This is a genomic window from Yoonia sp. TsM2_T14_4 (assembly GCF_049602355.1).
In the GTDB taxonomy this organism is placed as follows: Bacteria; Pseudomonadota; Alphaproteobacteria; order Rhodobacterales; family Rhodobacteraceae; genus Yoonia; species Yoonia vestfoldensis_A.
Genome location: NZ_CP187137.1, coordinates 2811378 through 2867791, shown reverse-complemented (window position 1 = coordinate 2867791; position 56414 = coordinate 2811378). Strand labels below are relative to the sequence as shown.

59 protein-coding genes and 1 tRNA gene (2 of these 60 cut by a window edge) are annotated in these 56414 nt (G+C 54.9%); 17 read left to right on the top strand and 43 right to left on the bottom strand.

Annotated features, from left to right (window positions below; all coding sequences use genetic code 11):
• From ACPF9B_RS14250 to ACPF9B_RS14230, 5 genes are all read left to right on the top strand, one after another.
• Positions 1–675: the 3' portion of a hypothetical protein gene (locus ACPF9B_RS14250; protein ID WP_424178234.1), read on the top strand. 747 nt of this gene lie to the left of the window's left edge; 675 of the gene's 1422 nt are visible here — the last part of the coding sequence; the start codon falls outside the window, past its left edge; the stop codon is at positions 673–675.
• Positions 676–714: 39 nt separating this feature from the next.
• Positions 715–1110 (top strand): flagellar export chaperone FliS, encoded by a 396-nt coding sequence (gene fliS, locus ACPF9B_RS14245; RefSeq protein ID WP_242601259.1) that lies wholly within the window; start codon positions 715–717, stop codon positions 1108–1110.
• Positions 1092–1406 (top strand): hypothetical protein, encoded by a 315-nt coding sequence (locus ACPF9B_RS14240; protein WP_424178232.1) that lies wholly within the window; start codon positions 1092–1094, stop codon positions 1404–1406. The genes fliS and ACPF9B_RS14240 overlap by 19 nt, the downstream gene beginning before the upstream one ends.
• An 11-nt stretch (positions 1407–1417) precedes the next feature.
• Positions 1418–1708: a hypothetical protein gene (locus tag ACPF9B_RS14235; protein WP_424178230.1), complete on the top strand. Its 291-nt coding sequence runs from the start codon at positions 1418–1420 to the stop codon at positions 1706–1708.
• A gap of 141 nt (positions 1709–1849) precedes the next feature.
• A complete protein-coding gene (locus tag ACPF9B_RS14230) occupies positions 1850–2332 on the top strand; it encodes a hypothetical protein (RefSeq protein ID WP_040482938.1) in 483 nt (160 codons plus the stop codon).
• Between the two features lie 9 nt (positions 2333–2341).
• Here ACPF9B_RS14230 and ACPF9B_RS14225 read toward each other — a convergent pair whose 3' ends face one another.
• Positions 2342–2845: a DUF1566 domain-containing protein gene (locus ACPF9B_RS14225; RefSeq protein WP_007206192.1), complete on the bottom strand. Its 504-nt coding sequence runs from the start codon at positions 2843–2845 to the stop codon at positions 2342–2344.
• A 75-nt stretch (positions 2846–2920) separates the two neighbouring features.
• Here ACPF9B_RS14225 and ACPF9B_RS14220 point away from each other — a divergent pair, with 75 nt between their 5' ends.
• The 4 genes from ACPF9B_RS14220 to istB all read left to right on the top strand — a co-directional run bounded on the left by ACPF9B_RS14220 (position 2921) and on the right by istB (position 6575).
• Positions 2921–3682 carry a motility protein A gene (locus ACPF9B_RS14220; protein WP_040482939.1) on the top strand — a complete coding sequence of 254 codons (762 nt, stop codon included), beginning with the start codon at positions 2921–2923 and terminating at the stop codon, positions 3680–3682.
• A gap of 27 nt (positions 3683–3709) precedes the next feature.
• On the top strand, positions 3710–4945 hold the full coding sequence (locus ACPF9B_RS14215; RefSeq protein ID WP_424178227.1) for a flagellar motor protein MotB: 1236 nt from the start codon (positions 3710–3712) through the stop codon (positions 4943–4945).
• Between the two features lie 52 nt (positions 4946–4997).
• The gene (locus tag ACPF9B_RS14210; protein ID WP_424178225.1) at positions 4998–5753 is read left to right on the top strand and encodes an Arm DNA-binding domain-containing protein; all 756 of its coding nucleotides are present in this window, start codon (positions 4998–5000) and stop codon (positions 5751–5753) included.
• Between the two features lie 63 nt (positions 5754–5816).
• Entirely contained in the window at positions 5817–6575 is a 759-nt protein-coding gene (gene istB, locus ACPF9B_RS14205; protein ID WP_424178223.1) for an IS21-like element helper ATPase IstB, read from the top strand.
• Between the two features lie 72 nt (positions 6576–6647).
• Here istB and rpoN read toward each other — a convergent pair whose 3' ends face one another.
• From rpoN to ACPF9B_RS14100, 21 genes are all read right to left on the bottom strand, one after another.
• Entirely contained in the window at positions 6648–7994 is a 1347-nt protein-coding gene (gene rpoN / locus ACPF9B_RS14200; protein ID WP_424178220.1) for an RNA polymerase factor sigma-54, read from the bottom strand.
• Positions 7995–8247: 253 nt separating this feature from the next.
• Complete coding sequence (locus tag ACPF9B_RS14195; protein WP_424178218.1) at positions 8248–8547, bottom strand: hypothetical protein; 300 nt, start codon at positions 8545–8547, stop codon at positions 8248–8250.
• Positions 8548–9309, bottom strand: coding sequence for a hypothetical protein (locus ACPF9B_RS14190; RefSeq protein WP_424178216.1), 762 nt, complete (start codon positions 9307–9309; stop codon positions 8548–8550).
• Positions 9306–10136 (bottom strand): hypothetical protein, encoded by an 831-nt coding sequence (locus tag ACPF9B_RS14185; protein WP_424178214.1) that lies wholly within the window; start codon positions 10134–10136, stop codon positions 9306–9308. Before ACPF9B_RS14185 ends, ACPF9B_RS14190 begins: the two co-directional genes overlap by 4 nt.
• Before the next feature lie 214 nt (positions 10137–10350).
• Positions 10351–10578, bottom strand: a complete 228-nt coding sequence (locus ACPF9B_RS14180; RefSeq protein WP_424178212.1) for a hypothetical protein — start codon at positions 10576–10578, stop codon at positions 10351–10353.
• Positions 10575–11726: an EscU/YscU/HrcU family type III secretion system export apparatus switch protein gene (locus ACPF9B_RS14175; RefSeq protein WP_007206202.1), complete on the bottom strand. Its 1152-nt coding sequence runs from the start codon at positions 11724–11726 to the stop codon at positions 10575–10577. The genes ACPF9B_RS14180 and ACPF9B_RS14175 overlap by 4 nt, the downstream gene beginning before the upstream one ends.
• Positions 11719–12546, bottom strand: a complete 828-nt coding sequence (fliR, locus tag ACPF9B_RS14170) for a flagellar biosynthetic protein FliR (RefSeq protein WP_424178209.1) — start codon at positions 12544–12546, stop codon at positions 11719–11721. The genes ACPF9B_RS14175 and fliR overlap by 8 nt, the downstream gene beginning before the upstream one ends.
• The gene (gene fliQ, locus ACPF9B_RS14165) at positions 12543–12809 is read right to left on the bottom strand and encodes a flagellar biosynthesis protein FliQ (protein ID WP_007206204.1); all 267 of its coding nucleotides are present in this window, start codon (positions 12807–12809) and stop codon (positions 12543–12545) included. The genes fliR and fliQ overlap by 4 nt, the downstream gene beginning before the upstream one ends.
• A 3-nt stretch (positions 12810–12812) precedes the next feature.
• On the bottom strand, positions 12813–13571 hold the full coding sequence (gene fliP / locus ACPF9B_RS14160; RefSeq protein WP_007206205.1) for a flagellar type III secretion system pore protein FliP: 759 nt from the start codon (positions 13569–13571) through the stop codon (positions 12813–12815).
• Positions 13572–13587: 16 nt separating this feature from the next.
• Positions 13588–13869 (bottom strand): hypothetical protein, encoded by a 282-nt coding sequence (locus tag ACPF9B_RS14155; protein WP_007206206.1) that lies wholly within the window; start codon positions 13867–13869, stop codon positions 13588–13590.
• 29 nt (positions 13870–13898) lie between these two features.
• Positions 13899–14192, bottom strand: coding sequence for a flagellar motor switch protein FliN (gene fliN / locus ACPF9B_RS14150; protein ID WP_207327967.1), 294 nt, complete (start codon positions 14190–14192; stop codon positions 13899–13901).
• A gap of 30 nt (positions 14193–14222) precedes the next feature.
• Complete coding sequence (fliM, locus tag ACPF9B_RS14145; protein ID WP_007206208.1) at positions 14223–15185, bottom strand: flagellar motor switch protein FliM; 963 nt, start codon at positions 15183–15185, stop codon at positions 14223–14225.
• A gap of 14 nt (positions 15186–15199) precedes the next feature.
• Positions 15200–15787: a flagellar basal body-associated FliL family protein gene (locus ACPF9B_RS14140; protein WP_424178205.1), complete on the bottom strand. Its 588-nt coding sequence runs from the start codon at positions 15785–15787 to the stop codon at positions 15200–15202.
• A gap of 22 nt (positions 15788–15809) precedes the next feature.
• Positions 15810–17759 carry a flagellar hook-length control protein FliK gene (locus ACPF9B_RS14135; RefSeq protein ID WP_424178203.1) on the bottom strand — a complete coding sequence of 650 codons (1950 nt, stop codon included), beginning with the start codon at positions 17757–17759 and terminating at the stop codon, positions 15810–15812.
• 101 nt (positions 17760–17860) lie between these two features.
• Entirely contained in the window at positions 17861–18280 is a 420-nt protein-coding gene (locus ACPF9B_RS14130) for a hypothetical protein (RefSeq protein ID WP_007206211.1), read from the bottom strand.
• Between the two features lie 2 nt (positions 18281–18282).
• Entirely contained in the window at positions 18283–19617 is a 1335-nt protein-coding gene (locus ACPF9B_RS14125; protein ID WP_007206212.1) for a FliI/YscN family ATPase, read from the bottom strand.
• Entirely contained in the window at positions 19617–20264 is a 648-nt protein-coding gene (locus ACPF9B_RS14120) for a FliH/SctL family protein (RefSeq protein ID WP_424178200.1), read from the bottom strand. Before ACPF9B_RS14120 ends, ACPF9B_RS14125 begins: the two co-directional genes overlap by 1 nt.
• 236 nt (positions 20265–20500) lie before the next feature.
• A complete protein-coding gene (gene fliG / locus ACPF9B_RS14115) occupies positions 20501–21541 on the bottom strand; it encodes a flagellar motor switch protein FliG (RefSeq protein ID WP_007206214.1) in 1041 nt (346 codons plus the stop codon).
• Between the two features lie 15 nt (positions 21542–21556).
• Positions 21557–23407 (bottom strand): flagellar basal-body MS-ring/collar protein FliF, encoded by a 1851-nt coding sequence (gene fliF / locus ACPF9B_RS14110; protein ID WP_424178198.1) that lies wholly within the window; start codon positions 23405–23407, stop codon positions 21557–21559.
• Between the two features lie 45 nt (positions 23408–23452).
• Positions 23453–23794 (bottom strand): flagellar hook-basal body complex protein FliE, encoded by a 342-nt coding sequence (gene fliE, locus ACPF9B_RS14105; protein WP_007206216.1) that lies wholly within the window; start codon positions 23792–23794, stop codon positions 23453–23455.
• Positions 23795–23816: 22 nt separating this feature from the next.
• Complete coding sequence (locus ACPF9B_RS14100; protein WP_424178196.1) at positions 23817–24899, bottom strand: sigma 54-interacting transcriptional regulator; 1083 nt, start codon at positions 24897–24899, stop codon at positions 23817–23819.
• A gap of 465 nt (positions 24900–25364) precedes the next feature.
• On the opposite strand from ACPF9B_RS14100, the gene ACPF9B_RS14095 reads away from it, so the two are divergent.
• Positions 25365–26453: a sigma 54-interacting transcriptional regulator gene (locus ACPF9B_RS14095; RefSeq protein ID WP_424178194.1), complete on the top strand. Its 1089-nt coding sequence runs from the start codon at positions 25365–25367 to the stop codon at positions 26451–26453.
• A gap of 84 nt (positions 26454–26537) precedes the next feature.
• Here ACPF9B_RS14095 and ACPF9B_RS14090 read toward each other — a convergent pair whose 3' ends face one another.
• From ACPF9B_RS14090 to flgB, 16 genes are all read right to left on the bottom strand, one after another.
• On the bottom strand, positions 26538–26939 hold the full coding sequence (locus tag ACPF9B_RS14090) for a hypothetical protein (RefSeq protein ID WP_007206220.1): 402 nt from the start codon (positions 26937–26939) through the stop codon (positions 26538–26540).
• Positions 26940–26963: 24 nt separating this feature from the next.
• Positions 26964–27683: a sigma-70 family RNA polymerase sigma factor gene (locus tag ACPF9B_RS14085; RefSeq protein ID WP_007206221.1), complete on the bottom strand. Its 720-nt coding sequence runs from the start codon at positions 27681–27683 to the stop codon at positions 26964–26966.
• Between the two features lie 13 nt (positions 27684–27696).
• Entirely contained in the window at positions 27697–28485 is a 789-nt protein-coding gene (locus ACPF9B_RS14080; protein ID WP_424178191.1) for an AAA family ATPase, read from the bottom strand.
• 94 nt (positions 28486–28579) lie between these two features.
• Positions 28580–29275, bottom strand: coding sequence for a YcbK family protein (locus ACPF9B_RS14075; RefSeq protein WP_424178189.1), 696 nt, complete (start codon positions 29273–29275; stop codon positions 28580–28582).
• Positions 29276–29308: 33 nt separating this feature from the next.
• The gene (locus ACPF9B_RS14070) at positions 29309–30109 is read right to left on the bottom strand and encodes a flagellar hook-basal body protein (protein WP_424178187.1); all 801 of its coding nucleotides are present in this window, start codon (positions 30107–30109) and stop codon (positions 29309–29311) included.
• Positions 30110–30165: 56 nt separating this feature from the next.
• A complete protein-coding gene (gene flgL, locus ACPF9B_RS14065) occupies positions 30166–31428 on the bottom strand; it encodes a flagellar hook-associated protein FlgL (protein ID WP_424178185.1) in 1263 nt (420 codons plus the stop codon).
• 8 nt (positions 31429–31436) lie between these two features.
• Positions 31437–35729 (bottom strand): flagellar hook-associated protein FlgK, encoded by a 4293-nt coding sequence (flgK, locus tag ACPF9B_RS14060; protein ID WP_424178183.1) that lies wholly within the window; start codon positions 35727–35729, stop codon positions 31437–31439.
• Positions 35730–36068 (bottom strand): rod-binding protein, encoded by a 339-nt coding sequence (locus ACPF9B_RS14055; protein WP_424178181.1) that lies wholly within the window; start codon positions 36066–36068, stop codon positions 35730–35732.
• Positions 36069–36104: 36 nt separating this feature from the next.
• Positions 36105–37187 carry a flagellar basal body P-ring protein FlgI gene (locus ACPF9B_RS14050; protein WP_424180440.1) on the bottom strand — a complete coding sequence of 361 codons (1083 nt, stop codon included), beginning with the start codon at positions 37185–37187 and terminating at the stop codon, positions 36105–36107.
• 60 nt (positions 37188–37247) lie between these two features.
• The gene (locus ACPF9B_RS14045; protein ID WP_424178179.1) at positions 37248–37895 is read right to left on the bottom strand and encodes a flagellar basal body L-ring protein FlgH; all 648 of its coding nucleotides are present in this window, start codon (positions 37893–37895) and stop codon (positions 37248–37250) included.
• 10 nt (positions 37896–37905) lie between these two features.
• On the bottom strand, positions 37906–38691 hold the full coding sequence (gene flgG, locus ACPF9B_RS14040; protein ID WP_007206230.1) for a flagellar basal-body rod protein FlgG: 786 nt from the start codon (positions 38689–38691) through the stop codon (positions 37906–37908).
• 69 nt (positions 38692–38760) lie between these two features.
• A complete protein-coding gene (locus ACPF9B_RS14035) occupies positions 38761–39522 on the bottom strand; it encodes a flagellar hook-basal body complex protein (protein ID WP_424178177.1) in 762 nt (253 codons plus the stop codon).
• 56 nt (positions 39523–39578) lie between these two features.
• The gene (locus tag ACPF9B_RS14030) at positions 39579–44120 is read right to left on the bottom strand and encodes a flagellar hook-basal body complex protein (protein ID WP_424178175.1); all 4542 of its coding nucleotides are present in this window, start codon (positions 44118–44120) and stop codon (positions 39579–39581) included.
• 34 nt (positions 44121–44154) lie between these two features.
• A complete protein-coding gene (locus tag ACPF9B_RS14025) occupies positions 44155–44856 on the bottom strand; it encodes a flagellar hook assembly protein FlgD (protein WP_424178173.1) in 702 nt (233 codons plus the stop codon).
• A 13-nt stretch (positions 44857–44869) separates the two neighbouring features.
• On the bottom strand, positions 44870–45289 hold the full coding sequence (gene flgC, locus ACPF9B_RS14020; RefSeq protein WP_007206234.1) for a flagellar basal body rod protein FlgC: 420 nt from the start codon (positions 45287–45289) through the stop codon (positions 44870–44872).
• Positions 45289–45675 (bottom strand): flagellar basal body rod protein FlgB, encoded by a 387-nt coding sequence (gene flgB, locus ACPF9B_RS14015; protein ID WP_424178171.1) that lies wholly within the window; start codon positions 45673–45675, stop codon positions 45289–45291. The genes flgC and flgB overlap by 1 nt, the downstream gene beginning before the upstream one ends.
• On the opposite strand from flgB, the gene ACPF9B_RS14010 reads away from it, so the two are divergent.
• The 3 genes from ACPF9B_RS14010 (at position 45639) to fliD (ending at position 48565) form a co-directional block, all read left to right on the top strand.
• Positions 45639–46448 (top strand): hypothetical protein, encoded by an 810-nt coding sequence (locus ACPF9B_RS14010; protein ID WP_424178169.1) that lies wholly within the window; start codon positions 45639–45641, stop codon positions 46446–46448. The genes flgB and ACPF9B_RS14010 overlap by 37 nt on opposite strands.
• A gap of 57 nt (positions 46449–46505) precedes the next feature.
• Positions 46506–46850: a hypothetical protein gene (locus ACPF9B_RS14005; protein ID WP_424178167.1), complete on the top strand. Its 345-nt coding sequence runs from the start codon at positions 46506–46508 to the stop codon at positions 46848–46850.
• 65 nt (positions 46851–46915) lie between these two features.
• Positions 46916–48565, top strand: a complete 1650-nt coding sequence (gene fliD, locus ACPF9B_RS14000; RefSeq protein WP_424178165.1) for a flagellar filament capping protein FliD — start codon at positions 46916–46918, stop codon at positions 48563–48565.
• 96 nt (positions 48566–48661) lie between these two features.
• Here the strand turns inward: fliD and ACPF9B_RS13995 are convergent.
• The 4 genes from ACPF9B_RS13995 to ACPF9B_RS13980 form a co-directional block, all read right to left on the bottom strand.
• Positions 48662–48737 (bottom strand) — tRNA-Thr (locus tag ACPF9B_RS13995).
• A gap of 44 nt (positions 48738–48781) precedes the next feature.
• Positions 48782–50221, bottom strand: coding sequence for a heme biosynthesis protein HemY (locus tag ACPF9B_RS13990; RefSeq protein ID WP_424178163.1), 1440 nt, complete (start codon positions 50219–50221; stop codon positions 48782–48784).
• 11 nt (positions 50222–50232) lie between these two features.
• Positions 50233–51408 (bottom strand): hypothetical protein, encoded by a 1176-nt coding sequence (locus tag ACPF9B_RS13985; protein ID WP_424178161.1) that lies wholly within the window; start codon positions 51406–51408, stop codon positions 50233–50235.
• Between the two features lie 85 nt (positions 51409–51493).
• Positions 51494–52210, bottom strand: a complete 717-nt coding sequence (locus ACPF9B_RS13980; protein ID WP_007206241.1) for a uroporphyrinogen-III synthase — start codon at positions 52208–52210, stop codon at positions 51494–51496.
• Between the two features lie 69 nt (positions 52211–52279).
• On the opposite strand from ACPF9B_RS13980, the gene tsaD reads away from it, so the two are divergent.
• Genes tsaD through ACPF9B_RS13960 form a run of 4 tightly spaced genes read left to right on the top strand, consistent with a single transcriptional unit; the run spans position 52280 to position 55013 of the window.
• Positions 52280–53362 carry a tRNA (adenosine(37)-N6)-threonylcarbamoyltransferase complex transferase subunit TsaD gene (tsaD, locus tag ACPF9B_RS13975; protein WP_424178159.1) on the top strand — a complete coding sequence of 361 codons (1083 nt, stop codon included), beginning with the start codon at positions 52280–52282 and terminating at the stop codon, positions 53360–53362.
• Positions 53359–54321 (top strand): NAD(P)H-dependent glycerol-3-phosphate dehydrogenase, encoded by a 963-nt coding sequence (locus tag ACPF9B_RS13970; RefSeq protein WP_424178157.1) that lies wholly within the window; start codon positions 53359–53361, stop codon positions 54319–54321. Before tsaD ends, ACPF9B_RS13970 begins: the two co-directional genes overlap by 4 nt.
• On the top strand, positions 54322–54594 hold the full coding sequence (locus tag ACPF9B_RS13965) for a YciI family protein (protein WP_007206244.1): 273 nt from the start codon (positions 54322–54324) through the stop codon (positions 54592–54594).
• Complete coding sequence (locus ACPF9B_RS13960; RefSeq protein ID WP_007206245.1) at positions 54594–55013, top strand: EVE domain-containing protein; 420 nt, start codon at positions 54594–54596, stop codon at positions 55011–55013. The genes ACPF9B_RS13965 and ACPF9B_RS13960 overlap by 1 nt, the downstream gene beginning before the upstream one ends.
• A 365-nt stretch (positions 55014–55378) precedes the next feature.
• Here ACPF9B_RS13960 and ahcY read toward each other — a convergent pair whose 3' ends face one another.
• A protein-coding gene (gene ahcY / locus ACPF9B_RS13955; protein WP_424178154.1) for an adenosylhomocysteinase crosses the window boundary here: on the bottom strand, positions 55379–56414 show its 3' portion. Its footprint extends 353 nt past the window's final position; only the last 1036 of its 1389 coding nucleotides appear in the window; the start codon falls outside the window, past its right edge; the stop codon is at positions 55379–55381.

Sequence of the window (56414 nt, the reverse complement as noted above, 5' to 3'; positions counted from 1 at the left end):
CAGCAAGACCATGCCTGTCACCTGCTGGCAGCACGGATCACCGACGATGCCGAAATCTCTTTGGTTCATGAAAATAAAGCGCTGTTTCTTTTCGGCCCGCCCGGTGCGGGAAAGACAACCGTCGCGGCCCAGCTTGCATTTGAACGCTTGCGCACCACGGCGTTCCAGCCCCGTCTGGTTCAGGTGCCGCAGAAAGGTTTTGTCAGCTGCGGCCGTTTGCAACAATATGCAACGCTGCTGAACTCCGAGTTTCGCACATTGTCTTTCGAAGATAACGAAGACATCGCGCGCAATGATATCATTGATTGTGATCTGACAGAGCCTGATGCCATTGCGGAAGCATTGGAATGGGTCACCGAACGAAGCAGTGGTAGTGACGTTAGCCCATTGCTGATCATCCCCAGCACATGGTCGATTGCAGCAATCAAGCAATATACCATGATGTTCGAGGCGATCTGTCCAGCGACTGTTCTGACACATATGGATATCGGGGGGATAGATATCGCAGGTCTGTCGGCAATGGCCGATGCAAATATAAAGCTGATCGCTGCCAATGAGACGAGAAAGATCACCGAGGGCCTGACGCTGGTGGATCGCGACTCAGTGGAACGCTTCTTGCAGGTGACACTTGCGACTTCGGTGGCAGATGACCAGCAATCTTCGACGCGCCACTAAACAAGTCGTGCAGTCAGTCGTTTCTATAAGGAACTTATAATGCCGACGGAGTCCTATTCGATGTCAATGTTAAGCCCGGCCGCCGTGTACAAGCGTCAACAACAAAACCCGGGCTTCAATCCCGAAGACAGCCATCAATTGATCAAGGCAACGCTGGAGTATCTTGTACGCAGCCTTGGTATCCTGATGCAGGAACCAGCGCGCGACAGCGAGATATTCCAGACCCATATCGCCCGCGTCTTGACGTCGATCTATGTTTTGCAATCAAGTCTCGACTTTGAACGCGGCGGAGACATATCGGTCAATCTGTTCCAATTGTACGAATATTCACGTCAACAGACCCTGAAGCTGATGCGGAATGACGATACGGCGCAGATCGACAGAGCGTATTATTCAATTTCCGAAATCTTTGATGCATGGCAGAAAATCAAGTGAATCCGCGTCTGCACGACGCGCATCTTATCGCTTTGGAAAAGGCGCAGGATGCGTTGGAGGACGCTTTGAGAGACACAGATTTTGATGCAGCAGAGCGCATCAATATGGAAATGCGCGAACGCTTTGCAGGGCTGGCGCATGTTCATGCTGATCAAATACGCCAAGATCTCCCACGTTTGTCGGCGATTATCGGGCGGCATACGCAAGCGCGCAACGACCTTTTAGAACAGGTTGCTTGCTTACAGCGCAATCAAAGGCGGACCCAGGCAGTAATTGCTGCCTATGCTAAACACTAGCGGCATCAGGGATGGCAGCCATGGTCGCAGATGTCTTTGTCGAAAAAGCAGATGCTGACTGCAAGACCGCTTTTACCAGAATGATCAAGCATGGCTTTCTCAATATTCGGGTTGTCTCTGGTGAGAGAAACTCTATTGCATGTTCTGAAATTATGAAAATCACCGATGCGTCGCTTGCGAAGATGACTGAATTACAACGCAGGCTGACGCGCCCTGCGTCGATTATGACGAAGGATGAAAATCAGGTGGGCGCTACTGATACGGCCGATACCATTTGCCGCTTTTTTAGTACAAGCCAATAGAAAACGGTCATAGTAAGAGATGGTGGCAGGCCCATCGGTTACAACATGACAGAAGAATTGCAGAGGGCGCGATATCGCACAAAGGACGCGGCGACCCTTTTTAAATTATGGTAACATGACCAACAGAATAAAGGTTCTCAAATGTCTTACGCCCCAGATTGGATCTTGAACGTTGTGTGTGCCAAAGTAGCTGAACGCTATGTTCTTGGAGCATTGCCGATAGAAGCTTATGCAAACCGCATGTCGCGAGATCTGTTGCTGACCTATGCGGATTGCACACCCGAAAAACTGTACAGCGTTGCAGAGAATATGCTCTTTTTCCTGGCCGAAATCGAGGACGATAATGCCCTCGAACATTGTCACTCTTTCTCCTATCGCTCGGTTCATTTCGACAAGGCTGATCGCCCACGGCGATTGAAGGGTCTGTTTCTAGATCCTTTGGCAGCCGTGAAACAGCAAACCAGCAGCGACACCGTGTTCAAAAGCTTTCGTGCTTTTGTTTTCAGATCCCGGGTCGAAGGCAACTTGGTCGCGCCCATCGAATGGAAAGTGCGCAATCACAAAGAGCTCATTTCATTGGCCGACATTCTGGACGTGGAAGTGTCTTTTTCAGACGCGATGTAGGCGGGGCGATCAGCGCGGCCTTACAAGCCGCACAGCCACGGTCCGGGTCTTATCCGCACGGCCATAGGCATAGCTGGTAAAGAAATTTATGCTCCAAGGCGCATTCGACATCAACCAATTGGTGTCACCGGTCCAGTAAAGACCAGGATAGGTGTTTGGAAAAACATTCTGGTCAATCATCGGTGGTTCTGGGTTGATGACAATCAATCGTTCCAATTCTTCGCGGCTGGGCAGACGCCAACCGGGGCCGATGTTACGCTCGGCGCGCTCTATCAGAGAAGCAACCGAGGCAAAGGGGACAAGCAAGGCTGAACCCACACAGGTATCATTTTCCCATACCTGCCCGATGCTGCAACGCATCCAGTCCAGACCGCCCAGGACATCAATCACGATTGGCCCTTTTGCAACAAAGGTTGTTTCTTGGGCATGGACGGGTCGCGGATCGACGGTCAAAATACCGACGCTCACAAAGAAACACAAAAATGCGTTCTTGATATTTGCGGCATCCAGCATCTCGTTCCTTTCAAATTCCTACTTGGCATCTTCTTTGCATTAAATGTGCCGAACCGCTTTATTGGGAGACATACTATGGATATCGCATCCCTACTTGGACTAATTGGTTGCTTTGCAATGATCATCGGAGCGATGATCGTCGGTGGCGGCGTTGCCCCGTTCGTCGATGTCCCCTCTATCCTGATCGTGATTGGTGGAACATTCTTTGCCGCTATGTATACGACGCCACTTGCGACCTTTCTAGGCAGCTTTGGCGCGATGTCCAAGGCATTCCTGCCTCCCGTAAAAAAGCAAAATGTCTTGGTCGAGCGTATGGTCGAACTTGCCGGGATCGCGCGGAAAGATGGCATGATGGCGCTTGAGGGGCAGGCTGTACCAGACAAATTCTTTGAAAAAGGAATGCAGCTTTTGGTTGACGGCGCGGATGAGACCAAATTGGTCAAGCAATTGACCGCAGAAATCAAATCCATGAAAAGCCGGCATGAAGCAAATCAACTTGTCGTAAAGGCATGGATCGATCTAGCCCCCGCGATGGGCATGATCGGAACGTTGATCGGTCTGGTCTTGATGCTCGGCAACATGTCCGACCCAAAGGCGATTGGTCCCGCCATGGCGGTTGCATTGCTCACAACCATGTACGGGGCAATCGTTGCCAACGTGCTGTTCGGTCCGCTTCTGACGAAATTGGAAGGCTACACCGCCTATGAAGTCATTTACCGAGAGATGGTCGTTCTAGGATTACGCAATATCGCACGAGGCGAGTCCCCGCGCAACATTCAGGATCAAATGGCCTCGAACCTTCCTCCGAAGATGCAGGCAAAGATCGACGCGGCATAATTTAGCCCCTACAGGAAAGTTTGCCGGATGGCTGAAGCAGTCGAAGCAGAAGAAGAACACGACGAAGAATGTCCAAAGTGCCCTCCGGTTGGTGCGCCGGCATGGATGGCAACTTTTGCCGATCTCGCCACATTGCTCATGGCATTTTTTGTGCTGCTTTTGTCATTCGCTGAAATGAACGTCCCGAAATTCAAGCAGATTTCCGGGTCGCTCAAGGATTCTTTCGGCGTGCAGAAAATCATTCCAGTTGTTGAGCAACCTAAGGGAACGACCGTTCTTGAATTGAACTTCAGCCCTTCGCCATCACCTTCTGTGACGGAAGAAGCGACCCAGGAGACGACCGAGATCAAGGAACCAGAGCTGAAAATTCCCACCGACAACCGTGATATGGACGGCGAAGACAAGCAGCTCGAGGGTGAGACGGATGCCGATGGGCTTGGCGGGGAAACAGCGCAGAATATCGCCGATAACGAAAATATGTCGGACGCGGAAAAACTGGCCGCAGCGTTGGAGCAGATCGGTACTGCGGTCAACATCGAAGCCGAAATCGTTGATGGCAAGGTTGCCATCGACATGAATGCCGAGGATGCCTCGCCGCAGGAACTGATCGAGAAATTCCAACGCGTGGGGCAGGCGATAGAAATCGCAGGTCTTGCGACAGGAAAGGCTGAACAAGAGATTCTATTCGGCGGGCTGGACGAGACGCTGAATGATCTGATCTCGATGGTTTCAGAAATCCAGCGCCAGCAACAAGAATCCGGTGGTGCCACATTGGACGAAGCGTTGAGCCAGATGGCGCGCGCGACTGAAAAGGCGCTGGAGGCCGAAGCCCAATTGCGCGCCAATTTGCAGGATGAAATCGACCAAGGGCTGGTGACAGTCGAACAGCGTGACGGCAAGGTTTTTGTCAACCTTGGCGCAGGTGGCGCATTTCCATCAGGTTCGGCCGATCTGACCCTGCAAGCACGCGGCATTATTGACGAGCTTGCAGCGGTCACAGTGGACCCCACGAGCAAGGTCGTTGTCTCTGGTCACACGGATAATGTGCCTATTTCGTTTGGTGCCCTGTATCGGGATAATTGGGACTTGGCGGCAGCACGCGCAGCAAGCGTCGTGCAAGAAATCGAAGCAAGTATTCCAGCACCGGGACGTGAAATGTCTGCGATTAGTTTTGGCGAAACGAAACCTGTCGCAGATAATGCTACAGCCGAAGGCCGCGAACGTAATCGTCGAATAGAACTTGAAATCGAATTTGAACAATAGTGCTATGGGGCAAAGCGAAACAGCGCCATTTATCGAGGGTAGACAAAGCGCCATGTTGAACAAGCTGAAACTTGCCGGGCTTGGTGGCGTCCCATCTGCGCAGCATGCGCGATTCACAAAACGAAAGTCGGACCAGCAAGGCTGGACCGCTGGCGTATTCTTGAAGTCTCGTGCCAACGGTGACAGGGTCTGGCTGCAGCGGATCATGATCGACGGGAAACGGCGCGAGATCGAACTAGGCTCTTTTCTGACGCTGTCACTGGCTGAGGCCCGCGAAGCGGCGCAAGAAAACAGAAAGACCATTGCAGAAGGCGGTGACATCTTTGCAGAACTGCGGAAACAACACCGGCAGGATATTCGGGACCGGATCCGGAGACTATCAGCCAAGCTGAGTGAACCAGCGTCGTTGCGGACACCACAACCGGTTTTGCAAGACGAGGTGCTCACGCCACTGCCGCTTGACGTTGAACCGCCGACTGCACCCATCACACAAACCGCATCAGAGGAATCGGATGTGGCAAAGGTGCGCGCGCTAGGGCCGCATATCGACGCGGCACTCTCGGTCATATTAGACGCTGTGCCGGCGGATATCGACTCTGGGTATGTGTCACAGGATATGCTCGCACTCTCAACGGCTTGTGGTGTAGAGATGCTAGAGCGCGCTTGCAGGATCACGCTTGAAACGGGGGACTGCACGCTTTTGTCGATCGTCGCAATTCTGGACCAAGACGCAGCAACCACAGACGAAGCAGATAACGCCAATATCATTGCTCACAGCAATATACGCGGCGCTGAACACTTTCACTAAAAGGATATCCAGATGTCGACAAACGCAACCTATGAGGCGCTACGCGCGCTGAAACTTGACGGCATGGCCGATGTTTTTGCCGAATTGGCAGCACAGACCGCCAGGTCACCACAGGACCCGGCGCAATGGGTTGCCCATATGGTGGCGCGGGAAAAATCGATCCGTGATGCAAAGCGTCTGCAAAGTCGTTTGCGGGCCGCCAGGTTGCGCGAACCCGAAGCCACCATGGACAAAGTCGATTTTACGGCTGAGCGAACCCTTGACCGCGGAGCCTTCGAGGCTTTGCGTGGTACAGATTGGATAGAGACACACCGCACTGTTCTGATGTCCGGCCCCTGCGGCGTTGGAAAGTCCTTTCTGGCATGTGCTTTGGGACATGAGGCGTGCAAGCTGGACAAAAGCGTCATGTATTTCCGTATGCCGCAGCTGTTTGCAGAACTCGCAAGTGCGAAACAGGGCGGTACCTACGATCGGCTTTTCAGCAAGATCAAGCGTACGGACGTGCTGATCTTGGACGACTGGGGCCCAGACCTGATGACACCCGCACAACGACGCGATCTGATGGAAATCGTTGACGCGCGGTACGAGCGTAAGTCAACCGTGATCACCAGTCAGCTTCCCATCGAAAAATGGTATGACATCATCGCTGACCCCACCTTGGCCGATGCTATTCTGGACCGGCTTGTTCACCAAGCCTATCGTTTCGACCTTGCCGGTGTATCAATGCGCAAAGCACCAGCCGAAGTGAAGAATGATGCGCCCAGCGCAAAGCCAAGCTTTGGTCGCCTGCTTAGCAGGCCTGCACATCCGGCAAATAGATAACGCATTTGCATCTATCGCCATAAAGGCAGGCGGCTGCTCGCCACGACGCAATGGGCAGCCGCATCTTTTTGGTCAGACCGCAGGTCGAAGACGATAGGCGCGGCGCCGCTGTGACGAAGACGGAATCTTGTCGAGCTTGCGGTACTTGGCGATCGTCCGCCGTGCGATGCTCAGACCTTCACATTGCAAACTCTGTGCGATAAATTCATCGCTCAACGGCCCTGAGGGATTTTCAGCGCCAATCAGGTTACGGATCTTTTCACGCACCATCCGAGCCGATACGCCCTCATCCGTGCCATCAAGATCAATGGCCGTGCTGAAAAACGTCTTGAGAGGAAACGACCCTTGCGGCGTCTGCATCATCAACGACGACGTGACCCTGCTGATGGTGCTTTCGTGCAGTCCAACGGCATCTGCGACGGTCTTGAGTTTCAGTGGCCGCATATGTTGCATACCATGTTCAAGGAACGCTTTCTGAAAGCGTACGATCTCTGCCGCAACCTTGATGCTTGTCTCATTTCTTTGTGCAATTGCCCGCTTTAACCACCGCGCATTCCCTAAAGTGTCGCGCACATAAGCCTGATCGCTGTCGTGTTTGACAAGCTTGCGAACGCGCCGGCCTTCCACCTCGTCGACTTTCAAAATGGGCAAGGTCGCACCGTTCAGTTCCACATACCATTCGCCATCTTGGCCGCGCGCAGCAAGAATGTCCGGAGCACGTGCCGACATCATCACATCGTCCGACAGCGCAAGGCCTGGCTTTGGATTGAACTCTCGCAAGCGGCGCAAAAGCCGCTTTACCTCTTCGGCAGAGCATCCGGTTTTCCGGCGCAATTCAGGTATGGCACCGCGTTCGACCAGCACGAGATTTTGCATGATAATCAACAAAGCCGAACGATCGGGGTCGTCAGCCACGATCTGCAGGACCAGACATTCTGCCAAGTTCCTTGCAAACAAACCGGCTGGCTCTGCCGATTGAAGCTTGCGCAGAACAGTGCAAACGCACGCATCGTCCACACCAAGATTGTCGGCGAGCAAAGGTGTTGGGATCGACAACCAGCCGGAAGGGTCCACATGGCTAGCGATCGCATAGCCGATGGCGCGTTCCGATTGTTCCGTCAGGATATCATCGACCTGCGCAAAAAGTTGCGCCGCAAAGCCTTGAGTTGACCTATCGGCCAAAAGGCTGATCGGGTCAAAAGAGGGGTCCCTTTGCGACGAAGCCATTACGCGCGGCGCTGGAACGCGCATTTCTGGCAGCTCGACCTCCACAAAGGGGTTCTCTTCTGCAATTTTCTCTATGTAGTTCGACAGCTCCAAATTATTGAAAAGCAGCAGTTTGATCGCTTGCTGAAGCTGCGGCGTAAAAACAAGAGACTGCTTTTGCGCAAGATGCGCATTAGGAGTCATGTGTAGCATGAGGATAATCCTCTCGTTTCGTTAATACTTTATTAACGAAAAACGGTTAAGGACTGTCGCTATCTTTTAGAACGAATCAACCTCTTTAGGTCAGTTCTATTCAGTTGGCGCAGAATTTGCTTTTAATCATCGTACGTTATGACTGCGCTCAGCGGCTGGCTTGGGGCCAATGGTATTTTCCGAAGCCCGAAAGATAGCGCAAAGATATTTGCACAACCCGAAAGGGCAGTCAAAAATATGATCTCGTATTTTATCATTCGCTTTCAGAATCATCAGGCCGAGTGGCCAAATGTTCTGCAACGCTTTTTACGACAGCAATGATACCGAAACCCCCTACAAACAGAATTGACAGGGTAAGCGGGCCTAACCCCTGCAATATCGCAAACGTACTGGGCGCAATGATCTGCAGGATTGCGATACATGCAGCAGAAATAAGAAACAAACGGATGACCATGCAGCGCTGACAGCTTTTCTTGGCTGACCGCCGACGCATTTTTGGCGCCACCTGTGACTGGTCCGCATTATCCAAAGAATCCATCGGTGTGATCGTCATTCACACAATCTCCACATCAATCGCCAGGCCATTCGCTTTCTCTTGGCTTGTGAATTTAAACTTAAATTTCTCGTTGAACCGCAAGGCGATCAACTGCGCCTCTTGTTCGTCACCGGCGGCAACGACCATACGCCGCCTCATGCCTTCCCTTTGCATGGACAAAAGCCCAAGCGGTACCTGTCGCATTCCAACGTAGACACACATGAAAAAATAGATCAGCAGTCCCAATGACTGATGGATAACAAACGCCGTCATAATCGCACATGTGAAAGCCGCCAATGGCTCCCACAGCCGGCGACCAATGAGCCATAACGGCGGAAAAATCATAGCAAGAAGCGATTTGCGCATTTCAAAAACATCAGCGGCATTCTGACCGTCGGCCACAATTGCATAATTGCTGAGTGTTCTTATACGCTCGATGGACATCGACGGCTTGAATTCATTGAAATCTTGCGCCTCATCACCATCCAGCACAGGTGAACCTTTGGGAAAAGGTTTGGACAAAAAGACGGAAAACATTTTCTTCTCTCGGACCACAGTCGCAAGTATCGGTCGTCCCGTCATCTCTATCGCAGTCCTGACCGTACCTTCGATAGACCCGATTTGAGACCAATGTTTCCCATTCACAGCGACAATCACATCGTCCGCCTGAAGAAAAAATTCCCGCTGCAAGGCAGACCCTTTTATCTTGACGAGCTTGAGCGGACCGGGCGGCGTGACTTCTACAACACTCTCTTCCGGCACGTTACCATTAACCATCATGGAAACTTTATGATATCGGGGTCTTGTCTAGATTGAGCCTGACTGCCGGGCGCTGCAGAGGATCCCGCCTGTAGCCTGTTAATCCTCTGCGCGATCTCTTGCAGCCGCGTTTCCATCTGTTCTTTGATTTTGACAAATTCCTCTGCGTTGTCACTGTTGCCGGTCGCATTGGCAGCCTGCGACATACTTGTGATCATTTCCGCAAAAGCATCTGATTGTGCCGCAAATGTATCCCGCATGACGGTGGACACATTCATAGCCAACTCTCCGTTCAGAGTAGCGATCCTGTCACCAATCTCCTGCTGTATCGCATCAGACCGCATTTGCGCATTTTCCAATGTATCGAGCGCCGAGAGCTTTTCCGTCATGGCGGTCAAATCCGCCTTAAATGCCGATGTGTCGTCCAAGGCCTGCGCCACGACAGACATTCTTTCGTTCAACGATGTAAGCTCGCCACGCAGCTGCGCCATTTGCGAATCTATTGCACCAATAGGAGCTAATTTCTCATCCATCGTAGAAACATTCTCTGCCAGGATGCTCAGCAGCTCGGTATTCGTTGCACTCAGTCTTTCCAAACCAGAAGACGATCGTTGCCAGATCATTGCCATAAGCAATACTGCGAACACCGCGACACCGCCGCCAACCATCAGCGCAATGCGGGCCATTTTTTCCAAACGCTGGGCCGCACTCACAGTCTGCTCAAACTGCGCAGAAATGCGTTCGAATTCGGCAGTCACATCCATAGAGGCTTCGGCAGCATCAAGAGCGATCTGAATGCTTTGATCCAGATCCGGGCTATCTGCAAACTTTGGTGAACGAGCGGCCATACTTCGGTATCCTGCTAATTGGACTTGCGCACAATTGGTGCTTTAGGGGTATAGAATGCACATTCTGTGCCAGTTGTTTGAAGAACGACGCGCGCAGGCAATTCTCTGGACTTGAACCCAAAGCGGTCACATTTCCAAGGATTATGCCGCTGATACGTGACGCCCAAATGCTTGCAATCACCACAGATCATGCGAGGCGCCTTTTTCTCTGCAATCATTTTCGAAACTGCCCAAACCAGCGCCACAGATTATGCAGGTGAAATCGCAGCGCACCCGCAAGTGACAAGATACCACACAAACCAAGAATAAGTGCATGACCTGTCGCGCCTTCGTCTTGATAGAGGCGCGCCTCACCAACAAAAAACATCCCCGAAACCGCGAGCGCGAAAGTGCTGATCATCTCACCGCGGGTCTCATGCTTTCGACGTTTTATTCTCGTCATGATAGCGACTTTCCATTTGCGTCAAAGAGCATGTCATCGGGTAGGTCGACATCTGGCTCGTCGACCTGCTCGCCCTTGTTGAGCTGGTAAATAAAGGCGAGCACGGCCGCAACGGCCGTATAAAGTGGGGGCGGAATCTCGTCTCCGATCCTGCCGGCAAAGAACAAGGCACGCGCCAGCAATTCGTTCGAGAAGACGGTTACGCCCGCTTCCTTTCCAAGCCGGATAATCTCTTGCGCTTGATGGCCGCGCCCCATTGCCAATATTGTCGGCGCACCTCTTGTCCCGATTTCGTATTTCAGAGCGACGGCAAAGTGTATGGGGTTGGTGATAATCGCGGTTGCGCTTGGCACCTGCTCCATAGCTTCGCGGCGCTGTTTCGCACGCGAACCGGCTGTCATCTGAAGCCGGCGAATCTTCGCTTTGACTTCAGGCGAACCTTCTGTTTGCTTGCTTTCATCTTTTAGTTCTTGAAGCGTCATCTTGAGTTTCTTGTTGTTGTCATATTGTTGATAAACAACGTCGAACATCGCGATGACGGCCAGCACAAGAAGAAACACAATCATCAGAAAAATAAAGACATCGCCCAAGCGCGAGAGTCCGCCGAAAAGATGCGTCGCCTGAGACGTCAGCAATTTGTCAACTTCGCTGCTGAACACAAAGATCGCAGCACCTATAAGAGACGCGACCTTTCCGACGGCTTTCAGCATTTCAACCAGAGCTTTGACGGAAAACATCCTTTTAAGCCCATTAACGGGGTTTATACGACTGCCTTTGAAGGCAAGTGCAGAAGCCGACCAGTTAATGCTGCCAGACATCGCCATTTGCGTCAGCACGATAATGACCAGCAATGGCAATGCAAAAATGACTGATTTCCAGAATATGAAGGCGAAAGAAGTACTACTATTGCGGATAATTTCGTCGTGCAGGCCCGCTTCACCGGAGAAACGCAGCAGCGCCGACCATTCCAACAAAAGCCCCGACAAGAACGGCAATAATCCAAAATACAGCAAGAAGCCGACCGAAAGCGTACTGAGAACAAACAGCTCTTTCGAGCTAGCAACTTGCCCATCTTCCTTGGCTTTCTCGAGCCGTTTCTGGGTTGGTTCCTCGGTCTTTTCCTGACCGTCGCTTGCCTCATCAGCCAACGCCTGCCTCCCCGATGGTATCCTCTATGAATTCGAGAATAAATTCGATCATCTCTGCTATTCCGCTCGCGAACGGGGCGGTCGATACGTAGAGCGCGACGAAACATGTCAGGATTGTCAGCGGGAAACCAAAAGAAAACAGATTCAGCTGCGGGGCAGAACGGGTCACAACACCCACAGTGATGTTTGCTAAAAGCAAAATTGACACGACAGGAAGCATCAGTTGCGACGCAATCGTAAACATATGTCCAGCTGCGGCCAGTCCACTTGTGATAAAAGCGCTAAATTTAAAAGGCTGGCCAAGCGGGAGCACCTCGTAACTCATCCTGATCAATCCAATCATATGCAGATGCCCATCCAAGGAAAGAAAAGCAGCAATAGCAAAAAGATTGAGAAATTGACTGATCACCGGCGTTTGACCGCCAGAGTTGGGATCCATCTGCGCGGCGAACCCAAGTCCAGCAGACGCTGCGATTTTCTCGCCAGTCAAGGCGACGGCTGAAAATGCAATTGTGAATGCCAAACCTAACGACAGTCCAATCACTACCTCGATCAAGGCAACTTCGATCATGCTCAGAAACGGCAGATTTTGCGGATCTGGCACGTCGATCAATCCATAAAACCCGAACGCGATCGCAACACTGACAATTACCCTGACTTGGACAGGAATCGCCGCGGCACCAAAAAACGGCGCAGACAGGAAAAAAGCGCTCAGGCGCAGTGTATGCAGAAAGAACACCAGCATGAAGTCGATCAAGGACTGGAGCTCAAGCCCGCCCAGACCCAGAACATCGTCAAGAGTCGGGACCTGCGCAATCATTTCAGCAGGCGGATCTGTTCGAAAATAGACGCAAAGTAATCCGTCATTTCTTGCATCATGAACGATGACAAAGCCGCCATAGCCGCAAGGACAATGACAAGTTTCGGTACAAAGCTGAGAGTCATTTCATTGATACTGGTAGCCGCCTGCAGAATGCCGATGATAAGCCCGACAGTCAGGGCAACACCAAGAATAGGGCCAGACGCGATAATGATCTGCCAGAAAGCCGCCCTCAAACTTTCGATGTTGCTATCAAATTCCATGTCTCAATTCACATATGTTGATGCTATCGAACCGATTGTCATGGCCCAGCCATCAACCAGCACAAAAAGCAACAATTTGAACGGAAGCGCCACCAACATTGGGCTGAGCATCATCATCCCCAACGACATGAGGATCGACGCGATGACGAGGTCGATCACAAGGAACGGTAGAAAAAGCAAAAAGCCGATCTGGAAGGCCGTCTTGAGTTCAGAAGTAATAAACGCCGGTAAAAGAACAGCATAAGGCACATCTTCGTTCGATGCGTATGGTGCATCCCCCGCCATTTCGGCAAACATGGCCAATTCTGCCTCTCTTGTATTGAGTATCAGAAAACCTCGCATGATATTTGCCGAGCCCTCGATTGCAGCAACCGCTGATAACTCTCCGGCCAAGTAGGGGGAAATAGTTGTCGAATATATTTCTTCGAAAGTTGGTGCCATGACATAAAATGTCAGGAATAATGCAATCGAGATCAGGACCTGGTTGGGGGGCGTCTGCTGGGTGCCCATTGCTTGGCGCAGAATCGACAGAATGATGATGATCCGCGTAAATGCAGTTATACCCAACAGAAAGGATGGTAGGATCGTCAACACTGTCATCAGCGCGAGGATTTGCAATGACAGTGAATAGGTTGTCCCACCGTCGTTGCCAACCAAGACATTCAAAGCGGGAAGACCACCACCAACTTGTGCAAAAGCACCTCCCAAGGGGATGCTACAAAGGAAGATAATTCCAAATAGGCGCACGATGACCGAGGTCATAGGTATTTTTTGCACCCTATTCACCTGAGGGCCCATTAGGTTGCAGCAACACCATGGTGGCTGCCTTTCCCGGCCCGTGGACAATGGCGACAGATTGCCCATCGAGTTGAAATAGGGACAGTTGCGTCGTGCGGTCAATCCGCTGTGTTTCGCGCAGCTTGATAGAGGAATCTGCAGGCAATATCCGTTGACGCAAATCGCCAGCCTTGGACACAATAATCTGGCGTGCAATCAGCAAGACAGCCAGAAACACGATAACAATCACTATGCTTGAAGTGTCAAAGATTGCGTTGTCCATTACACATTTGCTCCACGCAGATAGACAGATCAGATACTGCCAACGCGGTTCTCTGGGTCAACGATATCCGAGAACCGGATGCCGAAACGCTCTCCGACCATCACGATTTCGCCCTTTGCGATCAATGTGCCGTTCACAAGAATATCGAGCGGTTCACCAGCCAAACGGTCTAATTCCACAACAGACCCTTCGTTGAGGCGCAGCAACTCACTGATCGAAATCTCTGTCCGCCCAACTTCGACGGACATTTCGACTTCGATATTCTCAAGCGCGCGCAATTTATCGGTCTCTGGGCCTTTGGGGTCTTTGTCCTGATTTTCCATCTTCTGTTCTTTCATCTTGTTAAGCCGCGCTTAGTCTAGCTTTTGTGTGATCGTAATTGCGCTTGTCCCGGCAACTTCACCGATGTCGGCAAAGAACATTTTCTGGCCCTGAACCATGACGCTCAGCCCTTCTCGTAGTTGGATCGGATAGACATCGCCTTTGGTGATACTGATCAATTGCCGCAACGAGACGCGTGGCTTGCTCAGTTGCACATTGATCGGCAGGCGAACTTCCGATACCGCGCGTTCCAGGCGTTCGCGCCAGGTCATGTCGTCGTCAATTACCTCGGATTGCATCCGAGAGCGGAGTTGGGCCGCAATTGGTTTCAGCGTCTGCAGCGGATAAAGTATGTCAATCCGTGCGTCATCCGCCTTTGGCAATTGCACCGAGAAACTACAAATAATCACGGTTTCGCTGCCTTCGACAAAGGACGCGAATTGTAGATTTTCCTCGCGCGATTCATCGCTGAAGGTCAATTGCATCAAGTCTTGCCAGGCCGCAAGCAGAGTCCTGTTCAGCCCCTCGGTGATGATTTCGATGACACGCGTTTCGGTCGCAGTGAATTCCGCCCTTGGCTGATATCGCAGGCCAAGATCCCCACCATAATAGGCATTGGTCAATGCAGAAATGAAACCAGGCTGGATCACCATCATCTTGCTACCGCGCAGTTCGTCGATGCGCGACGTTGTCAGGCTCATCAGAACGGGAGCATTCTCACAATACTGGTCGAAAGTCTTTACCTCTGGCATGAGCGCCGTGATCCGTGGCTGCACGCGCAACATCGGTTGGAATACGGTGCGTGCCAATCGCGCAAAGCGTTCATTTATCACGCGCAGGGCATAGTAATCCCCAAGCAGGGACAAATCGTCTGACCCAAATACGAAATCACGAATACCCTTCGAGTCTGAAACATCGGCTTTCGCCTTGGCACTGGTGTCGACGCTGCTCATCAGCGCATCGACCTCATCCTGTGTGAGTTTCTTGGAGGACATCTATGTTTCCGCGCCTATTGCATCACGAAAGAGGTCAGCAAAACGCCTTCTACACCACCGAAACCCTCTAGCTCTTCCAGAGTCGCGTTGATGGTCGCTTTCAGGTCGTCCGACAATGCGGTGCGTGCCTCACGCCCAACAACATCCTCCTCGCCATAATCACTTAGCGTGGCAAGAATAGCCGCTCTGATCGCAGGCAGGTTCGATTCAACATTCTCTAGAATAGCCTCGTCGTATTGCGTCGATAGCCCTACACCGATTTGCAAAAACCGGCGCGAATCTTTCAAGTTTGTCGTCAGGGACCCAGGCAGTTCGTAGTAGAGCGTTTCGAATACTTCGCTCTTTAGGCTGTCTTTCGAAACTTTCTCCGGCGGGCCGCCATCGGCTGTCTCCTCGGTTTCCACCTCGGCGACTTCAGGAACAGCCCCCCTGTTCTTTTCGATAATCTGTGCGGCAATTTGTTCAGGCGTGTTTGTTGCTGTGCCGAACAGGAAATAGCCCACACCCAGACCGGCACCCATCATCACCAAGCCAACCACAGCAAAAATTAGTATCTTAGCAACGCCAGATTTTTTCTTCTTTGGCTCTTCTTCTTCAGACATCTGTGCGTCTCCGTCCGGTCAGTTATAATAAGATGTTGATGCGAGACAGATTGTCTGCGCCCGCCACGTCATCAGCGCTTTGCGCTGTATCATTCGTCAATTCCGACGGCGTCACCTCGTCAGTGTAGCCGTCTTTCTGGGAACCTTCTCCGCCGTTATTTCCGGTACTTGCGGAATATGTACCCAAAGTCAGGCCAGCATTTTCAAAGGCAGAGGACAATTGATCCTGCACGTCCCTTAGCATCGAGGCCGTTGCAGGTACATCTGCAATTATGCGCAAATCTGTGCCACGTTTACCCTCGCTCAATTTGAGCGTGATTTGCCCCAGATGCGCCGGAAGAATCTTGATGGTCAGCGATCCACCCGCCTGCGCAGCATTGATCGCGCGATTGACCAGAGTTTTGGTCCAGCCTTGCTGGCGGACATCTAACGCCGCCTCGAGCTGACCTTGCAGCGAAGCGGCGCCCTGCCCTGCGACGCCAGAACCAGTCTGCCCGCTTCCACCTTGCGACGAGGAACCGGACCCACCACTGGCGAAATCAATCTGAGTCGCGGCCGCGAGCACCGGATCTGGGCCAAGCGTCGGCGGCAATGGCTGACGCGGCACTGTCACTTGCTGTAAGGCATCTGTTGCTGCGCCGAGCGCCAGTTGAGCTGTCTTTGACATCTGAATGGCTGATGTCACTTGATCAGGCGCGATCACAGGCGCCCTGTCTGTCTGCGCAGCGCCAGGTCCGTCGTTTTTGCCGGCTACATGCATGGATGCAGCGCCATTTGCAGGGGTCGCTGGCACTGCGCGCGCAGCCTGCTGTTGCGGGATCGCGTTGTCATGCAAATCGCCGGCGGCATCCCCCGCGGGTGCGGTTTGCGACGGCATGCCATTGGTGTCCACAGGCGGCTTGGTTGCCGAAACCTGAGCCTGTACAGGTGCCGGCGCAGGCACAACCTGCGGATCAGCATCAGTCACGGCAGCTGTCAGCACAGTGGCAACGCCAGTGGGTCCTGAAGCCACTTTCACCACCGGGTTCAGTACATCGCCCTGCACCACCAAAGGACGCAGCGGCGTAACATTTGTGCCATCGTCAGCAGTCACGACAGGATATGACAGCGTATCCCGCCCCATGCCCGCACCCACGCCGACAACCTGATACGTTAGATCTTGGGGCATATCTTCACCTGTCAGCTTCCCGGCATCAGGTGTCACTATTTTGACGATTTCAAAGATAGACCGGTCCGTCATACTGGTGAATGGCACATCGACAGTCCCATCAAGAACCGAGCGCTTGCCATTCATAACAGGCACGACGTTGGCTCCAAGGCCGCCATCGACGGCCGCCATCAATGCTAAATCGCTCTCTGGCAACATGGCAGTCAAAGCAGTGACCGGCAAAGCAAGCGCGCCCAGCGGCAGGGCAAGTTGCTGCGAGTCTACGTTTGGCCCAACCGTGACAACAGGTAGAAATGCAATCTCTTGATTATTTGTCAGGCTTGGATCAGCGGGTTCCACTTGGGCTTGGGCGATCTGCGCAACGCCCCACAAATCACTGGACGGGGCCACAAGGGCCAAAGCTGCATCCAAATCTAAAGCCAGCGTAACAGGCAGTTCATCGACAGCGACATCGCCATTTGTCGCCAATACGGTGGTTATTCCGGCTGCCGGCTCGACAATCGGAGGACCAAGCACCGCCTTGCCGGACCCAAGAGAGGCGACCATCGCCAACAGAAACTGCGCACTATCCTCGTCAGTAACAGCCAAATCCAAAGCACCAATGTCCTGAGGCGTTGGTTGCTGTTCCAACCCCTGGCTGGCCATATCCATTTGGAGAGGAATGGGCGCAGTGCCATTCTCCAAGCTCGTCATGATTTGCACGAACGAAGGCTCAACCGTGCTCACGCCAGTCTTGTTTGAATCAAGGCCTGTTTTGGCTAGCCAATCTGTTGCACTAGCAACACCAATGTCGTTGGTGATCAACGAAGCTATCATCTAACCAACCCATCCCAGAACCTGCAGACCCTCTTTGCAAGAGCGATGCCAAGCCGGTTAAAGCTTGACGCAAAACGATGATTTCGCTTTTAGACCTGTCTTGTCGTGCGGGTAAAATCGTGGGCGGCATCTTGTTGCGCTTCACGATCTTCGCTGACCTGCCGCTCTACCTCATCTGCCTTGTTGGAAACGACCCGCTTCTTATGGCTCATCCGATTGATTGCCATGGTCAGATCACGCAGTTCGACTTGCAGAAACTCCAGCTTGTTCTGCAAAAGCTCTCTTTCATCAACCAGTTGCAGTTCATACCAATGATCACTTTGCAGCTGACGCGGATCAAGGTCGCCTTGTCGCCGGCCTTGCGTCTGCAGATCGGCTATCCGCGCAACAAGATCAGTAAGTTGGCTGATTTCATCTTGTAGGACATGCTGTCGTTTGATCAGAACAGGCATGCGCGCATGTTCCTTGAGCGCGATATTGCGCAGCATCTTCGCCTTGCGTTCAACCATGCCTATTGACCAACGATCGAGATCAGCTGGCTGGAACTTTTGCTCAACTCGGCTTGGTCATCAGGGCTCTGGCTGATGTAATCCACAAGCTTCGGCCAAAGAGCCACCGCTTGATCCAGATCCGCGTCCTGGCCTGATACATAGCCGCCCATCAGCATCAGATCCCTGTTTTCATTGTACAAAGACACCAGTCTCTTGAATTTCCGCGCCGCTTTTTGTTGCGATAGTGGGACAATGTCGTTCATCACCCGGCTGATCGAGGCGGGGATATCGATGGCCGGGTAGACGCCCATCTGCGCGATCGACCGGCTGAGGACGATGTGCCCGTCGAGGATGGCGCGGGCCGTATCGACCACAGGGTCATTGCTGTCATCACCATCAGCCAAAACGGTGTAAATTCCAGTGATGGACCCCGCATTCGGGCCAACGCCCATTCCCGCGCGTTCAATCAAATTCGGGATCATCGAGATAACCGAGGCGGGATAGCCTTTCGATGTCGGCGCCTCGCCCAGCGCAAGACCGATTTCGCGCTGCGCATGGGCAACACGGGTCAGCGAATCCATGATCAGCAGGACATTTTTTCCTTGGTCTCTGAAATGCTCGGCCAAGGCAGTCGCACGCCGCGCACCCCTGATCCGCAACAACGGGGACCGGTCGGCAGGCACCGCGATAATGCTGACCTTGCCGCGGGTGGCGGGCTGCATGATGGCGCGCACCATCTCGCCGACTTCGCGGGCGCGTTCGCCAATCAGGCCAATGACCACCACATCGGCAGATGTATACCGTGCCATCATCCCCAAAAGCACCGATTTGCCAACCCCGGACCCTGCGATGATGCCAATCCGCTGCCCACAGCCAATCGTCAAAAGCCCGTTCACAGCGCGCACACCCACGTCAAGCGGACCGGGAATTTGGCGCCGCGCCAGCGGATTGACCAGCGTGCCGTTCAGCGGAGCTTGTGCAGAAACTTGTGGTGCGGGCGCGTCATCCAAAGGCCAGCCAAGTCCATCCACGGTGCGCCCAAGATAGCTGTCACCAACATCAACCATCGTGCCTTCGTCAATCAAGGCAACGCGCGCGCCTGCCTGGACGGCAGCACCGGACTGGTAAAGAACCAGCTTGTTGCGCCCTTCATTAAATCCGATCACCTCGCCCAGCACCGCATGGCCGTCTGTTGTCTGCACAGAGCAAACCGAGCCGACACAGACAGGAAAGCCGTCGCATTCAAGCAGCAGCCCATCGTACCGAGACACGCGTCCGCTGAGGATCGGCCCCTGCGTCGCGGCCCTGCGATCCTGCCTGAGTGGCCCTGTGATCTGGTCCGTAAAGTTCAGCATCACACCAGGTCTGCCCCAGTTTTGCGCAATAGCGATGTTGCCCGGTCGCGCAACAGGTCCGACACCTCGGCACCGCCAACACGCAGCCTTGCATCACCGCGCTGCATTGTCGGGTCGCCACGCAGGTAAATCAGTGGCGGGTTCGGATGGGTATCGAGGCATTTTTGCAAAAGCGGGACATCTTCGGGACAGACAAACACTTCGCGCGTGCCCAAAAGATGCGCCAGATTGTCCAATAACGTATCCAAGCGCAACAAGAGCGGCTCTGGCATATCCGTCAGCGCCACACCGATCCGTTCGGATGCCAAGGTCAAAACAGCGTCCTCGATACTGCGCGCCACGACATCCATATCAAAAACCTGCTCAGACCCCAAAGACACCGTCAATTCCTGCAGCTGGGTGAATTGCGCCGCCAACTCGGCCTCGCGTTCGCTTTGTGTAATTGCTTTGCCGGTGGACAAACCCTCAGCATAGGCATCGTCTCGAATGCGCTGAAGCATCTTTTCATCCACAGGAGGCGCTGCCGGATGGCGAGGCTCTGGCGTCTGCTCTACCGGATGCGCAGGCGCTTCGGCCTGCGGGGGCGGCGCCTCTTCAGGCAGATCATCACCAGACAAAAGCGGTTCTTCGGGCAGGTCTGTACCCATGGCCGACGCTGCGATCGGCGCTAGGCTGTCTTCGTCAGCTAACGCCGTTTCCACCGGGATCTTGATCGCAATCTGTGCCCAAGACAGCGGCCTGAACGTCTGATCAGATTGCCGCGAGGCGCTCGCTACCAAAGCAAAAGCAGGATCCTTGTGCTTTGACAAAAGCTCCGCGAGGTTCAGCTGATCTGGATCGCGCGCTGGATCGGTCGCTTTCATGGGTAAAAACCGGTCTTTCATCAGACCATTTCATCCCCGCCACGACCAGCCAGAACGATGGTGCCTTCATCGGACATTTTGCGTGCCACTTCGATGATCTGCTTCTGTGCGGTTTGCACCTCGGTCAAGCGAACGGGGCCAAGTACTTCCATTTCATCTTTGATATTAGAGGCAGCGCGCGTGGACATGCAGCCAAACAGTTTCTCTTGCAATTCCACGGTGGCACCTTTGAGGGCCATGATCAAATCTTCGGGTTCAACCATCCGCAACAAGGTCTGCAAAGAACGATCATCGGACATGCCAAGGTTATCGAAGGTGAACATATTGTCCTGAATGGCCTGCATGAGATCCTTGTCATTGCGCCGGATGGCACCAAGGATGCGCTTCTCCATATTCGCTTTGGTGAAGTTCATGATCTTGGCTGCCGCTTTCACGCCGCCCACTTTGGTAGACCGTAGGCTGGTGTTGGCCTTGAACTTCATTTGCATCACCAGCTCCAGTTCGCGCAGGGCCTCTGGATCAACCGTTTCAAGAGTAGCGATGCGCTGGACGATTTCTGGCTGAAGATCCTCTGGCAGCAGGTTCAGCACGTCTGACGCCTGGCTGTAGTCAAGATAAGATATAATCAGCGCGATGATCTGCGGATGTTCATCTTGCAACAATTCCGCAATCGACCGGCCGTCCATCCAGTCAAGGATTTCGATCGGTCGTTCGCTGCTTGCAGGGGTAATACGGCTCAGGACAGATTGTGCCTTGTCTTCACCCAAAGCACGGTTGAGCACATTGCGGATGTAGTTGCCCGCGCCCAACCCTAGGCTCGTCTGCTTTTTGATAATTGCAAGAAATTCGTCAAGCACGGCATTGACAGTTTCTTGGTCGGTATTGCGCACAGAATACATCGCGCCACCAAGGTGCTGGACTTCTTTTGGCGACAGGTTCTTGAGGATTTCAGCCGCCTCCTCCTCGCCCAAAAGCATCATGAGGATCGCCGACTTTTGCGTTCCGGACAGGCGCTCTGTGATTTCTGTCGCGGTCAATTCCACTGACTTGGCTCCATCCATAATACGTCCTCCGGGTTATCCTACTTGATCCAAGTCGTCTTCCATCAAGGCCTTGAACACGTTGGAAACGCGTCCGGCCTCGTCAGCCACAATCATGCGGATCAGGGCAACTTTGTCGTCATAGCTGTTCGCAGTATCAAGCATCTCAGCTGAAATCGTGCTCTTCTTGGGCTTCAGCTTGGCCTTGATCTCTTCAAGCGTCTGTCCCTCTTCCATCTCGATCACATCCATATCGATGATTTCGCCGTCTTCGGTGGTGATCACATTTCCATAGCCGCCGGATTCACCGCTCGAAGCAAGAAACTGGGTCAGCAAAGGCTTGATCAACCCCAAAGTCACCACAGCCAAGACGATAACCATCAAGGCATTTCGCATCATTTCGCGGATCCATGGGTCTTCATACCACACCAATTCGGTGCTGCCGCTCAGAGACGAGATCACCGCCTCGGGTGAAATGAAAGGCAGACTTGACACGATCAGCGTGTCACCTCTGCTTTCGTCGATCCCGACAGTGCGGGACACGAGGGATTTGACTTCGTCGAGCCTGCTTGGGTCAAGCCCGATGGCGGGTGCCGCCACGGCGTCCCCATCTTCCGTTGGTGCCACAGGCAGTGTTTCGCGCAGCAATACGGCAACATGAACACCGTTTATGCGTGTCATCGGGCTGTTTTCCGACATCACTGTCCGGCTCACCTCATAATTGCGCATGGTGCTGTCTGATGATCGCAGGCGCGGCTGCCCCGGCCCAGTATTCCTGTCGACTGGTGCGTATATTTCGGCGACGGTGTTCGCGCCAGCTTCGGCGGTTGCGCCCGCTTCGGCAGGCGCCTGCCCGTCTGCTGCGCCTGCTGGCTGTTCCAGTTCCGGTCGTGGTGGAGGAGTATTGCCAACGGTGCCCGGAATACCCTGCGACGCTTCGGCGACTTCCTCTTCCACCGCTAACTGCTCACTCAAAAGGGCCGATTGATCAGGGATCACCATATCTTCGGTCCGCTCGGTGCGGGTGAAGTCGATATCAAGAGACACTTGCGCCGAAACATTACCCGGCCCCACAATCGGTGTCAGCAAGCTTTCGACACGCGTACGGTAGATGTCTTCCAGACGAAGCCGGTATTCGAGCTGCCGATCGGCCAGATCGGTCGCGGGGTCATTGACGGTGTCGGACAAAAGCTGCCCGTTTTGATTAACGACTGTCACGCTGGTCTTTGGTAGGTTTGCAACAGAGGATGACACAAGATTAACGATCGCCATCACTTGCTGCTCGCTCAAACTGCGACCAGGCATGACTTGCACGAAAACCGAGGCGGTCGGATTTTGGGCATTCCTCGCAAACGCAGAACGCTCCGGTATCGCAAGATGCACGCGAGACGCTGACACAACATCAATCTCGTTGATAGACCGTGCGAGTTCGACCTCCTGGCTTTGTTTCAGGCGCATACTCTCGACCGAACGGCTGGTTCCCATCGGCATATCGGTCAATACGCTGTAACCATCGGGCATTGATTGGGGCAAACCCTGCGCGGCCAATGACATGCGCGAATTATAAAATTCGCCCGTCGGCACAGTGATATCGCCTGTGACTGGATCAATTTGCACATCAGTGCCGTTATTGCGCAGCGCGTCCATCACCGCTGCTTTCTCAGCCTCGGGGAGCGCCGCGAAAAGCGTCGTGCGCTGCGGAGCCTGCAAAATGAGATATAAAATGAGGCCAAGAACAACAAGCAAAGCCGCAGCAATGACAGGAAAAGCGCGTTGTACGGCCGGCTGCATGTAAAACGTCCGCAGCTCCCCCATAGCATAGGAAGTCCGTTGCATCACCCCGGTACGCGAGGATGCCGTGCTCAAATTGGTCGAGCTATCGGTCATGTCGTGATCTCATTAAGCACTGAATTTCCTATACCAGACAACACCTTATACAGGCATGTTCATAATGTCCTTGTAGGCGCTAAGCGCTTTGTTTCTGACGTTCAACGCCATCTGGAAGCTAAGAGAAGACACCTGTTGGGCCACCATCACCTTGGTCAGATCGGTTTCCTTGCCGGTTTCGTAATCTTTGACCAGCTGAGCAGCGTCGTTTTGCGATCGCGCCACGTTATCAAGGCTGTCACTCATAAGATCAGCAAAGCTAGAGCCATCATTCGACCGGCCCACCATGCCACCGCCGGCAGCCCTTTCTGCCATATCTGCGGCCCGACTTAGGGCTGCATTGACGGTTGTCGATGAAACATTACTGATCTGTTCCAAGGCTTTCATTTCACACTCCTTTGGCGCGCGGTCAATTTACTGCCTGCGCCGTTGCTGTCTGAGATTGAATATCCATGATCGAAGACTGGTCGATCATGATGGCATCGGCCGTGATCACTGGACCGTCTTTTAGAACCAACGCGCGCTGGATCACATTTTCCAGCTCGCGGACATTGCCGGGCCAATGATGCGCCATGAGCAGATCAAGCGCATCGGGTGACAGCAATGGGGCTTCTGTCACATCTTTGACATGTCGCATGACCAATTCATACGCAATCGCGCCAATATCTTCGGGTCGCTCGCGCAAGGACTGCGTCTGGATGGGGAACACATTGAGGCGGTAGAATAGATCCTCGCGGAACCGGCCCATACGACATTCATCGCTCATGTTCCTGTTTGTAGTCGCAAAGATCCGCACGTCAACTTTGATCGCCTTTGTGCCGCCAACCGGCGTGACGGTCAGTTCCTGGATCGCCCGCAAAAGCTTGGCCTGAAGCTGCAGCGACATTTCCGAAATCTCGTCCAGCAAAAGCGTGCCGCCATCCGCCGCCCTGATCACACCGACATTCGATGTCGAAGCGCCGGTGAAAGCACCCTTTTCATGGCCAAACATCATCGCTTCCAGCATGTTATCAGGGATTGCTGCACAGTTGATCGCGATAAATTCCTTATCTTTACGCGCAGATTGGAGGTGCATGAAGCGTGCCATCACCTCTTTGCCGCTGCCACTGGGGCCATTGATAAAGACGCTGACATCAGATTTTGCAACGCGTCTGGCCAGGTCATACAGCCGCCGAGACCCATCAGACCGCACCAAGGCGCGCCCCGTGCCATGCAGCAGCGTGACAATGAACTGCCTCGCATCATCCCGCGCCATATCTTTTGGCAGTGACAGGTTCACGATCCGACCACCCAAGGATGTCGTAATACCATAGGCCGCGGCGCGGGTGTCTGCGATCAGGACAGACTTGGCGCCGACAGATTTTGCAAGCTCGATAACCCCCGACTGGCCACCCAGTTCGGCGGCTCTTTGCGCCGACAAGATCAAAAAGTCGGTGCTGCATTTACCTTCATGATCACAGCCCATGACCGACACAGCATCAATCTCATGCAAAATGAGATACTCCAATATCTCGGAGCCCAGGTCGAAAGCGACCTGATCAATAACTACCCTGTGTACGATCTTCATCATGAAATGAGAAAGGCAAGCGCCATGCCAATCCTGGCCCGCCGCTGAAATTCGACATGATATTATTTATAATTTACCGCCAGCTGTTGCGCGGCCATCATTATCTCATGTTTGCGCTTACAGTTTAGCCGCCACATGCCCGTGCAGATCACCCCACAACCGGAGTTCAGGCGGCAAAACCTGTAAATCGTCTGATAAGACCCAATTTGCAAAGCCGTCGAAAGTGACAAAACTTAGGCACCGAATATTTCGGTTGCTGGATTAAAGCTTGAGGCAGCGTCAACATGGTTGTGCATGCACTCGGTTTCTTGCTAGTACAGAAGTCAACAAATATTACCAGTAAAAGAACGTGACAAGAAACGTATCGGCATAAACAGGCGGTAACAGGACATGATGATATCTGGATCATCTGAACCGATTAAAACACTCTTGGCTGATATAAAAAATGCTGCGCCGTACAATGTAAATGTGCTTGTGGTTGGCCCAACCGGTTGCGGTAAAGAGCTTGTCGTACAAACGCTTCACAAATTGTCAGGCCGCAAGGGAAAACTTGTCAGTGTAAACTGCGCCGCCATTCCCCGCGACTTGTTAGAAGCCGAGCTGTTCGGTCATGAAAAAGGTTCATTCACCGGTGCAGCAACGCGAAGGGTCGGAAGATTCGAGGAAGCCGCTGGTGGCACGCTATTTCTGGACGAGATCGGTGACCTGCCGCTTGAGCTTCAGGGCAAGCTTTTGCGGGCAATCGAAGCCCGTGCCGTGAGCCGCATCGGTTCGAATACCGAACAGCCCATCGACTTCCGTTTGGTATGCGCCACGCATCAGAACATCGGAGATAAGGTCGACAAAGGTGAGTTTCGCCAGGACTTGATGTATCGGATCTCGGTGGTCATGCTGCAAGTCCCCTCATTGCAAGACCGCATAAGTGACCTTCCTGAATTGGTACGCTCAATTTCGCACGGGCTTGAAACTGACGGCTCTGGACTCGTCCCGCCCAAAGTCAGCAGTGATGGTCTGGAAGAGATGATGGCCTATGCTTGGCCCGGCAATATTCGTGAATTGCGAAATTTTTTTCAACGCGCTGCGGTTTTATCAACAGGTGTTCCTATTGATAGAAACGTAGTGCGGAAACTTCTTCACCTTCCGCTGGATCGATTGGCAGAACAAAAAGCTCTTTGGACGGCAATCGACCAAATGCCAGATGATGATGAATTAATAATTGCAGATCCTGTCGCGGCTCCTTTGGAAAGTGCAGATCAGTCGATGATCAGCATGCTAAGCGGTGATGATCAATTCAATCTGCAGGGTCACCTAAGTGCACAGGAAGCAAAGTTCATCGAATTAGCGATGGAGCTTTGTAACTATAATACAGCAAAAGCCGCTAAACGACTTTCGCTCAAACGTACGACGCTTATTGCGAAAATGCGGAAATATGGAATTTCATCTGACCTGCCCTCGGAAAATTCCTATAACCTGAACTAAGATATGCAGCATTCGTGCAGCCGCTGCCGAGATTGGCAAAAATCGGTTTGTCATTTTTCTGACAACGGCACGCGCCTTGCAGCTTCATAGGATCGGAATGCTCCATGAAAGATCGGATATGAATTTGCGATCTTGCCCGTTAGCATCCAGATAACCATCAGAGGTCAGAGTCAGGCTGTCCTGCAAAGCTAGGATAAGCGTCACCGGTCGCGGCGGGATGTGTTGCAAGCAATTCAATACCAGATTGAATTGTGCAACAGATACAGAAGCCCGTGCCAGCATCACAGGTCGGTTCTTTTCGATCTCGACAACGCCGATGGCGCCAACCTTGTCTACGTCGGTGGGCTTCAATGTCAGGACCATATTGCCCCGCGCGATGTTCATAAGACTGCAGTTGGCTACAAGAGCAGGAATAGCGTCATGCCCGACCAGAGTAACCTCGGCGGATTGAACGGAAACCTGGATGACGTTGATCGTCTCTTTCATGCAATGATAACCGTTCCACGCATATCACGCGCCCCCCATCCCTTCGGCAAAGTCCCGAAGCAGGGGTTGCATTTTCTTGAATGCCATTGATTTAAGTTGCGAAACGCGGCCTGGCGTTACTTCAAGTATGGCCGCTATTTCGTAGATATTCAGCTCTTCTACATAATAGAGCTGGAGGACCAAAGCTTCTCGTTGAGGCAAAGATTTAAGTGCAATCAACAACGCATCTTTCAACCTGCCACGGTCCAAAAGCTGTTCTGCAGGCGGCTCCTCTGCGGAAAACCACATCGAATATTCGTCATATTCATCCTGAAGCGAGTTCTGGTAACTGCTGTTCAGGCTTTGCTCCCAGGCATTTAACTCGCCTATAGTCATTGATACGGCCTCGGCCAATTCCACACGCGTCGGTGCCCGACCAAGTTTCTGAGACAGCTCGGCTTGTGCAAATTTGACGACCTTGGTTGTCGCAATTGTTTTGCGCCCAAGATTGGAATTCTTTCGAAGATAATCGTATATCGCGCCTCGCACGCGCAACACAGCATAGTTTTCGAAAGACACGCCCTCGCGCCGAGTATAGCGCTGCGCTGCTTCAATTAAGCCAATCAAACCAACCTGCAAAAGGTCGTCGAACTCGACAATAGAACGTACCCGGGAATGAATATGGTGCGACACGCGTCGGACCAAAGCCTCATGCTCTCTGACAAGTTTCTCGACATTCAACTTGGCCGATGGGTACTCCTGCATGCGCCACTGTTACCTACGGAACGGGGCTATGAAACGTAACAGCATCCGGTCCGGTATAGCCTGCGCCCCCTGCGAACAGCGCGGCCAGAATAGAGTCAATCTTTGGGTAAATACGTGCCTTCATCACATCGCGGTCAATCGACCTGCCATGGACCGAGCTTGCATTGATTTCGCTCATCTTTGGCATGTAGCCAGCATAGACCAATTTTACGGGCAAAAAGCTCGATACAGTCCGCTCAAAGTTATCGAAGATCATTTTTGCTTGTTCGGCTGATTTAGCCATGTTCACGACAGCCGAAAAGGACGTTACATTCTTTTCGAAATATGCGTTCTTGATCAAAGCATATGCATCAACAAAACTTGTCGCTTGGCCTAACAGGACCACCATGGTGTGGTCGGCAACTGACACAGTGTTCATGACACCTGTTCCCGACCCAGCCGGTACATCGACGATTATATATGCAAAATCATGCGCGGTGGTTTTGAGCGTGTTCAGCAAATCTTTCAGTCGCTCGGCATCGCTTTCTACCAAGACGTTCGCCGCGGTACGACCTGGCAGCAATGACAAGCCATTTGGCAATTTTTGGACAGCATCGCGCCAATCGCACCGCCCCTCGAGGACATCAATCAAATCGACCGTCGGCCGTGTGTTCAGCAAAACATGAGAGTTAGCCATCAACAGATCAGAATCGACAAGAAGCGTAGACCCGTAACCATCCTGCAGCCGCGTAGACATATTAACGGCCAACGATGATTTACCGACGCCGCCTTTTCCACTCGCAACAGAAATGATCGTAGGCATTACACCAGACTCCCTTTGGAACACATATGCACAAATAAGGCCAAGTTAACAATCTGTCATTAAACACACAGAAGCAATAAAAAGCGGCTAGGGATCAGGCGCTCCAATGTCGATTTCTACCACTATCGATGTGGATAAAAGTACTATAAGTACCAACGCCTCCACGACATATAGCATTTGCGGTGGCCCCAAGTTGCCGCTGTGAAATCTTTGGCAAGGCAAAATCAATAGCCCTGCCTTCCATGTGAAGCGAGTTGATGGCAACATTTCGACTTCTTTGCCGCAGCATCTCATTTGTCCTTTGGGACCGATAGCCTGAATTCACTCTTACATCGGTCGGATTGCCGGGTGTCGCAAACGCCCTGCATATTTCCAGAAAGTCCTGAACAACCGAAGGATCAATCACTTTGACCTGGTCTTCCCGCCAATCGCGCATGAAATGGTTCAATCGGCGGCGCTGAATCCACCCCAAATCCAATGAGGCGGGAACATCCAGAAAAAGCCGTTCACCGGTATTTGAATTGTGCAGACGCGCCACGAAAGGCAGGGACGGGCGGCCAGTGACGATACGCGGGACTGATTTTTCAATCTCGACAGGACCAGCCGACGCTTGTTGCGTGTAAAGCTGCATCATCGCACTCTCGGAACCCTGTTCAGCAGATACCGGTTTGTGAGAAAACAGACCGCCACCTCTCTCAAGATCGACGAGCGGCGCAGCGCTTGCGCCTACGGGTATACATAGAAGAGCAGAAACAACACTTCTACGAGAAAGCGTGACCGCACCGTGCATCAGAGAAGCCCCACGAGTGACATAAAATATTGCCTAGCGGGTGAGTTTCTCGATCATGTCGGAATAGGTTTGCAGAATACGCGACGATCCCGAAAACTGCTGCTGCGCGCGGATCATATCCGTCAGTTCAATTGTCAGATCGACGTTCGACGTCTCTAGGGTTCCTGATTGGATCATGCCAAATCCATCTTGGCCACCGACACCAAGAACGACTTGACCCGCCCCATCAGTGGCTTGAAAGCGGTTCATCCCTTTCTGCCGAAGCGCTGTTTCATTTGGAAAAGCGGCGATCGCAATCTGACCTAACACTACTGCAGGTTCGGAACCATATGTGGCCAGAAGCCGGCCATCGGTACCGATCTCGAGTGCTGTCAGTTGGGCATCACCTTCGGCCACTGGAACCGTTAAGGTTTGCAGAGCTTCACCTCCGGCACCATCGAACCCCATCACAAAGTCATTCGTCGAAGTCCGCAACACGCCATCTTTGTCCAGCGAAAACTCTCCGTCCCGCGTGAAAGTAAGCGTTTGTGATGCCACCCCATCAGCGGCGGGGGCAGCAGACACGAACATGCCTTTTCCGATCAAAGCAAGATTGAGAACACCGTCACGGGTCAACAAGCCGCCCTGCTCCGTGCTTTGCTTGGTTCCATCGACGATGCTGCCGACGCCTTTGGACAGGCGGGCAACCGAGTCGGCCGACCCTCCGCTATACAGATCCGAAAAGCTTGTATTGCTCTTTCGAAAAGCTGTGGTGCCGGAGTTTGCGACATTGTTTGAAACCACTGCGATTTCAAACATAGAAGTGGCCATGCCAGACTTGATCGTACCGAACATTCACATCTCCTTAGCGTTCAATGATGAAGCTTTGCAGAAAGCGTGCCAAGATGGTGCTACTTGAGAAAGTCGAACAAGCTGCTCTGGCCGATACGCGAATAGGCCTGCATCGCAGCATCGCGCGACACCAGCAGCGCCTGAAGCTCGGTCACGACCTTGCCCAGATCAGCAGAGCCAAGCTCGTTCACGTCAGTTTCCAAGGCCAAGGCGCGCGATTGTAACGCAGCCTCTTGATCCTCGGCACGCTTTAACCGCGCACCAATCTTGGTGCGCGAAACGGCGATGTCCTGTCCCGCCTGCACAAGCTTTTCCAACTGCGCATCGAGCGTTTGCGCCGTCGGCACCATCGTTTGTGGTGGCTCACCATCCGTCATGATCGTAAAGCGTGGCTCGCGCGACGCAAGTTCGACACCTTCGATCTTGAGCGCAGACAAAGCGATCGTGCCGGTAGCGGCAGAAAGCACCAGGCGACCACCAACGACCGTCGCGCTGACGCCGGTCCTCGACGATTGCTCGTTGATCGCGCTGACCAGCTGATCATGCGACCCGCCGACAACATCGGTTGCCGTGATCGACATGCTGCCTGATGGACCTTGCAGATCAAACGACACATCACGCGGAACACGGTCCCCGTTAAAGCTCAGCGAAAGCCCATCACCTGCATCGGCCGAAAGGGTGCTAGCATAGCTACCATCGGTCAACAAAGCTGCCTCGAAACTGTCAACAATATCAAAAATGCTTGCGACACCATCGGACGTGTCAACCTGCATGAAAACCTCGGCCCCATTCACCGATGTGGGCAGTCGCGTCGTTTCAGAGGCCGCCAAGGTATGCTGACCACCATCACCACGATACTGGATGCGGCCATTCGTATCTGGCGTGAATGGTTGAATATCGGTGGCATATCCGCCGAACAGCGCCTGATCGTCGGACGTGCGGCTGTTCGCGAGATCAATCAATGCCTCACGGCTTTGCGCAACATCAACCCGAATTGCCGCCAGATCTGATCCACCGAGAGTATCTGTATTTGCAGAAATCGCCCGCTCGCGCAGCTGCGCCATGATATTGTCAACGCTTGCCAGTACCGTATCACCCAATGACAGCCGCTGCTGCGCGGTCGTTGTGTTTCGTTGAAACCCCTTCAGCTGTGTCAAGCTTTGTTCCAAAGCGGACAACTTGACAGCCTCGATTGGCTTTTCAGAGGCTTCAGTGATTTCACGTCCAGTCGAGATTTTCGTCTGGCGCAGTTCGATTTCTTTGTTGACCTGCGAGAACCGCGTCAACATCTGATCAGAAAATAGCTTGGTTGATATAGACATATTTTACCTCATGCGATCCGGATCAGAGTGTCGAACAATTCTCGTGCGGTTTGCAGGATGCGTGCCGCGGCTTGGTAGGCTTGTTGCTGAGCCATCAGCTTTGCTGCCTCTTCGTCAAGGTTCACCCCACTCAATTCACTTTCTGACGCAACCGCAGCATCGCGGACCGCCTCGTTTGAGGCGCGCGTCAGCCGCCCAGCTTCGAGGCTGGAACCAACGCCTGCGGCAATGGAGCGAAAGTTATCTTGAAAGGTTCGCCGACCGCTGCCTTGCTCACCAAGCTTGATCAGCTCGTCCAGATTGCGTGAATCGCCCGAGGATCGTTGCCCTGTGGCAAATTGAAAGCTGTCACCGGTATCCGCAAAGCCCGCTAGTTCCAGTGTTTGACCCGTCACATTAAACCGCGCCAATCCACTCGACATGCGGGTTGCGATCGATGCACCCGATACCATATCGAAAAGCTCGACCCGGCCTGACGCGTCATCCATCATCTCGATCCGAAACTGCTCTGGTCCACGGGTTTTGGCCGTCAGTGGCTCGCCGATTTCGAATTCCGCGCTCAGGCGTCTTGCGCCATCTGAACCCATCACGACGATCAGCTCTTCGTCGGGAAGATCGCTCAGATGCAGGTAAATCCCGGCAGCACTGGTGCCACCAGCCTTGATGTCGACCACAGTTTCGTCGGTGCTGCGCGCCAAAAGCTTGCCGTTTTCGACACTCAGTTCGGCATTGGCAAGCTTGAAGCCAAGATCGGCTGCGTCAACGGATGGCGTGACAGCCATCACAGCCGAACCCACCGCAGACGTCAGCGTGATGCTGGTCAATCCATCATCACCCAAAGTGATGTCAACCGACAGCCCATCGCTTGCGGATTGCAGGCTCATCACACCGCTTGTCGCTTGAAGCACCACCGTTTTTGCGTCACCACCGACGGTGACGTCAATTTGGTAGGTACCATCAGTTTTTCCGGTCGCATCAAAGCTGCGCCCTTGCAGGCTTTGCATGACCTGACTGTCCGACAACCCAAAAGCCGCTGCGCCGGAATCGGCCACTGGTCGTGGTCCCGCTCCGGCAAGCTGCCCATCCGTTACGATCAGCGAAATCGAAAAACCTTCGTCTGTTTGTGTAACACGGGGCGTAATCCGCCCAGATTCAGGCCCGGAAATCGCAAAATCCAAGGCCGTCAGCCGATCAGGATTGCCGTCATCTACGCGGGTCAAAGTATATTCAGCACCCGCCAGAACGAACCTTGCAGAAGCGCCAATCGCGGGAACCGAGGTCGATCCAAACACGGCGCCCTGCAGCGACGGAACCGGGGCTTGCGCGCGCAGCTTTTGCGCGGTCAGCTGGGCCACACTTTCACCTGTCATGATGCCGGCGCTTAGTTCGTTCGCTGACACTTCCGCCTCGAACAGCGTGCCGTCTGCCGCTGTCAAAACAGTTTCAAATCGCGCCGAAGGCGCGTGAATGCGCGTGCCATCGACATTTTGCGACAGCCCGTCGATACTGCTATCCACAGCATAGTTCAGCGCAGCAAGCGTGCCGCCATTTGAATGCTCTTGCGCAACCAAGCCGCCCTTCATGGGATCAGCAGAAGATTCCAACGTGAAATTCAAGCGTCCCTCGCCGCTTGTCGTTAGGTCAAAGCCAGACCCGCTTCTGAAGGCGACAGTCCCGCTAAACCGCAGATCAGCAGTGAAGGAGACCGACTCCGATGGCGAGGCTTCGTCATCGAGCGCGAGGGGGTTGTACATTTGGTCAAGCGAGCTGGCGCGCAAAGCCACACCAGACGAGATGTTCGTCGTAACAACGTCAAAGCCATCTTTCTGGACCAAGGTGACGGCATTGCCCGACAAGGAAAGCTCGGCTGTGACGCCGGTTTCATCGGATCGACGATTAACCGCCTGCACCAGCTCTGATAGATCACCATCGTTGATCTGTGCTGTGATCCGCAATGCGGTGTCGTTCACACCTTTCAGGTCGAATTGTGTTGTCCCGCTTCCCACACCATCCAGCGACAATCGTATCGCCGTACGCGCCACCGCACTCACCCCGACCGGGGCGAATGCCTTGTTTGCCTCTTGCGCAACGTAGGCGGCATCAACGCCTGCGGGAATGCTCAGCGTGCCAGTTGTCCCCGTGTCCATCTGAAGGCTGATGGTTTGGGCTGTCGTGCTATTAGCAGCGGGGTTGGATGAAATAGTACCAACCGCAGTGCCGCTGAGACCCGTCAAGGAAACCATCTTGGATTGCAGACCGCTTGCCAGTGGGTCGGCTCCGGAACTGCGCTGCGTCACCGACATGCCACGATAACTTGCTGAACCACTGACCGCATTATAATCGGACCGGTATTCCGCAGATGCATTAAATCCGTTTTCAGTCGTCAGCAGTTGCGCCACTTCAGCCGCAGCAAGAGGCGTCCCAGAAACCTGCCGTCCCTCGCGGGTAAAAATCCGGATATCACTTGCGGGTTTGCCGCTTGTGATATCGGTCAGCAACGCATTGCCCCCGGCGGAAACGGCGCTGATTGCTGTCAGCTCAAGCACACCATCCGAGGCAAAGGTAAACCCTGTTGCCGATCCTGTGACAGAAAGGCCAAGTTCTCCAATCGTTAGGTCGGTCGTCGTCGATCGGAGAACACCCGCAGACAAATACTTGGCGATTTCTTCGCCTGACACCCATGCATCGGTTCCAACTGTTTCGGGATCCAGCGAAAAGCTGTAATTCGTCCCACCAACGGTCAGTGTCAGACCCCCGATATCCGCATCATTCTGCGCTGAAACTGTGGCCGTTGTTTGTGTGGCCAGGCTTGCCAGCGTGATCGACTCGGTACCGCGCGGGATGCTTCCGACGACACCGCCACGCAGAAAATCTTTTGCCGCGACAGGCGAAAGGTTGTTGGTCAGAACCGACGACAGCGCCGGCACACCCGACCCAGGCAAGGCTTCCTGTGTCGAGGTCAGGACTGCCGAACCCTTGTTTGTTGTGGCAGGATAGATTGCAATCGTCGAAGCTGCGGCAATTTCCTCGCCCCGCGTCAACAAAAACGAGATCCGTGACGCCTCGCCCGACATCGGTGTAATGCTGAATGTATCGCCGTCTTTGGGCGTTCCCTCAACAAGAATGACCGCGCCGTCTATTTCAAGGCTCGCGCGCCCGGCACCCAGCCTTGCACCGGTATCATCTGTGAGTTGCCATTGCCCACGACGCCCATCAAACGTCATTTGCAACGCACCCAGCCGGTCTGCCAGGCCAGGAACCAGACGGATCGTCGCTTGCGCATCCCCTTGGTTGGACGCACCGGCGGTAACGGAAAAATCGGCTACAGCAAAAAGCTCTCGTCCAAGCTGCCCGTCCAGATCGATCCCCTGCGCATGCTGGTCATTCAGTTTTTGACTAAAATCGCGCGCCAGCGCGTCAAGCTCACTCAACGCGCGCCGATTCGTACCATGCGCATCAACCAACCCACGCAATCCGCCCGTTTCAAGCTGAGATACGATCTGACCAGAGCCGACACGGAACATGATGCTCCCGGATTCGCCCTCAACCACAGACAGCTTTTTGGCATCTTCACCCGTCAGAATAAGAGGCCCAGAGTCGGATGCCCCCAATCGCAGCTCGGCATCCAGCCGATCTCCAATTTTGATGTTCACGGGGATTTTCTCGGCAAGCGAATCCAGCAGGCGATCACGTTCATCCAAAAGGTTGTGTGGCGGCGCACTTCCGATGTTCGAAGATCGCAACTGCCCATTGATGATACCAAGCGATTCAAGCGTCCGGTTTACTTCAACCAGTTCAACACCAATCTGTTGGGCGGTGCCGTTCATCAAACTCGTCAGCATGCCCGCTGTCGTATTAAAGGCATTTGCGACGGTTTCCCCCATTTCCAATGCGGCTTCACGGGGCGCAGGATCGCCGGGGCTGGCAGCAACCTGGGTCAGGTTATCGAAAAACGCAGTCATCACGACAGCCAGATCGCCGTCATTTGGAAGGATCAGGTTTTCCAGCTGTTCCAGTTTGCCAACGAAGGCATCAGAGGCTTCGAACCGCGCGGTGGCGCTGCGTTTGCTTTCAGTCAGAAATCCATCATAGGCCCTGCGGATCTCGCCCAGCTTGACGCCCAGCCCCGTTTGCGATGACAGGCCAGTGAGCTCGCTTTGAATACCATATACTTCGGTGAGCGTCGCGTCTCTGCGACGATAGCCCTCGGTATTGGCATTGACGATATTCTGGCCGGTGACATTCAGTGCCTCGCGTTGCGCCTGGACCGCACTGCGGCCGATGTCTAGCAAACTGGCCATTTAATCTGCGTCTCCATTCCGGACTCTGTTTTGAAACTGCCGCACGATGGCATCTGCGATGCCAAGGGATTCTCGCTGCGCCAGTGCGCCGGCGTATTCAGCATCTAGCATCTGAGTAAACGTCTTTTGTCCTTCACTATTTAGCAAAGGATCAGACAATTCCGCCGAACGCGCAGAAGATAAAATAGCTTTGACGAAAATAGCCTCGAACTGTTCGGCAACAGCCGCAAGCTGTTCAGGCGTCTCCAACCTTGAATCACGATTCAACGACGTGGACTGCTCGCTCTGAAACGCGGCATCCGTAGCCAGATTGAACGCAGAAGGACTGATGGGGTTCATAACATAGCCTCGTTTTCCTGCGCCAAAGATCTTGGTTCAGATGATGATAAGCTGCGCGCGCAAAGCGCCTGACACCCGGAGCGCCTCCAGGATCGCCACCAGATCGGACGGCGTGGCACCGATCGCGTTAATCGAATCAACCACGTCGCTCAGGCTGACACCCGGGTCGAAAAGGAAAGCGCGCGCGCCCTGTTCGTCTACGGTGATCGCGCTGTCTGGGGTTACAACGGGCGCTGCCGGAGTATTGACCACAACACCATCGGCGACGATTGTTTCGCTTTGCGGCACGGCCTGCGGGTCTTCGCGGATGCGGACGGTCAGGCTGCCATGGGTGATGACGGCAGGCGTGACATTGACATTGCCCCCGATCACAACCGTGCCCGTACGGGAATTGACGATGACTTGCGCGGGCGGTGCTCCTGGCTGGACCTCGACCTGTTCGATCAGGCTGGCAAAGGACACCTTTTGCTCGGGGTCAGAGGGCGCTTGCACACGGATCGAAGACGCATCAATCGGCACGGCGGTGCCTCCCCCAAAGACCACATTGATGGCCTCTGCAACATTGCTTGCTGTTGAGAAATCAGGGCGGTGCAGGTTGAGAACCATATATTCATTTGTGATGAACTCGTTCTCGACCAAACGTTCGACCGTGGCACCCTGCGGCACACGCCCAACGGTTGGAACATTCACCGTCAGCGATGAACCGTCTTCGCCTGAGACGCCCAATCCACCTACGACCAGATTTCCCTGAGCTAGCGCATAAGTCTCGCCATCAACGCCCAGCAAGGGTGTCAGCAAAAGCGTGCCACCACGCAACGATTCCGAAGGGCCCAAGGTCGATACGGTCACATCCAGCGTCTGCCCCGGCTTGATAAAGGCTGGTAGGTCCGCCGTGACGATCACCGCGGCTGCATTGGTTCCGTCAAGACCATCAAGCTCTGTCACCATACCAAAGCGCGACACCATAGATTGCAACGACTGCAGCGTAATCCCCAGGTCACCGTCACCGGTACCGGACAAACCGACAACCAGACCGTAGCCAACCAACTGGTTCGACCGCACGCCCGCCAGGGCTGCGATATCCTTGACCCTGTCCGCCTGCGCGACGCTGGACAACATGCTGATCGTGACAGCCAAAAGACCGATCAAGAGTAATCGTATGCAACGCATCACGGCCCCCTAGATCAAGTTCAAACTGGACACTGCGCGTGAAAACAACCCGCGTTTGGACGTGTCGGCGATATCACCCGCGCCGGTATATGTGATCTCTGCGTTGGCAAGTCGATTGGAGCTGACAATATTCGCAGGGCTGATGTCACTGCGCCGGACGATCCCACTGACGCGCACGTATTCATCCCCACTATTCAACGTCAGCTTTTTCTGTCCGAGAATCTGAAGATTGCCATTGGGAAAAACCCGCACCACGCTCACCGTGACCAGGCCGGTGAAGGTGTTCGATTGTTCGGCAGCACCAGACCCTGCAAAAGATTGGGTCATACCGAATTCCGGATCATTGGGGCTAATGAACCTAGGAAGGTTCGCAGTGGTGGTATCCGATTTATCAGCAGTAGCAGTTTGCGACTTTGTCGCTTGAAACGACTCGTTCAATGCGACGGTCAGAACATCGCCAACTTTTGATGCGCGTTGCTCTACGGCAAAAAGCCCAGACACGCCGGGGTGATAAATACTGCCGTTGGACGGACTGCTATTATAGGTATTATCCGGCAGTACAGGCTGAAACTGCGCACTCGCTGCATCTTCCACATAGGTTGAACAGCCTGCAAGGATCGACAGCGCAAAAAGGGTCAAGACGCGGAATAGGTGCATTATCTTATCTCTACAGATTATTGGAAATGTAGCGCATCATTTCATCCGAAGAGCTGATCGCCTTTGAACTGACTTCATAAGCTCTTTGCGTCTCGATCATTTCAACGAGCTGTTGAACGACATTCACGTTTGAACCTTCCAGCGCACCCTGCATGAGCTTTCCCAGTCCCTGTGCCTGTGGCGCCGCGACAGTCGGGGCACCGCTGGCCAGCGTTTGCGTCACAAAGCTCTCTCCGATGGGCTGCAATCCGCGCGGATTGGCGAATGAAGCAATGGTCAGCTGACCGACCTCTTGCGCTTCCTCCTCACCCGCTTGCCGCACAGACACCAAACCATCTTGCGAGATATTCACCTCGGTTGCATCGGCAGGAATCCGAATTTCCGGCTGGACCACATAGCCACTTGCCGTGGTCATCGTACCATCAGCGCTCCGCGAGAAAGACCCGTTACGGGTATAACCGACGCGGCCATCAGGCATCAGAACCTGGAAAAACCCTTGTCCTTCGATCGCCAGATCAAAAGAATTGTCCGTGTTTACCATACCGCCCTGCGTGTAGAGCTTTTGGGTGTTTACCGCTCGTACACCGGTACCCAATGCCAGCGCAGACGTCAGTGCTGTTCCTTCGGATGTTTGGTCACCACCAGAACGCTTGACCTGATAGAGCAGGCTTTCGAAATTCACGCGGTCGCTTTTGAAACCAACGGTGTTCAAGTTTGCCAAGTTGTTGGCAATGACCTGCATGCGCGTTTGCTGCGCGTTTAATCCGGTCTTTGCGACATGCATTGCGTTGGTCATGGTCGGCTCCTGATTGATCGTTATCAGGATGTTTGCAATCAATGTGCCAACCCGGAAACCGGGGCCGAATTAGCCGGGCAGGCGCATGATCCGCGTGCCGCCTTCGTCGATTTCTTGTGCAAGCGCAATGAACTTGACGCTCATTTCAAACTGCCGCTGGCTTTCGATATTCTGGATCAAAGATCCGATGGTATCCACATTGCTGTTTTCCAAGAAACCTTGGGTCAACCGCGCCCGTTGATCAGGTGCAGGCAGGTCGGCTTGGCCAACCGGACGGATATGCCCATCAGGTGACTTTGAAAGAACGACGCCATCAGCCTGCGATGTTGCAATGATTGGACCGGCAACCAACGTGCCCTCTGGTGCGTCAAGAAGCTCCATCTGGATCTGGCCGGTCTCTTCCACCACTATCCGCCGCGTCGGAGGAAGCTGGATCGGGTTCAATGCAACATCAAGCAGTTTATTACCCGCACCATCGACGACAAATCGGTCGAGGTCGAACGACAGGTCGCCGCGCCGCGACAAGGCTGTATCGCCACCGCTGCTGGGGGCGATATAGAAATATCCCTGACCCTGAATGGCAAGATCCATTTCCGCTTCTGTGCTCTGCAGCCCGCCCTCATCAGTAGAGAACAGCGACTGAGACGCTTCCTGGCTATAGACACGCGAACGGAACTGGTCGAACGGCGTTAGAAAACTTGCCTCGCGCGTCACACTCAGATCAGCGCGAAAGCCCGGCACATTCGCATTTGCCATATTCTGTGCATTCACACGCAACTCGGACGAAATGTTGCGCAGGTTATTCAGTGCAATATGAATGTTGCGGTCCATGCAGATTTCCTTGAATGCGAGGGTCAGCCTATGGAGTAGACTGACCCTCAGGCCCCTTAGGTACGGATATTAATGATCGTCTGCGTCAGCTGGGTCGATGTTTCAATAGCCTTGGACGCCGCCTGGAAATTCCGCTGCGCAGTGATGAGGTTCACCAGCTCTTCGGTGATATCCACGTTCGACCGTTCCAGCGCACCGGATTGGATCGACCCGAAACCTTCGGTCCCGGCTTCCCCGATGATGGGATCACCCGACGATGCGGTCTGTACGAATGTCGCATTGCCGACCTGTTTCAAGCCGTTCTGGTTGTTGAAGTTTGCCATCACGATCTTGCCCAGGGGCTTGTTCTGACCGTTGGTGTAGTTGGCACGCAGAAGGCCCGTGGCATCAATGCTCAACCCGTCCAGACGACCGGATGTAAAGCCGTTCTGTTCAAGGTTGTTGACCACGAATGGCGTCGCCAGCTGCGAAGAGGCACTGTAATCGATATCCAGCGAGATCGAGAAGGTCTCTGTCTGCGCCTCGTAGCGGGTCAATCCCTGCGGACTGATCAACCGGCCCGTCTTGTCAAACGTCAATTCACCTTCGTTAAGATACAGCGGGTAATATCCCTCGACCAGATTGTTCGGTTCCGAATCGACGATCTCGCCATTTTCGTTGACGAACAGCGGCACACCATTTTCGTTGGTGGCCTGAACAAGGTTGGCGATCGTCGGCACGCTGCCGATACCAAGTGGAACATCATCAAGCCCCAGCTTCGCAGGCCCACGTACCCGGATGGTGGAATCACTGCCTGTTGTCCCCGTAGTAAAGACAAAGTTGTTGTCGTCCGGCTGATACCGCACGGTGACGCCGCCGATTGTCTTGCCGGTGGCCGGGTCCTGCATCTGGTTGATCCGTTCCTGAAGCCGCTCGGCCAGGGTCGAACCGATGTAATTGCCGCCCGGAATATCGATCACCGCGTTGATCCCGTTGACCGATACGTTGAATGTCGTCTCTCTGTTCGCTGGGTTCAGGAAAACAGGGTTAGAATTCAACGGGTCCGTCGCCGGCGCACCGATCGCACGCGCGGGAAGCGATTGCAGGCCTGTCCCTGCCGCAAAGCTGACGCTTTTGCTGCCGCCGACACCCATCAGGTCGTTTTCACCCTGCGCCAAGACACGCGAGGCCAGATCGACAGCGCCTGGCTCGATTTTGGCAGACTTCGTCGTCGGATCAATTTCATACCGACCAACCTGAATGTTCGAGGCTTTTTGCGCCGTCGGCACGCCCAGTGCCTTGTCCTGTTCAATCGCCTCTCCGGTTGTGCCGCTCTCAAAGGTAAAGGCGCGCGCCTCGCGGTCATAGCTGACCTTGGCCCCGAACCGCGTCGGGCCATCCCCTTGGCTTGCCCCATCAAAGACAAATGGCTGACCGCGGACACTGGTTGCGCTGGTGATCTCGACCCTTGGGGACGAAGTGCCGGCCAGACCAAAGGCGTTCACACCGGAATTGCTGGTGGAAGAGACCTGTATCGCGGACAAGTTGCTGATTGCGCCGCCGGGGCCCAATGTCGTGTGATCAACATTGAAAACAATGCTTTGCGTCGCCGCATCATAAGCAACCTGAATGGGCGCGTTCAACTCATCAACCCAAGCCATAGCAGTGGTCGGGGTGTCGAGACCCAGTACAGCATTCGTTGCATCCGAACCTGTCACGCTCCCGGTAAAGGCACCAAAGATATTGACATCAAAGTCTGCATCCAGCTCGGTGTCAGTATACGCATGGCGCGCGGCATCCGTTTCACGCACGATGAGCCGCTGATTATTGAAACTCGTAGCTGATCCCGCCACCTCAAGGGCCGCACCTTCGAAATAGGCCTCAACCTCAGAGGATCGTTCCGACAGGATATAATAATCCGTTCCAGCAATGTTTATATCGCTTTCCGGCAGCCCCAGACCACCCGTCGCAATTTCGATCTCATCACCGTCTATGGCGGTGATCCGAAAGCTGCGGCCATTCAACGCTTCTGCATCCGCATGCGCGCCCATGAGCAGGATTGTATCACCTACAGTGAACGATGCGCCAAGGCCGGTGCCCATTGTGATCAGCAAGCGATTGTTTTGCGAATCCAGGCTGATGGCGTCAGTGGCTGTTGTAGATACGCCAAGCTTTTGGTCATACACACCGACGGTTGGTCTGTTCCCGACATTGGTATAGCCCAAATGACGTTGTTTTGTGATCGCGAAATCTCTGACATTACCAGCGTCAAGTATCGCGACCAAAGCAGCGAAGTCTGTCTCAGCAGTTTCAGCAGCGGTCAGTGTGGTGGCCAAAGCATCGAAGGCTGTCTCAGCGGTTTCAGCATCGGTCAGTGTTGTAGCTAATGCAACAAAGCTGTTGTATGCGACGGCAGCAGGTGACGACGCTAAATCAGTACCTGCAAAAACCCCATTCGACGTGTCGTAGTACAATGCCAGCGCATCGTTAGCAGTAGTAACTTCAGCATCTCCCGCAGCCTTCAAAGCGCTAGTCTCTGCAGTAATCTCTGCATCTGTCGGAGCAGTAGAAAGTGAGGGTGTAGTGAGAGTAAATGCCCCGCTAATGGCGAGTTCGGCTGTGCTAACTGCGGTGGCCAAAGCAGTTTGCTTGGTGACGATCTCTGCATCTGTCGGAGCAGAAGCATCGACAACTTCAGCAATAGCGGCACCAACGGCAGCCGCAGCTGTGCTAACAGCGCTGGCCAAAGCGGTTTGCTCAGCAGTAATCTGTGTATCTGTCGGAGCAGTGGCATCCCCAGTGGTGAGCGTAAATCCACCACCAACGGCTGTCTCAGCTGCAGTAGTGTTCACTTTGAGGGAATCTGCGAAGTAAGCTGACCCCCCAAGCGCGGCTTCAATTGCATCCAAGACGTCGTTTTGGTTGGCGGCAGTTGCGACACTAACCGTCAGATCCGCGAGTGTCGCGTCAGAAAAAGTGATGGTGACAGCACCGGCCACAGGCGCCGTGATCGTGGAATCCAAATCTGAAACCGTGAATCTTCCGTTTGTATAGGCAACGCTCCACTTGCTTGAGGAACTGGCCATCGTGGTGATACCCAGATCACGCGTGGTGTAATCGAAGCTGAAAACTTCAGGGTCTGTTGGCGGCACAGAAATCTTGGTGCTACCGGTCAACTGGGCAAATTGTTTGTCCGACGCTCCTGGCACGAAAGCCGGTTCGCTGTTCAAGGCTGCGTTCAGGCGGATTTGGGCATGGGCAAGAAACACATCAAGATCAAAATTCGGTGACGTGCTCTCTGCCAAATCCATTCCGGCCTGGATCGAAACAAAAGACGGCTGCAGCAGGTCAACCTCAAGCGGTGTGCTCCGAACCGGGGTTTCGCCAGATGTACCTGGCTGGAACAGCTGGATGGAAATCTTGTCGTCCACGCCTTTCTGGATCTCGATCTTGCGGGCATCGTCATGGGCTTCGTTGATTGCCCGTTCGACCTCTGCGGCCAATTGCTCGGCATTATAACGGCCGGCCCGGACATCAATGCTCACGGGACGTGTGCCATCGTCGATATTGATCAGCAGAAAATCGCGGCCCCAATAAACACCCTGATTGGCATCTGGATTTGCCTCATAGGTGGCCTCGAATTGCATCGGGTCAGTGACAATCTCGATTTCGCCGGTTCCCTCATCCCCGAAGTTAAAGCTGCTTGCCTGACCTGTCAGGGCTGCAGGCTGCGACGGGGCGCGGTCATTTTGTTCGTCAAGCTTGTAAAGCGGCGAACTTTTTTGCTCTAACGTATAGCTCGCGTCAGGCACGGATGTTGTCTGGTTTCCAAACCGGTCGATAAAGATCTGTTCGTTGGATCTGGTGACAGCAGGGACAAGATCAGGCGGGACGATCTCGTCATTGATGACAAGGCGGGTTTCGAACTTGTTGGTCGGATCTTCGGCCGTCGCGCGCTGGGTCTTGATGAAATAGACGGTCGCAATCGTCGGGTTACCAAGATCATCAAAGATCGTGAAGGATGTCGAGTTGGTGAAACTCTCTGAATCATTGGGATCAAAGGTATACCCGTCTGCGAACTTTTCCTTGTCAGTCACCACGTCGGCGCTGGCTGGCACGTTCACCGCGAGATCAACCATGGACGTCGCCTGTGGATCGCCCGATGTCACCGGCAACCGCAGCGGAGAAGCGCTGTCGATATCCTTGGCGGTGACCGATCCGTCTTCGTTCACCGGATAGGCCAGCAGGAACTGCCCCGAGCTGTCCACAACGTTCCGGTTGTTGTCGACGTTAAACGAACCGTTACGCGTATAGACCACCTGCGTTGATGTCAGGCTGGGCTTGAGCGCGAAAAACCCCTGCCCCGAAATCGCCATATCGAGCGCGTTCAACGACGAGGCGATGTTACCCTGTGTGAACTGCTGCTTCACGCCCTTCAGAATTGCGCCAGAGCCGATCGATGACGATGAGTTCTGCAACGGTGAAGTTGCGAAAATGTCGCCGAATTCCGCGCGCGACCGTTTGAAACCGGTCGTACCCACGTTGGCAATGTTGTTCGATGTTGCCGAAATATCGGATTGTGCGCCGTTAAGTCCGGTCAAGGCTGTATAAAAAGACATGCGTAGTTTCCTTGATTGAGGTTAGCGACCCGCCTTAAAGGCGGAACCGCAGGACTTCTGCGGCGCTGACATCGCCGTAGTCTTCGGTTTCAAGCATGCCGTCACCATTGGTGGCAGCGTTGGCCGTGCCTATGACCTGTGCATAGACGTTGGGCGTCAGGCTTTGAACGCCTTCGCCATCACCGTAATTGACAAGAACATCCAGGCGAACGCCACGCGATCCGTCACGATATTGTTCTGGTACATCGGTCCAGGCAAATCCGGACAAGCCACTTGCCTGCCCGCCCATGTCCATAGTGTGCAGGCTCTCGCCAGTCATGGCATCGAGAAATTCAATCCGCGTATCAACGGATGCACGTTCCAATTCGATCGCGCCGTGGATTTCACCGTTGTCATCTGCTCTGGCCAGGTTTCCAGGGATCATCACCGAATGGCCAAGATAATTGACCGATGACGCAACCCGAAACTGCCCCATCTGGTCGGCAATACCCGACATTGTCTCGGACATCTTACTGATCCCAGCAACCGACGAAAACTGCGCCATCTGAGCAATGAAATCCCCGTTGTCCATCGGCGCAAACGGGTCCTGGTTTTGCAACTGGGCCGTCATAAGCTTCAGGAAATCGGTCTGCCCCAATTCCTCTTTTGGTACGGCATTCTTGTCTTGGGTCGTGCTTATTCCAAGTTTGGACAGCAACGCGTTCTGCGCGGCCAAACTTTTGTTATCAACATCCATCTATTCCGCTCCCTTAAGACTTGCCCATGTCCACTGTGCGCAGCATCAGCGTACGCATCGTGGTCAGCACTTCGAGATTGTTTTGATACTGGCGGCTCGCCTCGAGCATATCGACCAGCTCTTCGTTCATGTCGACGGGGGGCATGTAAACAAAGCCCTCCTCATCGGCGAGCGGGTGGCCCGGCTCGTGCACGCGCTGCGCTTCCCGGTCCAGCGCGACAATCTCTTTGACATCCACTGTCGCGCGCTCGGCGTTCCTGATACCGCCCTCAAACGCCGTCTGGAAAACAGGTCGCAAGGGGCGGAACGTTTGCTCTGCGCTACCCGACCGCGTGTTGGCGTTTGCGATATTCGACGCCACTGTGTTCAGCCGCACCATCTGCGCGGCCATCGAACGGCCGGCAATGTCAAAGACGTTCTTGATATCAGCCATTATTCACCTTTAATCGCGGTCATCAGGCCGGAAATCCGGCGGTTGAGAAACGACAGCGTCGTCATGTAGCGCAGCGAATTCTCTGAGAACTCCATTTGCTCGACTGACAGCTCGACAGTATTACCATCCAAGGATGGGTTCAGCGGCACGCGATACTGCACGTCAACGCCCGATGTGCCGGCAAGATTATCTATATGGCGGTCATCATTTTTGCGAATGGGGCTATCCCCGGCCTGACGCGCAAGCTCTCGGTCAAAATCGATGTCTCGCGCCTTGTAGCCCGGCGTGCCGGCATTCGCGATGTTGGAGGCAAGCATATCGTTCCGCTTCTCTCGAAGCGAAAGCGCCGATGCCTGAAAAGCAATATGGTCTTTTATTGCGTTCACCTTATTCGTCCTCGCAGCCTGTGTTCTGGTCCAAGATTTGCAAGTTAGGTGCCAAACCAATGGCGGAGACGAAAATGGTTGAAAAATCTTCAAAGCCCCGGCGTGCGGCACCTAAACCTGGCAGCACAAGCGTATCGGAGGAATCGGGCAAACCGCTTTCAGCGAAAGCCCCAACAGCGCGCAAACCGGAAAACCGGCGCAAGCGTCTCACGATACAAGAACGCATCATGGAACACCTTGCAGAGGTTCCTGCGCTTCTGGCTGTATCTACCCTGTCCCAGATGCTGCGTGACACGGCGCATCTCCCGACACGGTTGGCGATCCAAAGAGCCCGGATCGATGTGCTGCGCGCGCGGACAATCGCCTGCCGCCTTGGCAAGCCGGCAGACAGCGCGATTACGCTCGCCGCCTTGCTGAACCGCAACGCCAAAGTCGAGGTTGCCCCCGTGGAAGCGCCGGTTCCACCCAAGGAAGAAGAGCAGGCGGCACAAACCGCAGCACCAGAGCCAATTTTGTCGCCAGATGCGCAACAGGACATGCGTATCGAACTGACAGAAGCGCATATTCACCAAGGTATTCAATTGCCCAAGGGTGCCATACTTGTGGTGAATGGCGCTATCGGCTTAAGCCTGATCGAGATGGAAGTGGCCAAGCCAGCCATCGAAGACGCGCCCGAAGAAGACGTTTCTGAAGTGGTCGCAGATGGTGCTGAAACCGACCAGAACGAAGACAAAACCGAAGACCTAGATGAACAAAACAAGGCGGATTCCTAACCGGCCGCCTGAACCCGCGCCCGCAGCTTTCACTTTCCACTTGTTCGGAGTTTCAAAATGCCGCTGTCCATGACGTTTCCCCTAACGGCCTCATTACTGCTTTTCGCGGGGTTGGCTGATTGTCAGGCGCTCACCAGGTTCACGCAGGAAAGCTATGACTGCACAATGACCGCTGCGCCGCTGGGCCGGATCGTCTTTACCAAGATGTCAAAGGGCGCCGCCGGCGTGATCGAGGGCGCAAGCCCAGACAAAATCACAATTACTGCGATATCGGATACCCAGATCGACGGTGAATGGGGCGGCGAACTGGTCCAGATTCAACGTGAAAGCGGTCGGGTGCGATTCACGCGCGATGCAATCGTATCATCATATGCCTGCAAAGCGGCTCGGTTTCGCATGTAATCGCGGCGTGGCATTAAACCTTGTGAAGAGATTGTCGTTTCTCTGGTTAATACAGGAGCATAGCTATGGCTGAAATCAAGCCCGACATTCTTTCAGCCGTCAGCCGTGGCGGCAGCGGGATTGAGATCAAGCAACTTGTCACCAGCCTTGTCGCAGCTGAAACAAGCAGCGAACGGTCGCTGAACCAGCGGCGGCTTGATGATACCAGTACGACGATTTCCGCGATGGGCCAGCTGTCGCAGCAAGTCGGCACATTCAAGGATGCGATGGCCGCTGTTGCACAGGCAGCGTCACGTCAGGCGTCATCTTCGACCAGTGCGGTGACCTTCGAGGTATCGAATGCGGCATTGGCCAGTGACGTATCCGCATCCGTAACTGTCGAGCGCCTTGCGTCCGAACAGGTTCTGAGCTTCAGCTTTGATGCGTCAGTGACCCCCACCAGCGAGGTCAACCAAGGCACCGTGTCTTTGAACACAGAGGCAGGGGACAGTGCTAGCAGTTTCACGATCGGCTCCAGCAACAATACACTCAACGATCTGACTGAACAGCTGAACGCGATTGATGGCGTCACTGCGTCGCTGCTGGATACGGGAACAGGCTATGCCTTGATCGTGAAATCAAAGGTAGGCGAAGATAACGCGCTTGATGCTGACTCGATCACTGCGATCAAAACAGCCCTGAACATGACGAGTGATGCGGAGGAGGGCGTCACCGATGCCGACAACAACCCGCTTGGTGCGTCCAGCACGCTGGTAGTAGCGCAAGATGCGCTTTTGCTGGTCGATGGTGTCACTGTCACGCGCAGCGAAAATTCCTTTGATGATCTTTTTGTTGGCCACACGGTCACATTGAACGATGTCGGAACATCAACACTTGCCTCGGCTGATTCCAGCACATCCGTGCAAGAGCGGATCAACAGCTTTCTCACCATCGCAAACGAGCTTAAATCCTATTTGACAGAGGCAACGCAGCGCGGGCTTAACGGTGCTGAACCTGGCCCTTTGGCGGGCGATGTCGCCGCGCAATCAGTTTTGTCGCGGATGCGTAATATTGCCACCCAGCCCATCACCGGCTTTGGCGACGAGCCTATCTATCTCGCCCAGATCGGTATCCAGACGGAACGGGACGGAACGCTGACCTTGAACGCCGAACGGTTCGAACGCGCAATAGCGGAAAACCCCGACATCGTGGATGCGCTCTTCTCCACAAAATACAGCAGTGAAGATCCAAATTTGGAAGTCACCGGCCTCAGCTTTGCGCCTCCAAAGGTTGGATCCTATGCACTGGTCTACGATTCCTCGACATCGCCTGCGACAGCCACGCTGGACGGACTGGCGCTCAGCGTCAGCACCAATGATGACGGATATGTGCTGTTGCGTGCAACTGATGGCGACGCGTATGGCCTACAGATAATCCTTGGGTCCAACGAAAGCCTGACGACAACAGTACGCTATGGCCAAAGCATGGCGGATCAGCTGGAAAGCTATGGCGAAACCCTTCTTGGCGCGACAGGCCTGATCGCGCGGCGCGAAACAGAGCTTTCGGATAATTTGGCAGGCTTTGAAACCAATCTCGAAGATATCGAGACAAAAGCCGCAGCCTTGACCGAACGCTACAACATCCGCTTTGGCCGGATGGAAGCTGTGATCACCAGCCTGAACAAGACCGGCGAATATATGCAAAGCCTGATGGACGCCTGGAACGCGGATAGATAACGGCGTTGCGCCGATATATTATGGTTTAAACTTGGGTCGAGAGACCCGAGCGGAACCCAGATAACATATTGTTTTTAGTATATTTTCAAATGGATTTGGTGCCGCTGAAGGGATTCGAACCCCCGACCCCATCATTACGAATGATGTGCTCTACCAGCTGAGCTACAGCGGCGTATTGGTGGGCCTGATAGCACCCTGAATAGGCGGCGAAAAGCGCTATTTTCCTTCGTCTTGCGGTGCTGTACCTGATTCATCGGGCACAGTTTCGTCCATCGCTGACTGCGCGCCGACGATTAGAGGCAACATCTCTGTGCCGGCGGGCATCGACACTTCGCCAGCGGGTGGCCGTTTCCATGACAGCGTGTCAAACGCGGCACAATTGCCGCAGACAGGGCCCCATTGCGGATGGATATGCTGGCACTTGTCGCAAATCCATTGCGGGCCACGCGGCGCGGTCAGGGCGCGGGTCAGCCAGCCGCGCACCACAGCATCATCCGCACCGACACCCCGTTCGACAGCGGCCATCAGCGCAAGACTGCGCGCGGTCGGATCGGTATCGACCAGATCGGCGATATCGCGGCGCGCTGCAGGAAAATCTTCGGCGGCGATGTGCAGTTCGGCCAACAGCATCTTTGCTTCGGGGTGGTCGGGTGCCGCCTTTGTTAGCGTGGCGAACCGTTTTAGCCGCGCCTGCGGCGTTTCATCCGGCACGATTTCGGCGAAAGCGGCCGCAATATCGGGATGCGGCTGCGCTGTCCAAGTCTTGACCAACACACGCGACGCATACCGTGCATTGCCCTGCGCGATATAACCGCGAGCGGCCATGACAGCGGCAGGGATCAGGTCGGGCGACAGGCGGTTCGCCTCGATCGCGGATTCTCGCGCTTCGATAGGGTTGCCCTCGTCCAGAATGTCGCGTGCCTCTGACAGCGCCAGCACGGCGTCGCGGCGTTTATGAACATCACGCGGCAGGGTGCCAGATTTCAGTTTCGTACCCAGCGTCTGGCGCGCGCCTTTCCAATCGGCCTTGTCTGCCTGCAACCGCAGCAAAACATCCTGCGTTTCGGCATGTTTCGGTTTCAGCGCGAATGCCTTTTGCGCCAGCTGCAGCGCAAGCTCGGTGTCACCGTCTGCAAGTTTCTGCTTCATGATTCCGCGCACCCCGACAAAACGGGTGCGATCATCGGCGAGCAGTTTTTTATAGGTTTCTTCAGCCTTGCGTCGGTCGCCAGCCATTTCGGCGGCCTGCGCGGTCAAAAGGTTCGTCAGTTGTGGCTGATGCAGGTACTTTTCCGCGCGCGCAGCCTTGGTCATGGCCAGGTGCCCTTCGCCGGATGCCAATGCCATCATGCCCTCGGCAAGCGCCTCGTATCCTTTGCGTTCGCGGTTGCGGTCGAAATAGCGTGAAATCGCAGTCTCGTCGCCGTTTAGAAAATGATAGCTTGCAGCCAAAAACGCGAGCAAGCGCAGGCCAAGCCAAACCAGCACAACCAGCGCGACAAGCGCGACCACCATGTCCAGCGTACTGAGTGTGAATTCGATACCCATGACGGCAATCGTCGCACCACCATCGACATCGTAAAGCATCGCAGCGCCATAGGTCAGCGCGGTGACCGTCAGAATGAAAGCGGTGATTTTTATCAATGACCAGATCATCTGTCTCGCTTTCAATTATCACTCAGGGATGTGGCCAGCATGTCAATCGCCGCGACCGCAGCGGCGCGGGCCTCGGCAAGAGCAAGCCAGTCTGACAATTCCGCGCGCGCCACGTCGGGCAGTTGCGCGATTTCGGCCAGCGTGTCGTGCAGCAGACCGCGCCGCAATGCGGCCTGCGCCCGCGACAGCATCGCATCGACATCATCGCCATCACGCGGGTTGACCGATCGGACCTGAAACTGGTTGCGCAAGAAGGCACCAACGCCCGACGCATCCTCGCCCGCGACACCTTCAGCGCGCGCGGTCGTCAGGGCAACGCGGGCATAGTTGGGAAAACTGTCCTGCAAGGCGACAAGGGTCGGCACACCGTCCTGCACAGCCAGCAAGGCGTCGGGAGCAGAGGCGCCCAGCACGTCCTCCAGATTAGCAAGCGCAGCACCGAGGGGCGCGCCGCTTTCGACCCCTACCTGCAACCGTGCAAGCGCAGCACGCCCCGCGGCAGCGCGGGCAGCAGCGGCGGCGTTTTGCTCGATTGCGGCGGCCTCGGCACGGGCAGTGTCAAGTTGGGTTCGTGCCATATCGGTCAATTGCGACAGCTCTGCCCGCAGTGCGGCGACATCCGCTTCGAATTCCGAGGTGTCACCAGCGGCGCCGTCGCCGGTGGATTCCCCGGCTGGCCTGTTCTCAAGCGCGGTAATCCGGTCTTTGAGTATGGCGACTGTCGCAGTTAGATCATCTTGCAGGCCCATAATCTGGACGGCCAGTTCGGCCTGACCGTCGACAAGAGGGGCCAGATCAACGCTTTTCTGTCCATTCAGCTGTTGCTGGATCGCCGCGATGTGGGCGTCTTGCGCGGTCAGCTGGGCCTGCAAATCCATCTGCGCCGTAGAGGTTGTCAGGCTGGCCACGGCAAACCCGACAGCACCAGCGATCAGCCCGCCCACAAACATTGCCAGCACACCGCCACGCGCCTTTGGTGCAGGCGGCACGACAGCGGATTGTGGTGCAGGCTGGGGCTGTTCCATTTCTGACGGCGCATCAGGCGTGATTGAGGCATGATATTCCGGCGGAACCTGATCCGCGCCAGACGGCACGGCCTGCGCCGATTCGACCGGTGCAGCTTCGCCAGCAGAGGCTTTTCGCGGTTTGACAGCGGCACGCGGCCTTTTGGCAGGCTGTTTTACCATTTTCGCCTTTTCCCATCCAATCATGTGCCTAACGCAGTTACAGCTACACTAAACAACCTACCACCTCTCCTCAAGCGAGGGCAGGTCAAAGACCCTGTTCGGCCATCACACGCAACCGTTTCAACGTTGCGGCAATCATCGCGCCCGCATCCGGCGTCGCGGCTACGCTGAGGCTGCGCAGGTTGATCGCGGCAGCAGCATTCTGGACGGCCGTGCTCATCACGACCACATGCACCGGTGCCGCGAACGGTGCCTGCCCTGCAAGGATGGTCGCGGTGCGCGGGGAAAACAAGGGCAAGATCACCGGCGCGCCACCCTGCAGCGCCTCGAACGCCGCATCGCTGAGAGGTTGGGCGACCTGATCGTAGCCGATCACGTCGATGCAACCGATGCCCGCAGCGGCGAGCCTTTCAGAAACGCCACCGCGCGTGTGAACACCATGCAGATGCACCAGCGGCCCATCCGGGCGCCGGCTGATGATCTTGTCGGCAAGGCGCGTAGCATCACCCGGCCCGGCGATGACATCAAAACCGGCCTCGCTGGCCAATTGTGCGGTCTTTTCGCCGACGCACCACGCAGGCAGGCCGCGCGGCAAGGTGGCAGCGCGCGATGCCGCAACACCATGGGCCGAGGTGAGGATCACGCCTTTAACCTGCGTCAAATCAACCGTGATCGGCACCGGCACGATCTGCAAAAGCGGTGACAGGATGGTGCGCAATGGCCCGACCCAACGCGCGGTGATCTCTGCGGCAAAGGCCTCGGCCTGTGGGGCCGGGCGGGTCAGGATCAGCGCTGGAGTCATCGGGATCCCATTGTTTGCAGGCTGGTGCAGTGTTACCTGCGATTAACGAACACGCAACAGGATCAATGCATGGCGCGCGCGCTGACTGTCCTTGGCATCGAAAGCAGCTGTGACGATACCGCTTCAGCGGTCGTGCGCGGCCATGACGTGCTCGCTTCGGTTGTTTATGGCCAGACCGCGCTCCACGCCGATTTCGGCGGGGTCGTACCAGAGGTCGCGGCCCGCGCACATGCCGAAAAGCTGGATCATTGCGTCGAAGACGCTTTGAGCGCTGCGGGCTTGCACCTTGCGGATCTGGACGCCATCGCCGTGACGGCAGGCCCCGGCCTGATTGGCGGGGTGCTGTCCGGTGTGATGTGCGCCAAGGGGCTGGCGGCGGCGACAGGGCTGCCGCTGATCGGCGTGAACCATCTGGCGGGGCATGCCCTGACGCCGCGGCTGACAGATCAGGTGGCCTATCCCTATCTGATGTTGCTGGTGTCGGGAGGGCATTGCCAATTTCTGATCGTCGCAGGACCGGATAAGTACCGCCGCCTTGGCGGCACCATCGACGACGCTCCGGGAGAAGCTTTCGACAAGACCGCCCGCATCCTTGGTCTGTCACAGCCCGGGGGGCCTGCGGTTGAAACCGCAGGAATGGGTGGCGATCCGCGGGCGTTCGATCTGCCGCGACCCTTGCTGAACCAGCCCGGCTGCGACATGTCGTTTTCAGGCCTAAAAACTGCGATGCTGCGGGCGCGCGATGCGGTCGTCGCGGCCAAGGGCGGGCTGACGCGGCAGGATCAGGCGGATCTAAGCGCGTCTTTCCAAGCGGCCATCGCCGATGTGCTGGTCGAGAAAACACGCCGTGCGCTGGCGATCTATCTGGCGATAAAACCCGTAACACCCTGCTTTGCCATCGCGGGCGGGGTCGCGGCGAACCAGGTGATCAGAGGCCGCTTGATGCAGCTTTGCGCTAGTTTAGACACTGATTTCGTCGCACCACCCCTGGCGCTTTGCACAGATAACGCGGCGATGATCGCCTATGCGGGGGCAGAACTTCTGGCCTTTGGCCAGCGTGACGATCTGACCTTGTCAGCCCGCCCGCGCTGGCCCTTGGACAAAACCGCCGCCCCGATGCTGGGATCGGGCAAGAAAGGGGCCAAGGCATGACAATCGGGATCGCAGGCGGCGGGGCCTTTGGGACAGCACTTGGCGTCGCACTGGCACGCGATGGGCGCGATGTGCAGGTTTGGGCGCGGGACGTTGCGGCAGTGGCACAGATGCAGGCCAACCGCGCAAACGCCCGCCTGCCGGGCGTGACATTGCCGGATGAAATCACGATTTCTGCCTTATTAGACCCGCTTTTCGCCTGCGATACCCTGTTGTTGGCGATCCCTGCACAGGCGCTGGTACCGTTTTTGCAGGACCATAGTGCGCGGTTGGCAGGCAAGGTGCTGGTCGCCTGCTGCAAGGGGATCGACCTGCAGCGCATGACCGGCCCCGCCAGCACGATCCGTGATCTGGTGCCGGATGCACAGGCCGCGGTTCTGACCGGCCCCAGCTTTGCTGCTGATATTGCGCGGGGCTTACCCACGGCGCTGACCATCGCTTGCGCGGATGACGCGACGGGTATGATGTTGCAACAGATGTTGTCCACGCCGACCCTGCGGTTGTACCGCACGACCGACATCATCGGCGCGGAACTGGGCGGCGCGTTGAAGAATGTCATGGCGATTGCCGCGGGTGTGACGATCGGGGCCGGCCTTGGCGACAGTGCGCGCGCGGCGCTGATCACACGTGGTTTCGCAGAAATGCAGCGGCTGGTCGGGCAGCTTGGCGGGCAGGCCGACACGCTGCGCGGCTTGTCGGGGCTGGGCGATCTGGTGCTAACCTGCACATCCGAGCAATCGCGCAACTATCGTTTCGGGGTCGCGCTGGGGGCGGGGCAAGCCTTTGACGCGACGACCACCGTCGAAGGCGCCGCAACCGCCCGCGCCCTGCAGCAACTGGCGCTTGATCTGGACATCGACCTGCCGATATGCACGGTTGTCGCTGACCTGACCATGGGTCGAACCGATGTGAAAACCGCGCTGCACGCCTTACTGTCGCGCCCTTTGAAAGAAGAATAGATGCGTTTCGCCCTGCTTGCCAAAGACAAACCCGGTGCTCTGCAAACCCGGCTTGATAACCGCGACGCCCATCTGGCCTATGTCGCCGAGACTGGCGTCGTGGAAATCGCAGGGCCGCTTTTGGATGCCGAGGGGCAGATGTGCGGGTCGCTGATCATCCTAGAGGTGGCCGACCTTGCCACGGCAGAGGCTTGGGCCGCCGCAGACCCCTATGCCAAGGCCGGTCTGTTCGGCGATGTCACGTTGACTGGGTGGAAAAAGGTCATCGGCTGATGGCCTATTGGCTGTTCAAATCCGAACCGGATGTCTGGGGCTGGGATCAACAGACAGCCAAGGGTGCCGTAGGCGAAGAATGGGGCGGCGTACGCAACTATCAGGCGCGCAACAACATGCGCGCAATGAAAACTGGCGATCTGGGGTTCTTTTACCATTCCCGCACCGGTCTGGAGATTGTCGGCATCGTCGAGGTCTGCACCGAAAGCCACCCTGACAGCACCACGGATGATCCCCGTTGGGATTGCGTTGATGTCAGGGCGGTACGGCCCTTCGTCAAACCCGTCAGCCTTGCACAGATCAAGGCTGATCTGCGGCTCAAAGACATGGTTTTGGTCAATAATGCACGGCTGTCCGTGCAGCCGGTCACAGATACCGAATGGAAGACCATTTGCGCCTTGGGTGGCATAGAACCCTGACCTTGCAAAAGCCTGACCACGCAAAAGAGGGCCCGGCAGACGCCGAACCCTCTTTCACCCCGCGTGCTCCCAAGCCACCACACGCAATCAGTTATAAGGTCCGGCCATACTGGCCTTAACGAACTCTACCACAGGTGGAACAGCGCACCAAACGCGATAAGCGCATCATTTGATGTGTATTTTAGCCATAGATGGCTGAATGGCCGGAATATTGTGGAAATATGTCAAGGATGCAGGCGGGACACCTTTGCACCTTCACCGGTCACCCCCGACACCACACAGCCAGAACGCGAAACGCCGCCGCCCCGTGTGAACCGGGACGGCGGCGTCGTGAACATGCACAGCCTGACCTCAGGCGTGCCGTATCAATAGCGGTAATGTTCCGGCTTGAACGGGCCATCGACCGTGACGCCGATGTAATCCGCCTGTTCCTTGCGTAGTTCGGTCAGTTTCACGCCGATCCGTTTCAGGTGCAGACGCGCGACCTTTTCATCCAGCGCCTTGGGCAGGATAAAGACGCCAGGCTGATAGTCTTCGCCCTTGGTCCAGAGTTCAATCTGCGCCAGCACCTGGTTGGTGAACGATGCCGACATCACGAACGACGGGTGGCCGGTCGCGTTGCCAAGGTTCAGCAAACGCCCCTCGGACAACAGGATCAGGCGGTTGCCGGACGGCATCTCGATCATGTCGACCTGTTCTTTGATGTTCGTCCACTTGTGATTTTTCAACGCAGCGACCTGAATTTCGTTATCGAAATGGCCGATATTGCCGACAATCGCCATATCCTTCATCTCGCGCATATGCTCGATCCGGATCACGTCGCGGTTGCCTGTGGTGGTGATGAAAATGTCGGCGCTGTCCAGCACATCCTCAAGCAGAACAACCTCAAACCCGTCCATCGCGGCTTGCAGCGCGCAGATCGGATCAACCTCTGTCACCTTAACACGGGCGCCGGCGCCTTGCAGCGACGCAGCAGAGCCTTTGCCCACATCGCCATACCCGCAAACGACAGCAACCTTGCCGGCCATCATTGTGTCGGTGGCGCGGCGGATCCCATCGACCAGCGATTCCTTGCAGCCGTATTTGTTATCAAATTTCGACTTGGTCACAGAATCGTTCACGTTGATCGCAGGGAAGGGCAGCTGACCTTTCTTGTGCAGGTCATACAGGCGATGCACGCCAGTCGTCGTTTCCTCGGACACGCCTTTGATGGAATCACGGGTTTTAGTGAACCAGCCGGGGCTTTGCGCCATGCGTTTCTTGATCTGCGCCTTGATGACGACTTCTTCTTCAGACTCGGGGACGGGGATGATTTCCTCGCCCGCCTCGGCGCGCGCACCCAGCAGAACGTAAAGCGTCGCATCGCCGCCATCATCAAGGATCATGTTGGCACCTTCGGGA

Excerpts from the sequence above, each read along its gene's own strand:
- fliS (WP_242601259.1), top strand. The coding sequence starts at position 715 with ATGCCGACGGAGTCCTATTCGATGTCAATGTTAAGCCCGGCCGCCGTG.
- ACPF9B_RS14240 (WP_424178232.1), top strand. The coding sequence starts at position 1,092 with ATGGCAGAAAATCAAGTGAATCCGCGTCTGCACGACGCGCATCTTATC.
- ACPF9B_RS14235 (WP_424178230.1), top strand. The coding sequence starts at position 1,418 with ATGGCAGCCATGGTCGCAGATGTCTTTGTCGAAAAAGCAGATGCTGAC.
- ACPF9B_RS14230 (WP_040482938.1), top strand. The coding sequence starts at position 1,850 with ATGTCTTACGCCCCAGATTGGATCTTGAACGTTGTGTGTGCCAAAGTA.
- ACPF9B_RS14225 (WP_007206192.1), bottom strand. The coding sequence starts at position 2,845 with ATGCTGGATGCCGCAAATATCAAGAACGCATTTTTGTGTTTCTTTGTG.
- ACPF9B_RS14220 (WP_040482939.1), top strand. The coding sequence starts at position 2,921 with ATGGATATCGCATCCCTACTTGGACTAATTGGTTGCTTTGCAATGATC.
- ACPF9B_RS14215 (WP_424178227.1), top strand. The coding sequence starts at position 3,710 with ATGGCTGAAGCAGTCGAAGCAGAAGAAGAACACGACGAAGAATGTCCA.
- ACPF9B_RS14210 (WP_424178225.1), top strand. The coding sequence starts at position 4,998 with ATGTTGAACAAGCTGAAACTTGCCGGGCTTGGTGGCGTCCCATCTGCG.
- istB (WP_424178223.1), top strand. The coding sequence starts at position 5,817 with ATGGCCGATGTTTTTGCCGAATTGGCAGCACAGACCGCCAGGTCACCA.
- rpoN (WP_424178220.1), bottom strand. The coding sequence starts at position 7,994 with ATGCTACACATGACTCCTAATGCGCATCTTGCGCAAAAGCAGTCTCTT.
- ACPF9B_RS14195 (WP_424178218.1), bottom strand. The coding sequence starts at position 8,547 with ATGACGATCACACCGATGGATTCTTTGGATAATGCGGACCAGTCACAG.
- ACPF9B_RS14190 (WP_424178216.1), bottom strand. The coding sequence starts at position 9,309 with ATGATGGTTAATGGTAACGTGCCGGAAGAGAGTGTTGTAGAAGTCACG.
- ACPF9B_RS14185 (WP_424178214.1), bottom strand. The coding sequence starts at position 10,136 with ATGGCCGCTCGTTCACCAAAGTTTGCAGATAGCCCGGATCTGGATCAA.
- ACPF9B_RS14180 (WP_424178212.1), bottom strand. The coding sequence starts at position 10,578 with ATGACGAGAATAAAACGTCGAAAGCATGAGACCCGCGGTGAGATGATC.
- fliR (WP_424178209.1), bottom strand. The coding sequence starts at position 12,546 with ATGATTGCGCAGGTCCCGACTCTTGACGATGTTCTGGGTCTGGGCGGG.
- fliQ (WP_007206204.1), bottom strand. The coding sequence starts at position 12,809 with ATGGAATTTGATAGCAACATCGAAAGTTTGAGGGCGGCTTTCTGGCAG.
- fliP (WP_007206205.1), bottom strand. The coding sequence starts at position 13,571 with ATGACCTCGGTCATCGTGCGCCTATTTGGAATTATCTTCCTTTGTAGC.
- ACPF9B_RS14155 (WP_007206206.1), bottom strand. The coding sequence starts at position 13,869 with ATGGACAACGCAATCTTTGACACTTCAAGCATAGTGATTGTTATCGTG.
- fliN (WP_207327967.1), bottom strand. The coding sequence starts at position 14,192 with ATGGAAAATCAGGACAAAGACCCCAAAGGCCCAGAGACCGATAAATTG.
- fliM (WP_007206208.1), bottom strand. The coding sequence starts at position 15,185 with ATGTCCTCCAAGAAACTCACACAGGATGAGGTCGATGCGCTGATGAGC.
- ACPF9B_RS14140 (WP_424178205.1), bottom strand. The coding sequence starts at position 15,787 with ATGTCTGAAGAAGAAGAGCCAAAGAAGAAAAAATCTGGCGTTGCTAAG.
- ACPF9B_RS14130 (WP_007206211.1), bottom strand. The coding sequence starts at position 18,280 with ATGGTTGAACGCAAGGCGAAGATGCTGCGCAATATCGCGCTCAAGGAA.
- ACPF9B_RS14125 (WP_007206212.1), bottom strand. The coding sequence starts at position 19,617 with ATGCTGAACTTTACGGACCAGATCACAGGGCCACTCAGGCAGGATCGC.
- ACPF9B_RS14120 (WP_424178200.1), bottom strand. The coding sequence starts at position 20,264 with ATGGGTACAGACCTGCCCGAAGAACCGCTTTTGTCTGGTGATGATCTG.
- fliG (WP_007206214.1), bottom strand. The coding sequence starts at position 21,541 with ATGGATGGAGCCAAGTCAGTGGAATTGACCGCGACAGAAATCACAGAG.
- fliF (WP_424178198.1), bottom strand. The coding sequence starts at position 23,407 with ATGACCGATAGCTCGACCAATTTGAGCACGGCATCCTCGCGTACCGGG.
- fliE (WP_007206216.1), bottom strand. The coding sequence starts at position 23,794 with ATGAAAGCCTTGGAACAGATCAGTAATGTTTCATCGACAACCGTCAAT.
- ACPF9B_RS14095 (WP_424178194.1), top strand. The coding sequence starts at position 25,365 with ATGATGATATCTGGATCATCTGAACCGATTAAAACACTCTTGGCTGAT.
- ACPF9B_RS14090 (WP_007206220.1), bottom strand. The coding sequence starts at position 26,939 with ATGAAAGAGACGATCAACGTCATCCAGGTTTCCGTTCAATCCGCCGAG.
- ACPF9B_RS14085 (WP_007206221.1), bottom strand. The coding sequence starts at position 27,683 with ATGCAGGAGTACCCATCGGCCAAGTTGAATGTCGAGAAACTTGTCAGA.
- ACPF9B_RS14080 (WP_424178191.1), bottom strand. The coding sequence starts at position 28,485 with ATGCCTACGATCATTTCTGTTGCGAGTGGAAAAGGCGGCGTCGGTAAA.
- ACPF9B_RS14075 (WP_424178189.1), bottom strand. The coding sequence starts at position 29,275 with ATGCACGGTGCGGTCACGCTTTCTCGTAGAAGTGTTGTTTCTGCTCTT.
- ACPF9B_RS14070 (WP_424178187.1), bottom strand. The coding sequence starts at position 30,109 with ATGTTCGGTACGATCAAGTCTGGCATGGCCACTTCTATGTTTGAAATC.
- flgL (WP_424178185.1), bottom strand. The coding sequence starts at position 31,428 with ATGTCTATATCAACCAAGCTATTTTCTGATCAGATGTTGACGCGGTTC.
- flgK (WP_424178183.1), bottom strand. The coding sequence starts at position 35,729 with ATGGCCAGTTTGCTAGACATCGGCCGCAGTGCGGTCCAGGCGCAACGC.
- ACPF9B_RS14055 (WP_424178181.1), bottom strand. The coding sequence starts at position 36,068 with ATGAACCCCATCAGTCCTTCTGCGTTCAATCTGGCTACGGATGCCGCG.
- ACPF9B_RS14050 (WP_424180440.1), bottom strand. The coding sequence starts at position 37,187 with ATGTTGTCCAGCGTCGCGCAGGCGGACAGGGTCAAGGATATCGCAGCC.
- ACPF9B_RS14045 (WP_424178179.1), bottom strand. The coding sequence starts at position 37,895 with ATGCACCTATTCCGCGTCTTGACCCTTTTTGCGCTGTCGATCCTTGCA.
- flgG (WP_007206230.1), bottom strand. The coding sequence starts at position 38,691 with ATGACCAACGCAATGCATGTCGCAAAGACCGGATTAAACGCGCAGCAA.
- ACPF9B_RS14035 (WP_424178177.1), bottom strand. The coding sequence starts at position 39,522 with ATGGACCGCAACATTCATATTGCACTGAATAACCTGCGCAACATTTCG.
- ACPF9B_RS14030 (WP_424178175.1), bottom strand. The coding sequence starts at position 44,120 with ATGTCTTTTTATACAGCCTTGACCGGACTTAACGGCGCACAATCCGAT.
- ACPF9B_RS14025 (WP_424178173.1), bottom strand. The coding sequence starts at position 44,856 with ATGGATGTTGATAACAAAAGTTTGGCCGCGCAGAACGCGTTGCTGTCC.
- flgC (WP_007206234.1), bottom strand. The coding sequence starts at position 45,289 with ATGGCTGATATCAAGAACGTCTTTGACATTGCCGGCCGTTCGATGGCC.
- ACPF9B_RS14010 (WP_424178169.1), top strand. The coding sequence starts at position 45,639 with ATGCCTGAAAAGCAATATGGTCTTTTATTGCGTTCACCTTATTCGTCC.
- ACPF9B_RS14005 (WP_424178167.1), top strand. The coding sequence starts at position 46,506 with ATGCCGCTGTCCATGACGTTTCCCCTAACGGCCTCATTACTGCTTTTC.
- fliD (WP_424178165.1), top strand. The coding sequence starts at position 46,916 with ATGGCTGAAATCAAGCCCGACATTCTTTCAGCCGTCAGCCGTGGCGGC.
- ACPF9B_RS13990 (WP_424178163.1), bottom strand. The coding sequence starts at position 50,221 with ATGATCTGGTCATTGATAAAAATCACCGCTTTCATTCTGACGGTCACC.
- ACPF9B_RS13985 (WP_424178161.1), bottom strand. The coding sequence starts at position 51,408 with ATGGTAAAACAGCCTGCCAAAAGGCCGCGTGCCGCTGTCAAACCGCGA.
- ACPF9B_RS13980 (WP_007206241.1), bottom strand. The coding sequence starts at position 52,210 with ATGACTCCAGCGCTGATCCTGACCCGCCCGGCCCCACAGGCCGAGGCC.
- tsaD (WP_424178159.1), top strand. The coding sequence starts at position 52,280 with ATGGCGCGCGCGCTGACTGTCCTTGGCATCGAAAGCAGCTGTGACGAT.
- ACPF9B_RS13970 (WP_424178157.1), top strand. The coding sequence starts at position 53,359 with ATGACAATCGGGATCGCAGGCGGCGGGGCCTTTGGGACAGCACTTGGC.
- ACPF9B_RS13965 (WP_007206244.1), top strand. The coding sequence starts at position 54,322 with ATGCGTTTCGCCCTGCTTGCCAAAGACAAACCCGGTGCTCTGCAAACC.
- ACPF9B_RS13960 (WP_007206245.1), top strand. The coding sequence starts at position 54,594 with ATGGCCTATTGGCTGTTCAAATCCGAACCGGATGTCTGGGGCTGGGAT.